Source organism: Alkalibacterium kapii (assembly GCF_007988865.1).
GTDB lineage: Bacteria > Bacillota > Bacilli > Lactobacillales > Carnobacteriaceae_A > Alkalibacterium > Alkalibacterium kapii.
On record NZ_BJUY01000017.1, the window covers coordinates 1 to 42,275 of the forward strand.

The window sequence follows — 42,275 nt, forward strand, 5'->3', positions numbered from 1 at the left end:
CCCAAAAACATAATAAAGCCCTCTTCTATTAATTTTATAATCAATGAAAAATGTTGAAATTTATTAATCTATCTAATACATTACATTAACTACAGTATACTTTTCAAATATTATAAACCGATAAAATAAAAGACCGCTTGAACATCTCAAGCGGCCTTTCGTCAACGATTCATATTTTTACAGAATCATCTTTATTATTCAGTTGCGCGTTCTTCACTGATCAGGTAAAGCGTGTGTAAGCCTACACCAGCAGTGTCTGGATTTTCACCTACTGTGATATCGTAAGCACCAACACGGTTGTTAACTGGTGTGACAGCTTTACGGAACAAAGTAGGAATGACCGGAAGTTCATCCATGAAGTACTCCTGCCAATCTTTAAATTGTTCCTGACGCCATTCAAGGTCAAAGCCTTCCGCGCTTGTCATAGCTTCCATGAACTCGTCATTCTCCTCAGTAGCCCAACGTGTGTAGTTATATGGAGCGAAACGTCCATACAAGCCTTCAGGTGTTGGATCAAAGCCAGTACCCCAAGCGCCCTGGTAGATATCGATCTCTGGGTCATCTGCTTCGACGCGGTCATAGAAAGAGTTGAATTCATGTAGACGTCCCTCAAGCAACTGGACATCCAGTCCCACACGTTCCCAAGACTGCATGTAGTACTCAACGATAGGTTCAGCCGTTTCTCCACCTGACATGGATGCAAAGTTGATCACTAATTCTTCGCCGTCCGGTGTTTCACGCATGCCGTCTCCATCTGTATCTTCATATCCGGCTTCGTCAAGGATTTCTTTTGCACGTTCCGGATCGAATGGGTAACCTTCTATGTCTTCGTTATAGTAATCGGCAAAGTTAGGGATGATCGGTGAATTCGCACGACGGCGTAATCCCTGATAGTATTTTGCTCCTACAGCGTCATTATCAATTGCATAAGCCATAGCTTGTCTCAAGTTCTTGTCTGCCATTTTACTTTCAGGATCAAAAAAATTCTGAGCTGGCTCTACAATGTTGCCGTCTTCATCCGTTTCTGCTTCTTGCCATTCACCCAATTTAAATCCAATGTAGGTATAAGCAGTATCGTCAATACCTAAATTAGTATACCCTGGGATGTTTTCGTAGTTTTCATATTGGTCAGTAGGCATACTCACGAATAAATCATATTGGGCGTTTTCCATAGCAGCTACTGCGGTTGCAGTTGGAACAGTCTCCAGCTCGATGCGGTCTAAAATTGGCGCACCGCGGTAATAGTCTTCGAAAGCTGTATAGGAAACAGACTCGCCAGGTACGATGTTATCCACTTTAAACGGCCCGAATCCAATTGGGTTTTCACGTATTTCAGGAGCAGACTCCAATTCAGATACTGGGATATCTTCAAGATAATGACGAGGTGCAGCATATGACCACACGCCACCGCCAGCTTGAAGCATTTGAACACCAACAGTTTGGTATTCGATTTCAACAGTTTTATCGTCTACGATAGTAATTCCTTCGATTGTATCTGAAGCACCATCTTGGTATTCTTCCATGCCTACGATGTTAGCGAAGTCACCGCTATAACGAATACCTGTATACTCAGGGTGACCTATGATTTCGTATGCAAAAGCTATGTCTCCTGCTGTTACAGGTTCACCGTCATGCCATTTGATATCATCTTTTAATGTGATCGTTACTTTGTTTGCTTCTTGATCTAAATCAAATGAAGCAGCACCAGAATCATCGATCTGATAGTTTTCATCGTACCCAAATAGTGATCCCATAGTATAATCCATGACAATTGCATCAGGGTTACCAGTATATAATTCCCAACTGAATATTCCTGTGAATGGTGAGTCAGAAACGTATCCAATGCTCAATGTCCCACCATCAATAGGCTCACCTTCATTTTCAACACGCTGATCAAATGTAACAGGTTCTGCTTCATCCCCGGGTGAAGCATTTTCATCAGTGTTTTCAGAAGTATCAGATCCGTTACCTGAATTCCCTGTATTATCGTCGGTATCCCCATTACCACAAGCTGCTAAAATAAATGCAACGGCTGCAGTACTTGCTAGCATGCTGTATCTTTTCTTGTTTGACATAGTGATTCTCCCCTTTTCTTATCCTAATCTTTGTTTTGCGTCTGCTGCACGTTGTAACGCACGGCCGACATAGTTTATACACAGTACCAACACAAGTATCAAGGTTGATGCTGGTAACCAAACCCAAGCTTTATTTTCCAGAATATCTGGATTGGTGGCATAGGAAACTAACGTACCTAAACTTGGTGTTCCAGTCGGAAGACCGAATCCCAGATAGGACAACCCTGTTTCTAAGCCAATACTTCCCGCAAAGTTCAACGTCAAGTTAACTATGATCAGTGAACTTATGTTAGGCATCATTTCGCGTAGCATAATAACGAGTGAAGGTGTTCCCATTGTTTTGGAAGCACTTATGAAATCCAAGCGTCCAACGGTTAATGCCCGTCCACGAATAAATCGAGCTTGTCCATGCCAGTTAAATAATATCAGTATCCCGGCGAAAGTAGCCACATTATAATTAGGTACAATGGTTACGAATATTATAATGATCATCAGTTGTGGAAGAATTGTGATGAAGTCGATAATACGCATAATAATATTATCTACTAACCCAGCATAATATGCTGCAAGTATCCCCACAACGATACCAATGGCACTTGTGACCACTGTAACTGTCCACCCCAAAAGAAGTGAGTTGCGAGCGCCTATCAACAGCAATCCAAAAATATCACGGCCAGCTGAATCCGTACCCAGTATATATCGTGTTCCTTCGAACATGGGATCCTCACTCATGGACATGGGTGGTAAATAAGAGTCCCATAGACTGACAGACTGGACGACATCCTGATCGATTATAAACGACCAGATAAAGACTGTTCCCAATATTGCTACAAGTAAAATGAACGAAAACAGTGCCAGCTTGTCTCTCATAAATTCACGTACAATCACTTTAAACCCCATTGGTGGGGCAGAAACGGTCATGTCATTTGATGAAACGGCAGCTTCTGCATCTTTGTTTGTTGCCATAAGATATATTCATTCCTTTCTCTTGAAACTTTTCATTAATCAATACGGATACGCGGATCAACGGCCATAAGAATTACGTCAGATAACAATGTTCCTATTAAACCTAAGAAACCATAGAACAAAGCAAGAACGAAAATGACACTATAATCCCTTGTATTGATTGATTGGAGGAATAAATACCCCATCCCACGGTACGTAAATATTTTTTCAATAAAAATAGACCCTGTAAACAAACTTACAATAGTGAAACCGAATCCTGATGCGATCGGAAGCGATGCGTTTCTAAAAATATGTTTAGTATAAACTTTTTGTATTGGCACACCCTTAGAGCGGGCTGTTTTCACATAATCAGAAACCTTGGCATCGATGATCTCACTTCTCAGATATTGAATGATCGAAGTTGTCCCAAGAATAGCTGTTGTGATCGAAGGCAGCAGTAAGTGATAAAGCTGACTCATCCATTTTTCCCACTGGGTATCTGCATTGACACTGATGCTTCCTCGTGCAGGGAACCAGTTCAGGTTATAACCAAACACCCATACCATGAGTAAGGCTAAAACAAAAATAGGAACCGCAAAACTGACGAAGTTATAAACCAAAACTGTTTTGTCTAAAACTGATTCGTTGTAACGTCCCGCCAATATCCCAAGTGGCAGACCAATCAAGTAAGTTAAAATAATTGATAATAAAGATAATCTGATTGTGTTACCCATACGACCGGCGATAACTGCTGTCACGGGTTGCTGGTAATTAAAACTTCGACCAAAGTCCCCTTGAAGAGCATTTTTCATCCATCTGACGTATTTAACAGGAAGGGGATCGTTTAACCCATACGCTTCTCGCATAACATCCAGTTGAGCGGGGTCAAGGTTAGGATCGACCAGTCCTGTAAAAGGATCCCCCGGCATGAAGTCGGCGAGAATAAAAATCAAAATACTCAATATAAGGATTTGAGGAATCATTAAGAGTATACGTCTGATAATTGTTTTCCACATAATTAATTCCCTCCTCCTGTACCAACATTTTCATTTTGCAGAGATGCATTAGGTTCTTCTGGTTTCAAGGCCACATAATGCTCATCGTCATAACGCTGAAGATCATAAACGCGGCCCTTTGGATCGTAATAACTTGTTTCCTGTGCGTCGTATTCTGCTTCCACGCGTTGTCTTTCTATTTTATGAGCTGCACGGGTTGCAGGATTCATGTCTGGGATAGCAGACAATAAACGTTTTGTATAGATATGCTGAGGATTTTTGTATATCTGTTCTTTGGATCCCTGCTCTACGAATCGGCCTCTATGCATGATAGCAATATCGTCCGACATGTGCTGCACAACACCCAGATCGTGCGAAATAAAGAGATAACTTAAATCGTATTCTTTCTGTATGCGTCTCATAAAGTTCAGTACTTGAGCCTGTACAGACAAATCCAGCGCCGATGTCGGTTCATCCGCAATGATCAGTTTAGGATCACTGGCAACCGCTCTTGCCACACCGATTCGCTGTCTTTGTCCTCCTGAAAATTCATGCGGATACTTGTACATCGCTTCAGCATTCATACCTACGATTTCAAGTAAGTCAGCGACTCTTTTCTTGATTTCCTGTGGGGTATAGTCAAAATAATTTCGCATTGGTTCAGCCATAACATCGATAATACGTTTTTTAGGATTCATTGAAGAAGTGGCATCCTGAAAAATCATTTGAATATCTTTATTATAATTTGCGAATTTCTTTTTCCGGCTGCGTGCCTTATTAGTAACATCGTCGCCTTCGTAAATGATTCTACCGGCTGTTGCTTTTTCAAGTCCGATGATCGTTTTACCGATCGTTGTTTTACCGGAACCGGACTCCCCAACTAAACCATAAGTTTTTCCACTTTCAATCGATAAATTGACACCGTCGACCGCTTTGACGTGGTCTTGGATCCTGTTCAAAATACCTCCACGAATCGGATAGTGTACTTTTAAATCCTGTACTTCCAAGAAAGCCATATTATTCATCCTCCCCTTCAAAGTGGAAATGTTTCCAGCATGTACATCTCACTTTGTGGTTGGGACTGATTTCATGCAAGACTGGGTTCTCTTCATGAGCCTCGTCTGGTATCCACGGTATGCGTGGAGCAAAGCGACAGCCCTGTCTAGGTAATTTCTGCAATGATGGTACTGTCCCGTGAATAACATGCAGTTCATCATCGTCATCTTCTAACTCATGTGGAATCGAGTTCAGAAGTGAGCGTGTATATGGGTGTTTGGGATTGGCAAACAGTTCTTCAACGGGCGCTTCTTCAACAATTTGTCCAGCATACATAACAGCTACTCTATCCGCTGTTTCTGCAACGACACCCAAGTCGTGGGTGATCAGAATAATTCCAGAACCCGTTTCATCTTGAATATCGACCATCAGATCAAGGATTTGAGCCTGGATCGTTACGTCAAGCGCTGTTGTCGGTTCATCTGCTATAATCACAGGCGGCTTATTAGCCAAAGCGATAGCGATGACTACCCTTTGTCTCATCCCACCAGACAATTCGTGTGGATAGTTCTTCATGATTTGTTCAGGCCTTGGTATTCCAACCTGATTTAATAATTCCAGCACTCTCGCTCTTCTTTGTTCTTCATTTAAATCTGAATGATATTCAAGTGACTCCGAGATCTGGTTATAGATAGTCATCAATGGATTAAGTGAACCCAACGGATCCTGAAAAATCATTCCAATATCATTTCCTCTAATACGGTTATACAACTTTTCATTTAAATCAAGAAGGTTTAAATCTTTATAGATAACTTCTCCTTCGATTTTGGTGTTTTTTGGATCGTGCAGTCCCATAATCGATGTTGCCAGTGTGGACTTCCCACAACCAGACTCCCCTACGATAGCTAGTATCTCATTGTTTTCCAATGTTAAAGAAACACCATCTACTGCATTATGATATACATCTCCAAATCGAAACCCTGTCTCTAAGTTGTTAACCTCTAACAAGCTGCGTTCGACGGCCACTACTTAACCTCCTATACTTTCCTTCTATTTAAAAGTTACAAGTACCTCCTATAGAAGATTACTAAACTTTCACTATTTTCTAATAAAAAACTTAATAATATAAATCGAATTATACACTCTTTTTATTTATATATCAATGCTTATTTCTAATTTTATAACAATTAGTTAAAAATACGGGCAGCATATTATCATTTATCTCTCATTATATTATAATGCTTAAGTATACATCTTTCTGCTGCACTACAGATTCGAGTGAACGAAATCAACGGCTTTACCTACGGTCGTGATCTGTTCCGCTTCTTCATCAGAAATCTCTCTTCCAAAAGTGTCTTCCATTTCCATGACAAGCTCAACTACGTCAAGCGAATCGGCTCCTAAATCGTCTTTAAAAGATGTGTCTCTAGAAATTTTATCTTCATCAACACCTAATCTTTCCACAATGATTGCCTGTACCTTTTCGTAAACTTCTTGTTTCGTCATTTTTTTCGCTCCTTTAAGGTATAATAAGACTCTGTTAGTCCTTTTTCATAAGCTTATTACCAAATTATCATTTAATAGACAATTGTAATTGTATCGTATTCTTTTTGTAATTTCCATCTTTTTTAAGAAAAATATCATTTTTTTCACAACTATGAACCTGAGAGTCAGGGCATTTGCTCTTCATTATGTTCGAAATAATCAATCAGTTCCTCCAGCACATGAGACTGTAGCATGTCTCTTATTTGACGGATCGTATAATACACTGGCTCTTCGGTAGCCGAACCGTGTGTCTTTATGACGGGTGCTTTAAGGCCGAACAGCACCGCCCCACCATGCTTGGAGTAGTCTAGTAGATCCTTCATATTTTTCAAACTATCTTTAAGCAGTAGTCCACCAATTTTGGCTTTCATTCCATTATTGTATATAGAGTCTTTCAAAAGCCCCATCATTGAAATAGCTGTACCTTCGATCGTTTTTAAAACTGCATTGCCTGTGAAACCATCTGTGACGATGACATCGGCTGCACCATTTAAGATTTCTCTTGCTTCAACATTTCCTATGAAATTTATCTCTGGATTTTTTTCTAGTAATTGATAAGCTTCTTTTGTCAGCATACTGCCTTTATTTTCTTCTGTCCCATTATTGAGCAAACCAACTGTCGGTGCCTGTTTCCCATGTACCCGTTTGGAATATAATGATCCCAGCGTCGCATACTGATTGATATTCAATGGCTTAGAGTCAGCGTTTGCCCCGACATCTATCATATGGAAAACAGTGTCACCGTCGGAAAGCGATGGGAATGTCGCTAAAAGACCAGGACGATCGACACCCTTTGCCCTTCCAATAAGTAATGTTCCAGCTGCCAGCAAAGCACCTGTATTGCCGGCAGAAAACAGCGCATCATTTTCGCCTTTTTTTACTGATACCGCTGCTTTAACCATAGATGCTTCTTTTTTTCTTCTAATCGAACGAACAGGATCGTCTTCGCTTAAAATTTTTTCATCGGTATGCACGATCTCTATATTTTTGAATTCTTCAATACCTTCTTGACGTATAAGTTCCTCTTTTCCGTACAACACAAGTGTTATATCTGAAAATTCTTTCGCCGCTACAATACATCCTTTCACTATTTCAGAAGGAGCATTGTCTCCACCCATTGCATCTACTGCTATTCTCATTAACTTTCCTCCTAAATTCTATAATCAGTCTAATATCGTTTCGTTTTCACTAGTCATACCTAACTGGGCTCTTAACTCAGCATAGTCTTCGTCCTGATAAAATTCTTTGGAATAAATCAATTGGCGGGCTGCTTCTCTGGCTTCTTCCAGCACGTCGAAGTCTTCTATGATATCAGCCACTTTGAATTCCGGAAGTCCGGATTGTTTCTTTCCAAAAATATCACCCGATCCACGCATTTCAAGATCCCGCTGGCTTAAGACGAATCCATCGGAAGTCTCAGTGATTATATGCATACGCTCCGCACCTTTTTCACCCTTGGGATCCGCAATCAGGATACAATAGGAATCTTGTTTTCCACGTCCTACTCGTCCCCTAAGCTGATGCAGCTGGGCAAGTCCAAACCGATCCGCATCATGTATGATCATAAGTGTTGCATTAGGTACATTCACACCTACCTCAATAACTGTCGTGGAAACAAGCACCTGGATTTCATTGCGCTGAAACTCTTCCATAATGGCTTCTTTTTCAGCAGAAACCATTTTTCCATGGAGGAGGCCAACAGCTGCTTTTTCACCGAGGATTTCCTGATACATATGAAACAGAGTCGTTGCATTTTCCACGTCCATCATTTCTGACTCTTCGATCAACGGACTGATCACATAGACCTGATTGCCTTTTTTCAATTCTTCTTTCAGGAAATTTGTCATGCGCTCAAAGTGCTTTGGACGTATCCAAAATGTTTTGATCGGTTTTCTTCCTGAAGGCATTTCATCAATGATCGATACATCCATTTCACCATAGGTCGTAATGGATAATGTCCTTGGAATAGGTGTCGCCGTCATAAAGAGAACGTCTGGATTCAGTCCTTTTTCTCTAAGCATTTTTCTCTGCCCCACACCAAAGCGATGCTGTTCATCTGTAATGACTAGAGCAAGTGTCTGAAATCTGACATCTTCTTGTATCAGAGCATGGGTACCTACGACACAATCGATTTTGCCCACCTCTAATTGTTCTAGAATATTGTCTCGTTCTTTCTTTTTTGTAGATCCAGTAAGCAGTTCTATAGTTATATCAGTATTTTTGAACATCTCATCTAATGACTGTTTATGCTGACTGGCCAGGATCTCTGTAGGCGCCATCAATGCTGCTTGTTTACCAGCCGTCTTAGCCGCAAGGATCGCCGATGCTGCTACAACCGTTTTACCACTTCCCACATCTCCTTGAAGAAGTCGGAACATTTGTCCATTCGTTTTCAAGTCCTTGCATATTTCGTTCACTACTCGCTTTTGAGCTGAGGTCAGCTCATAGGGCAGTGAATCGAAAAAAGTAATCAACTGTCTGACATCATAGTCGATCATTTGACCACTCTGAGTCTGTTTTAATTGACGTTTCAACCAGATCATTTTCAACTGATAAATAAAAAATTCTCTGAATATCACTGAGTGCCTTGCTTTTTCCAGATCTAAATCATCTGTTGGAAAATGCATGAGATGTATCATTTCTTTAAAGGTCAACAGGTTATATTCACGTCGTAATCGTTCCGGCAAATCTTCGGGTATCACTTCATTGTATTGTTTCCACGCTTGTTTGATCAATTTAAGGATTGTAGATTGTCTGATTTTTTTTGAAGAGTGATAGATCGCTTCTTGTTGATTCGTTAATTCAGTCGATAGGATTTTTATACCATTTAAAGATTTTCTTGTCGCATCCCATTTACCAAATACTTTAATTTCTTTTCCTGCATCGATTTGTTTTTTTAAATAGGGCTGGTTGAAAAACGTGACAGGAACAATCACATGTTCACAGTTCATACGAAAAGACAGACGGTTTCTTTTTCTGCCAAAGTAAGACACTGTACCTTCTGAAATGGCTGTTCCTGTAAGGACGACTTTATCGTTATCTTCAATTTCTTCAATGGATTTAACTGTTAAATCTTCAAAACGGAAAGGATAATAAGTCAGCAAGTCACTGATCGTCACGATACCCAAATCATTTAATGCTTCAGCTCTTTTTTCGCCCACGCCACTTAAACTGGCAACCGTGTCAGCAATCGACAAAACCATATTATTACTCCTTCTATTTAAATAAAGAAAAATAGAGAAAACAACAACGAATTTAGCTGTTTCTCTATTAGTTTCTTTTTTATTCTACAGAAATAAGATAAGGATATACCGGTTGTCCACCCTGGTGAATTTCAACTTCAATCTCTGTATATTCCTCTTCTACTATTTCAGCTAACTTTTCTGCATCTTTTAATGAACCTTCTTCGCCTGTCAGTATCGTCACGATCTCACTATCCTCATCCAGCATTGCTTTGATCGTTTTTATAGTAACATCAAAAAGGCTTGGATCTGTGACCTTGATATCACCATCAATGATTCCCATGTAATGATCTTTTTTTATTTCCAGTCCATTTAGTTCTGTATCTCTCACTGCAAAGGTTACTTGTCCAGATTTGACCATATCGATTTCATCCGACATAGATGTCTTGTTCTTGTCAATATCCAAGGTAGGGTTATATCCAAGCATTGCCGTAAGCCCCTGCTGTATCGTTCGTGTTGCCACTACAGTTGCTTTTGCTTCAATTACTTCAGCTGCCTGTTCCGCAGCCATAAAAATGTTCTTGTTATTAGGCAGGATGATGTACTGTTCAGCAGGAACTTTTTCCATTGCTTTAACAATATCCTCAGTGCTTGGATTCATAGTCTGTCCGCCTTCCAGGACGTAATCTACTCCTAAGTTTTCAAATAATTTTTTAAGGCCGGCTCCTGGTGCGATCGCAACGACAGCAGAGTCTTTTTTCTCTTTTTTACTGTCTCCTTCAAGTTCATCTCCAGACAAAGCAGAGTGCTGTTCTCGCATATTGTCAACTTTTATTTTAAGCAGCGAACCAAATTTCTGTCCGTAATTCATTACCATTCCAGGACGTTCTGTATGCACGTGTACTTTAATGATTTCATCATCTGCTACAACCAGCAGGGAGTCTCCGAGTTCATTCAGATAATTACGGAATTCCTCATAATCGAATGCCTTTTCTACTGTTTCACCCTCACCGATTTTCACCATGATCTCTGTGCAGTAGCCATAAGTAATATCCTCAGTGTTGACATGATCATGTACACCACTTCTATGGTGTTCTGCGCGCACTAATTCATCCAGGTCAGGATCAGCATCCTCAACAGGCTCTTCTCCTGTAAGTGACGATAAAAAACCTTCGTATATATACACAAGTCCTTGTCCACCGCTATCGACAACGCCTACTTCTTTCAACACAGGTAACAGATCGGGCGTCTTTTTTAAAGAGCGTTTTGCTGCATCTAAAATTGTTTCCATCAGGACAATGACGTCATCGGTTTCTTCGGCTTTTTTTATCCCTGCTTTTGCAGATTGTCTCGCTACGGTCAAAATGGTCCCCTCGACCGGTTTCATTACAGCATTATAAGCTGTATCCACGCCGGCTTGAAATGCCTGGGCCATCTCCTGTGCATTAGCTGTTTCTTTTTCTTCTAAAGTTTTAGAAAATCCTCTGAACAATTGAGATAAAATGACACCAGAATTGCCTCTGGCTCCCATTAAAAGCCCTTTGGCCAAAGCCTTTGACACGTCACCAATTTTTTCGCTCGCTGTTTCTTTCACTGCTTCGTATCCACTCGTAAAAGAAAGATTCATATTTGTGCCAGTATCACCATCAGGTACAGGAAACACATTAAGGGAATTTACATATTCAGTGTGTTCATCCAAGCGCTGTCTACCAACAGCAACCATATCTTTAAACTTTTTTGCTTTCAAACTATTAACATCCACTTTTACATTATCCTCCTTTGTCATTTTAAAATGACGTTGGCTTAAAAATCTTTTTGAACTCTGACGCCTTGAACAAACACATTTACTGAACTCGCTTTGATTCCCAGATCATGTTCAAGCTGATAGCCTACTCTTTCCTGCATGTTTTTAGAAACTTCAGTTATTTTCGTGCCGTAGCTTACAATGATATAAACGTCGACCGCAATTTTTTCATCTTCTTGCCTTACGACAACACCTTTGGAATAATTTTCTCTATTAAGTATTTCATTGATGCCATCTCTTACCTGATTTCGACTAGCCATACCTACAATGCCAAAAATTTCTGTTGCAGCTCCACCTACTACGGTAGATATAACGTCACTGGACATTTCGATATTGCCATATTCTGTGTTTAATTGCACACTCATTTTATAAAACTCCTTCCATACTTTGAACATTTTTATACGACAGATTCCTCTTGATATTCAAACATATTTTAGCATATTCTTCATCACAAAAAAAGACAAGGGCCATTCGTACAGATAAACGCCCTTCTTTATTTATATGTATTCAATATCAAAGTGCTATCCACACTTTATCTAGTATACACTGTAATCCTTGAATTTTGTAGGGAGTATCCTGTGAAATAGCCAAAAATTTGCTTTCATTGACTCTATCATCGTCTTGTAAAGGTAAACTACTTGATTCTTTTATAAAAACTCCTTGCTTCACATGCTTAATTATGATACTTTATATAAGTATGAATTAGCTTTTTATTTGAGCTAGGCACGAAGGAGGAGAAAAGAATGGCTAAAGAATGTTTTGTAACAGGACGTAAAGCTAGAAGCGGTAATAATCGCTCTCATGCTAACAATAAATCTAAACGTACCTTCAATGCGAATTTACAAAAAGTGCGTATCATGGTCGACGGCAAACCTAAAAGAGTTTGGGTTTCAGCTCGCGCTTTGAAATCAGGTAAAGTTGAACGTGTTTAAAACGCTAAAATAACGGATAACGAAGAATTAAAATTTCTTCGTTATCCGTTATTTTTAATTATCACTGCTTTGAATAACTGCGACCAGGCCTTCTTTAAAAGAAAAATGGCATTTTCCTTTTAAAAACTCATTGCTGATCAAAGCTCTTGGATACGAATAAGAGACCTGATGAACAGGATACTTGACACCCGTGAGTGTCAGTTGTCTGACAGTAGTCATGGTCAAAAAAGAAAGATAGTCTCTGCCTTCTTCTTTGTTAAGCACGTATTCTCCTGCCCGGTAAAAGCGCATAGTGTTGCTTTTATCAAGCAATGTCAGGCGGTCGACAGCATTTTCAAGTTTCGGCTGGTATACCATATAAATGACACTCAACATATGATCGATGCGCCCTCCGGACCAGTTATATACAATGATTTCATCAACAGTTTCATCAGCCACAGCCATTTCCAGCGCGATCTCAGCATCCGTTTCATCTTTTTCAGAAGCAAATTCATGAATATCACTGATCACTGCATCCAGTTTGATTTTCTGTTCATGGGTAACGGAATCGAAGTCTCCAATAGCGACAGTGACAGGAATATCCCTTGACAGGCAGAGAATGGCGCCTTCATCGACACCTATGACCATGTCGTTTTTTTTAGGACTGGGGAAAACAGCCTGTTCTATGGGTGCCCCAAGGACGATGTGGGCTGTTTTAATTTTCATTCTTTACCGCATTCTTCAGTTTTTGGATGCGTGCTTTTGGATCTTTTGAATTATATATATATGAGCCTGCTACACATACTTCGGCGCCAGCGTCTGCACATACTTTTATCGTGGAATCATTTATACCACCATCGACTTGAATCAGAAAGTCATGGCCTTTATCTTTTTTCCATTGATCAAGTTGTCTGATTTTGTTTACTGTTTCAGGAATAAATGATTGTCCTCCAAAACCAGGATTGACAGTCATTACCAGGACCATATCTACAATTGATAAAATATCTTCCACTAAACTGACGGGAGTAGCCGGATTGATGACGATGCCTGCTTTAACATCTGACTTTTTGATCAGTTGAAGAGCACGATGAACATGTTTTGTACTTTCATATTGAATTGAAATATAATCAGCACCTGCCTCAGCGAACCCTTTAATATAATCTTCAGGATTCTCTACCATTAAATGACAATCTATAGGTAATTCGGTATGAGGTCTTATTGCTTTCACTATATTGGATCCAAAAGTCAAATTCGGAACAAAGTGTCCATCCATTGAATCAACGTGGATCCAATCTGCGCCTCCGTCCTCTACTTTTTCGATATCTTCTTTTAAATTGGCAAAGTCAGCGCTTAGTATTGATGGTGCGATTTTCATTATTTTTCCCCTTTCTTTCCATAATTTGGTTTTCTGTTTTTTATTTCATTTAGTAGTGACAAGTAATTTTTATATCGATATTCAGTTATTTTTCCACTATCTACAGCTTTCTTTACAGCGCAGTCAGGTTCATTCAGATGAATACAGCTGTTGAAACGACAGGCTTTTCCGTATTCTTCTATCTCAGGAAAATAATGACTCAATTCCTGTTCTGTAATGTCTTGAAATTGAATCGCGCTAAATCCTGGAGTATCAGCGATGAGTCCGCCTAGTACTGGTATCAGTTCCACATGACGGGTCGTGTGTTTCCCTCTGCCAAGTGATTTTGAGGTCGCACCTGTTTTAAGATTCAGATTTGGATCTATTTTATTCAACAGTGTCGATTTCCCCGCTCCAGACTGACCGATAAAAACCACTGTTTTTTCTTTTATAAAAGGCTTCAGGCTTTCAACAAGTTTTTTCTGGCTTAATTTTTCGCCATGTTCCGGTAAAATCACTGTATATCCGATCATTCTGTATTGATCGCAAATCCGTTTTATTTCTGTGTATTTTATTTTGTCGATAAGGTCTGTCTTTGTAATATAGATTATGGGTCGAATATTTTTATTTTCGACTGAAACCAGAAAACGATCCAGAAGTGACGTGCTGAAATCTGGATTTATCGTAGACATTATGATTACGCCAAGGTCTACATTCGACACGGCAGGTCTTATTAATTCATTTTTTCTTTTCAATACCTTTTCAAGTCTGCCTTCCTGTTTTGTATCAAATCTGAATTCTACATAGTCCCCCACCAGAGGAGTAATATTTTCTTTCCTGAAAATACCGCGCCCACGTGTCTGATAAATATCCCCTTCAGCTGACTTAATGTAATAAAAACCACTTAAAGCTTTAATGATCTGTCCTTTATGCATAAATCCTCCTTTCTCCTAATCGTTTGGTGTAATATCTGTTTTTTCTATGATTTCTTTACCGTTTCTAATTACTTTGTAACTCCCTGTCTCATTTTCTTTAACATTAAATGAGATGATTTCTATTGCATCTTCGTAAATATCGAATTCTCGATAAACCTCATCATATGAATTTTCGTTGTCATTCACATATATTTCAATATGATTGGGTTCATTTACCGGCTGCTCATCCGGGTCCTCTTCATCTTCTGTACCGTTATTTTTACTCGTATCCACATATTCGATTGTTATTGCCCGGTCAAATGAAATGATTTCTGGTTCTTCAGGGCCTGTAGAGAGCACAACTGAAATGCGCGAGCCATTATAAACAAGCGATCCAGCTTCAGGTGACTGACTGGCTACCTGGTCTTCAGGGATTGACTCGTGAGGTTCCCGAGTGATCGTCACAGATAGATTATGTTCATCTGCATATTTCTCTACACCTTCAATTGAATAACCTGTAAAATCAATAATATCATGGCCTTCCGGACCTGCGCTGACAGTTAAAACGATTGTACTGTCACTTGGAACTACTTTATCACCTGAATCGATACTTTGTGAAATAATATGCCCTTCTGGGATAAAATTGTGATTTTTATTTTCTCTTTCAACAGTGAAACCTTGTTCTGTTAATCGTGCTCTGATATCCTCGTAATTTTCTTCTGAGTAATTCAAAACACTCACTGGCTTCTTCCCAAGGCTAATGTATATATCCACTTCGTTCGATTCTTTTAAAATAGATTCTGCCGCTGGATTTGTCCGAATAACTCGTCCTTCTCCGATGGCTTCATCGTTTTGTTCAATTACTTCCCCTAATTCGAGATTTAATCGTTTTAGCTCTATTTCTGCCTCTTCAACAGACATGCCTTCCAATTGAGGGATTTCAACTTCCCGAGGTTGAGTAAATATAAAAGCTATCATGCTCAAAACGGCGATAGTCAAAAAAATAATAATGAATGTCAGTGTTTTTTTCTTTTTACTGGTCTTTACGGTCTGTGAACGGTTCAACCCTTTGTTCTTGGATGATTTTACAGGTTCTGAACCCACTGAAGGTTGGGGCAAAGGCATCGTTTCGGGCGGGGTGACCGGTGTCAAGACCCGTGTTTCATCATCTGTTGTTTTTTCAGGTAGAAATTTGGTTTCTCCAGCTCTTTTAGCAGACAGCGCAGTTTTTAAATCTTCTTTCATCATATGAACAGACGGGTAGCGCTGAATGGGCTCTTTAGATGTTGCTTTTAAAACGACATTTTCAAGAGCTTGAGGCAGTGAATTATCTTTCTCTTTCAGAGACGGTATGCTGTTTTGGAAATGTTTCAATGCAATCGACACAGGTGACTCTCCGTCAAACGGCACACTTCCAGATAACAGTTCGTACAAAAGGATTCCAAGAGAATATATATCTGATTGCTTAGTTGCCATGCTCCCCCGTGCTTGTTCCGGTGAAATATAGTGAACAGACCCCAGTAGAGAGTTCGTTTGTGTTATAGAATTTTCAGAGAGTGCTACAGCTATGCCAAAATCAGTTATTTTAACAGTTTCATCATGGGCAATGAGTATATTCTGCGGTTTGAGATCTCTATGGATAATATTGTGCCTGTGTGCATACTCTACAGCACTGAGTATCTGCATCATGATGTTTACTGTCTTTTTATAGGGAATAGGATGATGTGCTTTGATGTATTCTTTCAGATCATAACCTTCTACGTATTCCATAACGATATATGGCAAATCATCTTCACCAACATCTACAACGTCGACGATATTGGGATGGAGTAATTCAGTTGTGGAAAGAGCTTCTCTTTTAAATCGTCTGATACTGGCTTCATCTTCGTGGAAGTTATAAGCCATTAATTTAACAGCAACCTGACGCTCAAGAATAAGATCTTCGGCTAGAAAAACTTTAGCCATACCGCCCGAACCGATTTCTCTGATCAATTTGTAGCGATTATTTATTCTTTCTCCTGGTCTCATTCTCTAGCCTCCTTTCTTTTGATTCAACGCTGACATCTTGGTTTTTTCAATTAGACAAAGTGTTATATTATCTGTCGAACCATTATTCAATGCTGCCTGTGTGAGTGTATCTGCTTTACTTTTCAAATCATCCCGTGACTTCAAAACTTCTTCTATGAACGGATAACGGACCCCATTTGTAAGCCCATCTGAACAAAGCATAACGAGGAAATCATCTGTTTGCTTCAAAAAGAAAAAATCTACTGTCAATTTATTGAATACACCTAAAGAGCGAGTAAGTGTATGTCTTTGATGATGATTTTTTGCTTCTTCCTCAGTGATTTCACCATTTATTCTCAGTTCGTTGGCAAACGTGTGGTCAACTGTTACTAAATTCAAACCTTTTTCGTCTAGAAAATATGCGCGGCTATCCCCAACATTGCCTATAACGATTTCATCTTTTATAAAAGCTGCTGTGACGATCGTAGTTCCCATGCCATCAAGATCTTTATAATTATTTGCGACACGGTAAATTCTTCTGTTTTCAATATTTATATGTTCGTCCAGCCATTCGCTTGCTTCATGGACATTCAAAAAAGAGGTTTCCTTCCAGTAATTGCCGATCTGCAGAACAGCCATTTCACTTGCGACATCCCCCGCTTTGTGTCCTCCCATACCATCGCAGAGAACAGCTAAAAGTTGGTTGTCTTTATTTGTAAATGTTTCGACATAGTCCTGGTTGATTGAGCGTTTACCAATGTGTGTTTTTTTAAAGCTATTCAGTTTCTCTCACTCCTGATCGTTATAAATTGAATCGTGCTATGTAAAGTGGAAAAAAACTGTTTTTTCCACTTTGAATATATTATTTTTTTATTAAACTTGCTATGAAAAATCCGTCTGTATCAAAGTAATGAGGATACAGGTTTACAAAACCTTTTTCTGAAAGGTTAACCGTATTTTTATGGGTGCTGACTGGTTCGATTTCAAAGTCAGTGTGATTTCTCAAAAAAGCTTCGATCACTTCATTATTCTCTTTCACTGTAATAGTACAGGTACTGTAAATCAGTCGTCCGCCCCTCTTTAAAAGTGGTGCCACACTGTTCAAGATGTCCCCCTGCACTTTTTGCAGCGCATAAATATCATCGATCGTTTTTTGATATCTGATATCAGGCTTCCGCTTCATCAGTCCCAAACCAGAACAAGGCGCGTCCACTAAAATCTTGTCAAAACTATTATTATCAAACGTTTCGCCGACTTTTCTGGCATCCATTTGTTGTGTTTCTATTAATGGAGACACATCCAGGCGTTCAGCATTTTCCCTTACTTTTTTCAACTTGTTTTTATTTAAATCTAAAGCTGTAACAGAACCTTCTGCATGATCAAGGTAGGTGGCCATGTGCGTCGTTTTGCCCCCCGGTGCTGCACACGCATCCAGTATCTGGTCATCCGGTTTGATTTGCATTGCTTCAGCGACAAGCATAGAGCTTTCATCCTGGATAGTAATGATGCCCTCTTTAAATAGTTCAGTGTTTACCGGCAGTCCATTTTCACAGATGAGTCCGTCTCTTGCAATCGCACTGTGTCTGACTTGATAGCCCTCTTTGTTCAGCTGACTGATGACCTCGTCCATAGTTTTCTTTTTGACATTGACACGCAAACTCACTTTTGCACGTTGAGATAAAGACTGAACGATCTTTTCAGTTTCATCGATCCCTACCTCGTCTATAAGCAGTTCGATTATCCATACAGGAAAACTGTAAGTGATGGACAAATTCAAAACAGTGTCTTGGATCTTTTCAGGTGAGCGTACACCCTGACGGTCGATATTGCGCAGGACACCATTGACAAATCCAGCTATTCCTTTGTGACCTCTCGCTTTGGCAATCCGTACAGCTTCGTTTACAATAGCATGGGCAGGAACTTTATCCAATTGGGTCATTTGATACAAGGATAGTCTAAGCAGCTGTTTCACCCAGTTGTCAACTTTATCGGGCCGGGCGAGGAACGGTTCCAATTGATAGTCCAGCAGCAGCTTATTCTGGATCACTCCGTAAACCAGTTCTGTCAGTAGTCCTCGGTCTTTATCTGACAACTGATTTTTCTTTACAGCTTCAGTCAGTAGTAAATTACTAAAAGACTGATCCTTATCGATTTTTTCCAGTAATGTGACAGCTATATAACGGCTGCTGTTTTTCAGATTAGTCGTTGTCAAAACGCATTCCCTCTTTTAGATAATTTAATGCCCCAGCCAGAAAGTCTTTGACCGGCATTTTAGGTTTTCCAAATGGCTGAACTTTTTTGAGCGACAGCGCTGTGTCATTTCCGCATGCAACGATGCATTTACTTTTATCAAGTGTAGTAATTGTGCCTGGGCGTTCTTTATTTTTCTGCTGAAGTGGCTCGGCTTGCCATATTTTGAAACGCTGGCCATTTAAATGTGTATAGGCTCCAGGGAATGGATCCATCCCCCGTATCATATTATTGATCGTTAATGCTGATTTTGTCCAATCGATTCTCTCTTCTGCCGGTTTGATCATTGGAGCCAGAGAAACGTCGGCTTCATTCTGTTTCTCAGGAACGATCCTGCCACTGAATAGATCAGGCAGGGTGTCCATAAGCAGATCTCTACCTAATAAACTTAATTTTTCGAATAAACTCCCTACTGTATCCGAATCTTCTATAGTCAGCTTTCTTTGAGAAAGGATATCACCAGCGTCCATTTCTTTCTCCATATACATGATCGTTACCCCAGTTTCAGATTCACCATTGATCAGTGCATAATGGATCGGAGCAGCCCCTCTATACTTGGGCAAAAGCGAAGCATGCACGTTTATCGCTTTGAATCTCGGTGTATGGAGAAGAACTGTAGGGACATACTGACCATAAGCAGCTGTTATAACTAAATCCGGGTTTAAACTTAATATGTTTTTCAGCTCCTGGCTGCCAGACAGTTTTTCGGGCTGGAAAACAGGAATACTATACTCTTCAGCTTTTTTCTTGACAGGTGGTGCAGTCAACTGTTTTTTTCTCCCGACTTTCCTGTCCGGCTGTGTAACTGCACCAATAACCTCGCAGAGTTGACTTTCTGCCAATGCTTCCAGGATAGGGACAGAAAAATCTGGAGTCCCCATAAAAATGACCTTATACATTAATACCCCTCACTTCTAAATAAAATCTAATGGTTGATAATCGATTGATATAAATGTTCCTCTAGCTTGTTCTTTTTGCGTTTCAGTCAACAGTTGATGTATTTTTTCTGTCAGTTCTTTTTCCTGCTTATACTTGATAAGCACTTGAAAATGATATCTGTTATGTGTGCGGGCGATCGATTTGGGTGTCGGCCCAAGTATAATAGCTTTTTCTGATAGAGAAGGTCGAATAAAATCTGTATACTGTCTGATTTTTTTTGCAGCAGTCATTTCATTTTCATGACTGACAGAAATTTTCAGAAGGTAATAATACGGACTGTATTCACTGAGATGCCTTAAATGCATTTCTCTTTTATAAAAAGAATCATAGTCATGCTGTTTTGCATACTGAATGGCATAATGTTCAGGATTATAAGACTGAATGATCACCTGACCTTCTTTTTCTCCCCGGCCAGAACGTCCGCTTACTTGAGTTAGGAGTTGAAAAGTCTTTTCTGCCGATCTGAAATCCGGCAAGCCAAGTGCTGTATCTGCATTAATGACACCAACCAAGGTCACATCAGGATAATCCAGACCTTTGGCTATCATCTGTGTCCCTAACAGGATATTTGCTTCTTTATTTGCAAATCTATTGAGCAATTTTTCATGCGATCCTTTTTTTCTGGTGGTGTCCACGTCCATACGAATTATGCTGGCATCTATAAGCAGCTCATTTAATTCTTTTTCAACTTTTTGTGTGCCTGTACCGTAGTAACGAATCGACCGACTGTCACACTTTGGACATTTTTTCGGGATGCTCTCTTCATGTCCACAATAATGACATTTCATTGTCCTGGTGTCCATGTGTAAGGTTTGGGATATATCACAATTGGGACATTCCAAAACAAACCCACAATCCCGACACATTACAAAAGATGAAAAACCGCGTCGGTTAAGCAAAAGGACAGACTGTTCCTGTTTATCGATCCTTTTTTTCAAACCAGTCAGCAATGCTTCGGAAAACATTGAATGATTGCCTCTTTTAGCTTCTTCCCGCATATCGATCACATCTACAGCTGGCATTGGGTAGTCATTGACCCGATGTTTCAATTCTAAAAGGGAATACACACCTTTTGTGGCTCGGGCTCTGGATTCCAAAGAGGGTGTTGCACTTCCAAGAACGACCGGACACTTATGATATTCTCCACGCCAGATCGCAACATCTCTTGCATGATACTTAGGGAATTCTTCCTGTTTATAGCTTGTTTCATGCTCTTCATCAATAATAATGATCCCAATGTTTTTTATTGGAGCAAAGATGCTGGATCGTGCTCCGACAACAACCTTAGCTTCTTCTTTTTCTATTTTTCGCCACTCATCATACTTCTCGCCATTGGATAAGCCGCTGTGTAATACGGCTACTTCATCACCAAATCGGCTTTTAAACCGTTGGACCATCTGAGGTGTCAGAGCAATCTCAGGAACAAGCATAAGCGCTCCTTCACCCTTGTCGATCACTTCTTTTATAGTCTGTAAATAGACTTCTGTTTTTCCGCTGCCTGTCACACCTTGGAGGAGAAAAACGTCATGCTCATCTTCTTTGATCGTTTGGTATATTTTTGAAAAAGCATGTGCCTGATCTTGATTCAGCGGCAGCGGTCTGGTCTTTTCAAATGTGCTTGATGCAAAAGGATCGCGATATATTTCTTCATGAAAGACATCACACCAGTTTTTTTCAAGTCCCGAACGAATCGTGGAAGGAGTGACCCCGAACGCTTTCAACTCAGCGTAAGATAGTGATGTTTCACTGTCCATTGATTGTAAAATGTCTATAAACAGTTTCTGTTTTTTGGCATTAGAGCGAAGATATTCCCGTATTTCTTCATAAGCTTCAAAACTAAGGGCAGGTTTTATTTTTTTGATTTTTTTTACAACCGCTTTATCTTTTACATCATAATCGATTTCTACTTTATCTTCTTTTTCCAATTGGATGAGATCGGTCAAAACATTTTGTCTTTCTGCTTCTTCCCAGCTTAACTCGTCTTTTCCTTTAAAAATATCCCACAATAAAGTCTCTGGAATTTCATCGATGATTTTAATTTTCTTACTGTATTTTGCACGCATTACTGCCGGTAACATGGTCTGATAGCATTTTATCTGAAAACTGAATGTCTGATAGGCCAGAAACTCTCCCAGCTGGAGAAGCTCCATTGTCAATACCGGATAACTATCCATTAACGATTCGATAGCTTTTAATTTTATTTCTGTTGCTGTTTGTTCTTTGATTTCAACAACAAACCCCTGTACCTTCCTCGAACCTTTTCCAAAAGGAACTACAACGCGCATGCCAGGCTGTATCACGTCTGTTAAAACTTCGGGTATGATATAGGTATAAGGTTTGTTTGTTTGAAGTGCTGGAACATCCACGATAATATTAGCTACAAGAGACATGTGTATTCTCCTCTAATCTGTAAATTCAACGATCCAATCTATAATATCCTGTGCGACCTCTTTTTTGGCTTTTAGCGGAATAATTTGTGGCTCATGCTGATTACTAAAAAAGATCACTTCATTTTGATCTACATTAAATCCGCGATCCTTTTTTCCAATGTCATTTGCGACAATAAGGTCGGCGTTTTTCTCTAACAATTTCTTTTCTGCATATTCATAGATGTTATCTGTCTCTGCAGCAAAGCCGACTAAACATTGAGAGGACTTTTTCCGCCGCCCCATCTCTTTCAATATGTCTTTATTTTTTTTGAAAGTCAACGTCATGTGGTCTTGTTTTTTCATCTTTTTTGTACTGATCGTTTCAGGTGAATAATCTGATACCGCAGCAGCCATGATCAGCACTTCACTCGACTCGAAGCGACTGGAAACTGCTTCATGCATTTCGTCAGCGGATTCAACACGTATCACTTTGATGTTACCTGACACAGGCAAAGAACTACTTGTAATCAAAGTCACATCTGCACCATTTATAAAAGCTGCGTCAGCTAAAGCATGTCCCATCTTGCCTGATGAATCATTTGATATAAATCTTACGGGATCGATACGCTCTTTAGTTCCTCCTGCTGTTACCAATACTGCTTTGTTTTTAAGCGGTAAATAGTCTGCTTTGTCCCGCATAAAAGTACGTAATTCATCAAGGATCCGCCTCTGATCAGGAAATCGTCCTTTGCCTGAATAACCTTCAGCTAAAAATCCTTCATCGGTATCCATTACATAAATATCTCGATGACGTAGCGTTTCTATATTGGCTTGTGTTGCTTTATTTTCCAGCATATTCTCATTCATTGCGGGTATCGTAAAAATAGGGCTGGTCGTTGCAAGCAAAGCGGAACTTACAAAATTATCTGCAATACCATTAGCGAGTTTGGCTAGTGTATTTGCGGTAAGTGGCGCTACTATAGCAATATCAGCCCAATCAGCAAGATAAATATGATTTACTTGTTCAGGTTTCTCTTCTGCGAATGTATTGATATAAACCTCATTTTTACTTAAAATCTGAAAAGTCAGCGGAGAGACGAATTGTGTTGCAGACTCAGTCATTGCTACTCTAACTTCTGCACCTGCTTTTATCAGTGTGCGCATCAAGTCTACGACTTTGTAGACTGCTATTCCTCCAGTGACATAAAGGGAGACTTTTTTGCCTTCTAACATTCCCTGCACCTCTCGTTTCTATTCTTATTTTACCAGTAATTTTGGCCTCTGTCTTTAAGATTCGGCTTTCATTCACTTACTAGAAAAAACCTCTGCATCTAGTCTTTTAAAAGAGGTTCTCTCATAAAAGACATAAAACAGAGGCTATTGCTTATTGATTTTTTACGGTGTCCGGATCGATTACTAAGTCTTGTGAAATGATTTCTTCTAATGCTTTCCCTACATTTTTTACACTTTTATATTCTTCCAACATTTCAGTTCCCTTTTCATTGTGTAATTGTTTCGCTCTTTTAGCAGCTAAAATCACCAGTGAATATTTAGAATCGATTTTCTTTAGTAAATCATCTTGTGAAGGGTATAATAACATTTATTCCATCTCCTCGATTAATTTTGCATATTCTTTTAGATTTCGGATTACTTTTAAATGCTCACTCTCGATGATATTGCGGATTTTTCTTGCTGCGTTCTCCACTGTATCGTTTTCTACAACGTAATCATAATATTGAATAAGCTTCAGTTCCTCTACTGCTTTTTTCATACGCTTTCCAATCATTTCATCACTGTCTGTTCCCCGATTAACGATTCTGGAATTCAACTCTTCCAGGTCAGGCGGCGACAAAAAGATAAAAATAGCTTCAGACATTTTTTCTCTTACTTTTAACGCTCCTTGAACTTCAATTTCTAAAAAGACGTCTCGCCCTTTGTTCAAGGTGTCTTCCACGTATTCTATCGGTGTTCCATAATAATTACCTACATAATTAGCATATTCAAGTAAACCATCCTCTTCAATCAATTTTTCGAACTCTTCTTTTGTTCGAAAAAAATAATCGATACCTTCTCTTTCTCCTTCGCGCTTTTTACGCGTTGTCATGGAAATAGAATAATCAAAGTCATTTGAGTGATTTTCGAAAATAGCTTTGCGCACTGTCCCTTTACCCACACCTGAAGGGCCAGATAATACGATGAGTAAACCACGATCTTCCATTTTGATTTCCTTCCTAACACATACTATCTTTAAAAACTTATCCTCAATTCTACCATATTAACAAATGAAAATGAACTGCCTTTTTAAATTTCCTTATTTTCTTTGGAAAAAAGGTATTTACAGTATAAGGCAATCATCAATGAATAAGGTTTCACTTTAAGAAACATGTATGCTAAAGGTTCTTCAAACGATAACATGCCCTCGGTTATCCATTTGAAGAGATGAACAGCAATTCTCCTGTCTGATATCAGCGGTAATTGTTCGAAAAATTCTCTTCGCCATTCTTTACCACTCATAATATTGAGCTTTGTCACCTTTTTTTCATGATGGTCCCAAGATGATATATACTGTTTCATTCTTTTTATAATCAAATCCTGGAATTCAATGATCTCATATTGGCTGCCTGGAGAAATATTGAAAATCTTACCTGTTTCTTCGATAACAGCCAGCATTAGATTTTGTTCGTCAACGTCTTTTTTCCATTTCCTGCCTAATTCAATAAGCAGTTTCTTCTGATAGGCATTATTATCGATTTGTCTGAACATGTTACTCGACCGCTCACCTATGAGTAATTCATGTAAGGCGAGATAAAAGCGTTCTTTTTCGTAGTCAAATTGTTTTGAATGAAAAGTATACCAGTAACCAGGATATTCTTCTTTTTTAGCTCGCTTCATTGTTTCAAAGTAACCTAAATTAATGTTCTGTTCTATTCTCTGTTTGTCAAACAGCAGCATATCTCCCAACAGCCAATTTGTACGGATCCACATGTATTCACACTGATTCATGCGTTTATCCTGTTTATAATACCCGGGTCCATCGATATCGACAACCACCATCTGATCTGGCTTTTCATCCAGCGCTATATCTACCGGTATATTATTGCCATATCCGCCATCAATGTATGGTATTTCATCAATATAATATTTTTCCATTAATGGAAAAAAAGCAGAACTCGCTAATAGATAATCAATGAGTGTCCCTTCTTCTATATCATTAAGGTACACATTTTCAGTTTCTCTGGTTTCATAATTAAATACGGAAAGTCCGAAAACAATTCCTTTATTTCTTATATCACACTCGCTGTCTATAACTTTCTCAACGATTTCTTCCAGTGCCCTTCCACTCAACCCTTTATCTTTGATAGCCTGAAGCATAAACTCTGTCACTGTTTTCCCATAATACATTAGGCCACCTCTGTCTTTAGGAGGCTTGAAGTTCAGTATATCCTGCGTCTCAAGTTCTTTCCATAATTTTTCGGCTTCTTCCTGCTCACCCGTTAAGTAAAGTGCTCCATTCAAAGCCCCGACAGAAGTTCCTGTTACTATATCCGCATAGTAATCGAGTTCATTCAGAGCTCTCCATACCCCTATTTCAAACGCACCTCTCGCTCCGCCGCCGCCGAACACTATGGCGCGTTTAACATTGGTTTTTTCAAAAAATACTGATTTCAAATAGAGTCTCCTTTCCTTTATCAGATCACTGATCAAAATAAGACTCGCACATTTCCACTATAAACTCATTATAGCGGAAATACAGTGACAGAACACAAAAAAGCACCGGAAAAAGTTATGAACTAACTTTTCCGATGTTTATTTGGAATAATTTACTAACCCATGTCCTTGACTTTCATCAGTCGAGTGATTGCTGCACGTTCACTTTCGTCTAATTTCATTTGAATGAAATAAATCGTTTCTTCAAGTTGAGGTATAGTCATATATTCTAACGCATTCACGCGGCGCCTTGTTTTTTCTATTTCATCAGCCATCAATTGACAGGTTTTTTCAATTTCTGCAAGTTCCAGCATATCAGGCATGACTTCTACAAGGTATTCGAAGGTTAAATCCAATTCTCCGTTAGAATTCAGATAACCGTAAGATAATTCTGTCGCATCATCGACATTGTCATCATACTGAAAATTCATCTGAGGGACTCTGACACTCATGATATTCCGGCGTCCCATATTGAGAGAAACGCTGCGTGTAGGGACAGCCATCAGTTCTTCAATATAATTTTCATGCAATAATGATTTGGCCATGGCAAAAGACTGCATGGCTTTCTCCAGTTTTTCCTCGACCTGGTTTCTCAATTCATTATTCTTTCTGATCAATTCGATAAACTGACGCATGAGCTCGTCTTGTTTGTCTTTCAGTAATTTATGACCTCTGGTTGCTACGCCTAAGCGTTTCTTTAGGATAGCAAGTTCCATACGAGTGGGGTTGACATTTAATTTAGCCATTTACCTCACTCTCCTTTTGGCATATATTTGTTTAACATATCATCTTTAATACGTTTAAGTTCAGGTCTTGGAAGTACTCTTAACAGATCCCAGCCTAAATCCAGGGTTTCTTCGATCGAGCGATCCGTATAATTCCCCTGGTTAACGTATTCTCTTTCAAATTTGTCTGTAAATTCAACATATTTTTTGTCGGATTCTGACAATGCTGCTTCACCAAGTACAGCCGATAATTCTTTCGCTTCTTTACCTTCAGCGTAAGCAGAGAAAATCTGGTTCATCGTCGGCGCATGGTCTTCACGTGTTTTTCCTTCTCCGGTTCCTTTGTCTTTCAAACGTGAAAGAGAAGGTAAGACATCGATCGGTGGCTGATATCCCTGGTTATAAAGTTCACGCGACAGGATAATCTGACCTTCAGTGATATACCCTGTCAAGTCAGGGATCGGGTGGGTAATATCATCCTCAGGCATCGTCAATATAGGGATCTGTGTTACTGATCCTTTTGTGCCTTCAAGTCTTCCGGCACGTTCGTATAAGGTAGCCAAGTTGGTATACAAGTAACCAGGATAACCACGACGTCCAGGAACTTCTCGACGAGCAGCTGAAATTTCACGTAGAGCTTCTGCATAGTTCGTCATATCTGTCATGATTACAAGAACATGCATATCTTTTTCAAAAGCAAGATATTCAGCAGCTGTAAGTGCCATACGCGGTGTAGCAATACGTTCGATAGCGGGATCATCGGCAAGGTTGATAAATAACACTGAACGATCGATCGCACCTGTCTCTTTGAAGTCATTCATAAAGAATTCGGCTTCTTCGAACGTAATACCGATAGCTGCGAAAACAACCGCAAATTTTTCATCTTTATTTGTAACACTGGCCTGTCTGGCAATTTGGGCAGCCAGTTCTTTATGTGGCAGACCAGAACCAGAAAATACGGGTAACTTTTGTCCACGAACAAGCGTGTTCAAATGGTCGATGGTTGAGATTCCCGTCTGAATAAATTCATCAGGATACTCACGTGCAATTGGGTTAATCGCCTGTCCGTTGATGTCAAGACTTTTTTCCGGGATCAAATCCGGACCTCCGTCGTTCACACGACCCATTCCATCAAAGGTCCGGCCGATCATGTCTTCTGACACGTCAAGAGACAGAGGTTTACCTAAAAAGCGTACCTTGGTGTCTTCCAAGTTGATTCCTGTAGATCCTTCAAACAACTGAACAACAGCTTTGTCGCCATTGATTTCAAGGACTTGTCCGCGTCGACGTTCTCCAGTCTGGAGTTCAATGTCTACTAATTCATCGAATTTTACCCCTTCGACGCCTTCGACAGTCATTAACGGTCCAACGATTTCCGAAACTGTTTTATACTCTTTAAGCATCTGATTCCACACCGCCTTTCTCAAGAACTGCTTTCATGTCTTTTTCTATTTCTTCATTGATCTGTTTGATTCGTGACAAATCTTCTTCAGCAATAAATTTCATTCGTCCAATAACTTCGCGTACATCTTCGGTTCCTTCAATGATTTCATCATAGTAAGCACCCAGTTCCATTGCTTTTTCAGCTTCTTTTTGATATTTCAGGATCACGTTCAGCATTTCGTACTGTTTGTTTCTGGATGTATACGTATCAACATCATCAAAAGCATTCTGCTGTAGATAGTCTTCACGGATCATTCGTGCAGTGACTAATTTCAAACGGTCTTTTTCAGAAAGTGATTCGACACCAACTAAACGCACGATTTCCTGAAGTTCTGATTCGTCTTGTAAAAGTGCTTTTGTGTGGGTAACCATACCACTCCAGTCAACATTCAGTTTTTCTCCCACGAATGCGTTCATATCATTTGAATAGAGTGAATAAGAATTCAGCCAGTTGATAGATGGGAAGTGACGTCGTTGAGCCAGTGAACTGTCAAGTCCCCAGAACACTTTAGCTACGCGCAGTGTGTTTTGTGTAACAGGTTCTGACGTATCGCCTCCTGGAGGTGATACTGCTCCAATAGCTGTGATACTGCCTTCTCTCCCATTGCTTCCTAATGAAACAACTTTACCGGCACGTTCGTAATATTCAGCTATTCGACTGCCTAGATATGCGGGATACCCTTCATCACCAGGCATCTCTTCAAGTCGTCCAGACATTTCACGCAAAGCTTCCGCCCAACGCGATGTCGAATCAGCCATAATCGCTACAGAATAACCCATATCTCGGAAGTATTCTGCAATCGTTATCCCTGTGTATATCGATGCTTCACGAGCGGCCACAGGCATGTTTGATGTATTAGCGATCAGTACGGTTCTAGCCATGATCGATTCGCCCGTATTCGGGTCGATCAATTCCGGAAACTCGTTAATAACGTCTGTCATTTCGTTCCCACGTTCACCACAACCAACGTAAACAACTAAGTCTACGTCCGCCCATTTAGCAATCTGATGTTGAACAACCGTTTTACCGGCACCAAATGGTCCAGGTACAGCAGCTGCACCCCCCTTAGCTACGGGGAACAATGTATCGATAACACGCTGGCCAGTGATCAGTGGTTCGATCGGATTTAGTTTCTTGGCAATCGGTCTGCTTTGACGCACAGGCCATTTCTGCATCATGGTAAATGCTTTGTCACCAGTTTCTGTTTCCAGTACATAAATCGTATCTGTGACAGTGAACAATCCTTTTTCAATTGATTTCAATTTACCTTTAACGCCGTAAGGAACCATGATCCGATGTTCAATAACATTTGTTTCTTGAACAGATCCTACAACGTCCCCTTCAGTCAGATCTGTACCGACCTCGACAGATGGAACGAATTCCCATTTTTTATCTCGATTCAACGGAGCTACTGTCATACCTCTTTCAAGATAATTACTCTCAGTTTTTTCCATAAATTCATCTAATGGTCTCTGAATACCATCAAACATCTGAGATATCATTCCAGGTGCTAATTCAACCGACAAGGCTTCTCCAGTCGTTTCCACTATTTCTCCAGGTCCAACCATAGATGTTTCTTCATAAACCTGAATGGAGGCAACGTCGCCCCGCATTTCTATAATTTCGCCGATCAGGCCTAATTTACCTACTCGACAGATATCTTGTATATTTGCTTCTTCCATTCCACTAGCTGTAACTAGAGGACCGGAAACACTCACAATCGTTCCTTTACTCAAATTCGTACCCTCCTATAAAATATTCTGACCCACTGCTTTTTCTACATTGTCCTGGACACGTTTTTTACCAATACCTCGTGATCCAGCGTGATTCGGGATCAAAATGATGGCAGGTTTCATTTTTGCGTCGTAACGTCTAATTGTTTCAGGGATCATTTCTGCCAATTGTTCCGTTAAATAGATTACTCCATAGTCTTCGGATGCCATGCTGTCGATGAGACGGCGTGCTTCTTTTGCCTCGGATGCGAAAGAGACTGAAAAGCCAAGCATTTTGAAAGCTAAAACCGATTCTTTATCTCCAACAACACCAATTTTGTTAGGCATAACTCAACCGCATCCTTTCTCTTATTTCGTCTGCCGTTAGTCCACTCTCTTTTCCGGAAAGAACCAAGCGTAAATTCATGACTTCTGTTTCTTTAGCATACAAATAAGCTATTATAGGCATTGGACCAAATGATTCCAACTTGGCTTCACGCATCTTTTCCATATAAGCATTGTCTGTTTCATAATCCACATTGACTGTCGTTAATTCGCCGGTCTCATCGTCGATCGATCTCTCGATAAGCTGGCGGTATTTTGTATTTTTGTAGTATTGAACGACAGCGTTCAAATCATTATCCATCAGCTTCAATAAGTCTTCTTTTGGAATAGAACCTGAACTGGATAGAACTGTCAGCATAAAGTTACGTGTACGATTCTGTTTCATCCCTCTGACAAGGGTAGAGAGATTATTATAATCAATATAACGTTCGATCAGTTCAGTTATGCCAGATTCACCTGTTTCTTCCGCTAATATACGTGAATGAGTGAAATAACGTCTATCCAGTATGATGTCTACTGCTTGAGCGTTATGATATTCATCATAATCAGACTTTACTTCATTGATACTATCCATATAAGCTTCAGGTAAAACGTCTGATTCCCCTGATCGGACTGCCTGACGCAATTCTGCTATTGGGTACCGTCCAATAGGTATGAATAAGTGATCAAAATCCTGTTCAGTGATTTCTTCTTTGAACAGCACTTTAAGGTTATGATAGGCATAGCGTAAACCAAACAGTTCGATCAGTTCTTTATTAGGAACGACATCAAACATCTCTTTATATGTTTCATGCAGTTCATTCATAAACATTGAATCATAATTTTTATCTTCTTTGATCCTGTCGACATCGTTACGATAAGGCGTCTCGCGAAGCACATTCACAGCTTCATCAAATGAATCCGCTGCAAGCATTCTTTCAAAGTGAGCACGGGTGAGGAGGTTGTTCTCATAAACTCGAACGAGAACATTACTTGAATTATAAGCGATATCTTTCAAATCTTTCTCCTCCTTAATTGAACAATTCTTTGGCTATAATAGGAATGAGCTCCGATCTTGCATCTTCGATGAGCGCATTGAACAAGAAATTGTACTCGATTCCTTCTTTCTCTACAAGTACTCCAGCTCGATCAGCGACGGTTCTGTCTGAAAGCGTTGCTTTTAGACCAGGACCAGTCGTTTGATCGATCCATTCTTGAGTAACAAGTTCAGACGTTTTGTCTCCAAGCACAAGCTCAATACTGCCTTCATCTTTGAACTGAGCCAAGATATCAGCAAGAAACTTTTTGAATGCCGGAGCTTGAACCTGATCAAGTTTCTCATTTGCATCTTCCAGTACTTTAGAAAGGGTCCTCTGTTTAGCCGCTAGTATGTTATCTCTTTTTTGGACTTCTAAAGTATTCAATCGAATTCTATATCTTTGCTGACTTTTTTCATCAATCAGTTCTTTGCCTTCGATTCTATTCTGTTCTTCTTTTGCACGCGCAGCCTGGATTTCATCTTCGGCATTTTTACGCGCTTTTTCTACACGTTGACGGATCGCCGTTTTTTCTTTCTCGACAACTCTTTCTGTCAACAGTTTTAAATCTGCCATACTGAACCTCCTTAGTCATTCTTTTTTAGAGTATAGCCCGGTTAAGGTCTATACTCTGTTAAAAAGTGATACAGTTTTTTATTACAGGATAATCATTACTAAGGAAATAACGAAACCTAGGATTGCATAAGTCTCAACCATCGCTGAGTAGATAATTCCTTTTGTCGTATGTTCTGGTTTTTGAGCCAGAATCTGCATAGCTGCTGCAGAAACGCGTCCCTGGTTACCACCGGAAGATAGACTTGTGATCCCAACTGGAAGTCCAGCCATCAATAAATACCATCCTTGAGAGACAGCTAAGTCAGGTGTGATTTCAAGTAAAATCAGTAGTCCGATAACAAAACCGTAAAGACCTTGTGTTGCTGGCAGCATCTGCAGGACCAAGGCACGACCAAATGATTCTGGCTGTTCTTTAGTCAAAGCAGCTGCCGCTTCACCTGCAGTGGAAACCCCTCGAGCTGAACCGATACCAGAAAAGATAACAGCTACAGCAATTCCTATTCCCGCAAAAATCTGACCCATGTTGTCTCCGAAAAGTGTTAGTACAAAATCCATAATTTATTCCTCCATTTTTTTAATTAATTTCTTTTTTTCAACCATATATGTTTTTCCAACGTCTTAAGTGGAACGAGCGGTTTACCGCCGCCTTCAAAGAACTTACCGAAAAACTCGACATACTGCAGTCTTGACGAGTGAACATATGCACTCAGGAAAGCAAGAGCGATATTTAAAGCTTGCAACGCAATGATCAGAACGATACCTACAGTGAATCTGATCAATGGTGGCAAGAAACCGATGATCAAGTTAAATGCCATTGCAATGTTCGCACTTGCGACCCCTAGAGCCATCAGACGAGTATAACTAACGATGTCGCCAATGTAACCGGAAACGCCATATAAATTATACAAGCCAAGTCCAAATCCAAGTCCTTTGTTCTTGCTTGAGATCGTGGATATTACCAAAATACCAACGACGTTGATCAATGCAAGTCCAATACCAATCTGTGACAGTAAAGGCATATCGAAAACCATTGAACCCAGGACATAAAGAACGACCCCTATGAGCATCATCGCCCAGGCGTAGCCGTCAATATAGCTGGATGCCCTTTGCCCTTGACGTCCTTTAATGATCCCATTCATAATCAGTCCAAATACCAGCTGGAATATTCCGATAGCTACAGAAATGATCATGATTTCAATGACATCATCTTGAAGTGAGAGCACTTGTATGGGCAGTTCCACTCCGAAGAAACTTCCAAAAAACAGCCCAAAAGCCATAGTTGGATATGACAGGATATGCAAAAACTTAATAAATCGTTTTTGTGAGCCTTCCATGTTGAAGTATTTCAATCCGGCAAATGTCGCTGCCCAGAGTATCAAGCCATAACCTAAATCAGCGCCGATCATTCCGAAGAAGATCATGAAAAAAGGAAACATATATGGCGTGGGGTCAACCTCGTTATACTGAGGATAACTGAACATCTCTGTAATCATTTCAAAGGGTTGGATCAACTTATTATTCTTAAGAACAATAGGAACATTCCTGTATTCTTCCATCTTTATTTCATCTGTTAGAACCACAAAGTTGTTTTCACCAATTTCCTCGCTGATATTGGCTTTTAAATTCTCGATTTTATCTTCTTCGATCCATCCAGTCATTATAAACAAATGAGGACTGTCAATGAGAATATCTTTCGCTTTATTTCTTTCAGATAAATTGTAGTAATATTCCTCAGCTAACTGCAAATCTTTATAAAGCGACTTCCATCCCGACATTTCTTTTTTCTGATCTGCCAGTCTTTCTTTCTTTTCTTTCTGTTCGATCAGATTGGTATACAAAGCATCTTCTGGTAGAACGTTATAATCATATCTCAACGCCCTGTAGCTGTACTGACTGAGATCATCTGTCAATGCTTTGACTTCATCCTTGGGGAGAATAAAAAGATAAGCCACTTCATCGCTTCGTCTGTAAATTTCTTCGTAATACACCTTGCCATTTTCTTTCACAGTATCAATAATCGGTTCAGCGTGTTCTATGTCCACTGTGCCGACCATGACTTTCATGAGTTTGAAACGATTTACCTCATCAGGCATAAAGTTGAGATTACGCCATTTTCTGAGAAACTGTTCTTCCTGGGACAGGTTTTTCAACTCTTCACTGATCGCATTTATTTCCTGCTCTTTTACTGAAACCCGATCAAGTAAGGTATTTATATCCACTGCTTCAACATGACTTTCCAGTTCAGCAAGTGTGTACACGTCTCTTTTGGATTTCAGTTTTTCGATCATACCCGGCTGGGCTACATAATCGTCTAGATAATCGATAGCATACTCGATATCCTGCAGTTTGGTTTCCAGTCCCATCACTTTTTTATCAGATGTTTCTTTTGTAAATCCTTTTAACAAGTCTTCATCATCTTTATCGGCCAGCGAAATGATTTCAAGGCTCTGCATCTCCTGAACACTCTTCAACAGTTCCTCTTTATGCGTATGTTCTGCCAATAAAGTCATTTTCTTCATCTTAGCTATTGCCATATCGATGCAATACCTCCTCTGCTATTCGATTGGCTAACACATCTTGTTTTTCTTTATAAGCAGCATCGAACTTTACAGTCTCTGCCTGCACTGCTTCATTCATCTCCTGTTCATCTTTTTCCAAGGCTTGTTCCACGACTTTGAACTGCTCTTTTTCATAGACATCCAGTTGCTGCCTTGTTTCTTCCTGGTACTTCATAATTTCCTGTTCTTTTTGCTCTTCGATCTCTCTGATCTCTTTTTCCATGTTGGCCCGCAGTTCGTCTACTCTCGTTTCTGCTTCCTTCACATAGTTTATAGCTTCCCGGTTCATTCTTTTCCCCCTTTCAAAAAAAATTGGGCGCAACTAACAAGCTTCTTCTCACCCCAGAAGAAATTTTCCTTGAAAGCTAACGCCCAACCGTATAAAAAAATTATGACTAATATTTTACAGCGACTCAATTATATCACGATCAGGCAGTTCATGTCAACTAACATACTATTCGATACAATTAAAACAGACCCAATCACAGGGGGTCAATCGGTTCTTTTTTTTCCATAACTAAAAACAGAAATCGAGCCGAATCCTGTATGGGCGGCAATCGTCGGACCATACTCTGATATGATGATTTCTTTCGGTTCAGCCTTTTCCAAAATCTTCTTCTTGATAAATTCTGCTTCTTCTTGAACCCCCGCATGTCCGATGAAAATCGCGTGCTCTTTTGGTTCAACCAATTGTCCGATGGTCTGATCGGTCAAATGTCTCAGTGCTTTTTTCTTCCCTCTTACTTTAGCTTTAGGGACGAGTTTTCCTTCATTATTCATAATGAGGACCGGTTTCACATTAAGTATAGCCCCCACAGTTGCAGCTGTTGAAGAAATTCTTCCGCCTCGATGGAGGTGCTTGATATCTTCAACAGTAACAAAAGAGTGATAATTCAGCTTGTTTTCTTCTACCCAACCACGAAGGTCGTCTTTGCTGTATCCCTCATTTTTTTTCTGAGCAGCCTCGTAGACTAACAATCCAAGTCCTAAACTGGCAGCTTTTGTATCGATAATATCTATATCGACTTTTTCATATTCTTTTTCCAGCATTTTTTTCGCCTGAAGAGCTGAATTATATGATCCACTCAAAGCAGAAGAGAAAGCTAAATAAACCACGGGTATACCTTTTTCAACATACGATTTAAACCTTTCTAAGTACGTATGTATATTGACTTGAGAAGTTGAAGCTGTTTCACCATCTTTAAGTCGTTGAAAAAATACTTGTTTGTCAAAATGCCTGCCCATATCGTCAACTAACTCTTCTTCTCCCATTCTGATTATGAAATTGAAGATATCCAGGTTATATTTTTCAACGAATTCCAATGGTAAATCACTGCATGAATCAGTAATGATCTGATAATCCATTTTCTAATCACTCCTTTCAACTTATATTATACGCAATTTTGATAAAAACAGAAACAAAATAAATGAAATTGTTTATTGACGAATGTATGTTCGTATTATATAATATAGGTAACATACGTTCGGGAGAGGATAAACATGAATATAAACGCTATGAACAGACTTTCATTCGTTCATTACTTGAAAAAGGGATACGGTTCTTTGTTCCCTTCTATAACAAGTGTCCAACCACAAATGCCAAAAACGCAAATTACAACCTTTCTAAAGCAATCAGTTAAACAACACTTTCCTGTTATCGTTCAAGTCAATCCTACTTCACTATCAGAAACTGTCAGTGAGTTCAGAGGGTCAGTTTATTTTTCACCCAAATCGACTCAGATCATAGTTAAATCAGACCAAAAATCGATTACTTACTTGATCAATGCGCGTGATATAAGACATATTAGAAAAGTAAATAAATAAAAAATAAAACGCTGAAGAGGTTAGACTAGCGATCGTTCATTTAGTCTAACCTCTTCAGCGTTTTTTATCAGTAATTTATAAAATAGGCGAAAACAATCGACTAAACTGTTGTTTAAAAAGCTCCCATTTAGAATAACCCTGTATTATCTCCTCAGTAAGTAAGAATGATGTGCTGATATCCTTTTTGTAAAGCTCAACTTGTTTTTTTGCCAAGCCTCTGTCATATAAAAATGCATTAACCTCAAAATTCAGCTTGAAGCTTCTGATATCAAAATTAGCCGTCCCAACTGAAAGAATATCTTCATCTATCACTATTGTCTTGGAATGCAGAAAACCGTTATCATAAATATAAACTTCAGCTCCGCAGTCAACCAGTTCAGTTGCATAGCTCAATGTTGCCCTGTAAATAAACGGATGGTCAGGCTTATTGGGCAGCATCAGTTTGACATCTATGCCGGACATGATTGCTATTTTCAATGTTTCCATCAGTGCTTCATCCGGTATGAAATAGGGCGTTTGGATGTAAACAGATTCTTTTGCCATGCTGATCATTTTAATGAAACCTTTTTTGATTGCGTGCATTTCATTATCAGGACCACTAGATACAATTTGCATATCAGTTTCACCTATCAAACCTGAAAATGGAAAATAGCGCTCATCATACTTAATGATTTCTTTTTTTGCTGAAGCATTCCAGTCCATCAAAAATCGTGTCTGTAAAGGTTTGACACCATTTCCTTCGATCCGCAAGTGAGTATCTCTCCAATACCCCATATTTTTATACAGCCCCAAGTAGTCATCGCCTACATTGAACCCGCCCGTATAACCAATTTTCCCATCTATCACAACTATTTTTCTATGATTTCTGTAATTCAATCTAAGGTTGATGAGAAAAAAGCGCGACCCGAAAAAAGGCTCTACTTGACCGCCATATGCACGTAAATCATCAAAAAAATGTTTACCGAGTACTCGGGCCCCGACCGGATCGTAGAGGACATTTATTTCTACACCCTGCTTTGCCTTTTCTTCCAGTGCCTTAACAAGTTTAGTGCCTATCCCATCGTCTCTGAAAATATAGTAGGTCACATGAATATGATCTTTCGCTTTTTTTATATCCTTGAGCAGTCGATCAAACTTATCGTTACCGTCGTGAATGAGCTTTATTTTATTTCCTTTTGTCAGTACAGACTTATTTCCATTCAAAAACAGTTGGATAAGCTCAAATGTCTTGTCCTGATATTGTGATTCAGGTACATCTAAATTTTCTGCCTCTATAAGCTTTTTTTGCGATTCAACGAGCTGTTCCATACCGATACGTTCCTGTGATTGAATAGTGAATATCTTTTCTCTGGAAATCTTTCGTCCCAAGAATAAATAGATAATATATCCGAATCCTGGCAGCATGATGATAACAAGTAACCATGCCCAGATTGCTGCGATATCTCTTTCTTTTTCCCGAAACACGGTGAATATTGCCAATATAGAATTTAAAAATATAATAATCCAGAAAACTGTCGAAATGATAGTCATGTATGACTCCTTTTAATCTCTCATTTCTTCTAGTGTACATTACTTTTATATCCTCTGTCTAGAAGTTAACTGCTTTATCGACAGATTATTTTTTCGCCTGAAAAATGAGTGGTGAGTTTTTATATAAAAGCAGCAGGACTACCATTGTTACGAAGCCTGTCGCCAGCATGCTTAAGCCATTCATAACAAGGGAAAAAACCACGGCGCTCATACCCCATAATGCATATTCGCCCCAGAATATCCATCCCGCAATAAAGTGCCAGAAATATCGACTGGCTGCTCCAAGAAAGACAGCAGAAATGATGTAAAAGTAAACCATTTTTTTATTATTTGATTCTATACTACTTAAAATCTCATTGCTGTATAACCCAGCTGCACCAGTAAAGGCGTAGGCTAGAGTATACTCTATGATCACCTGGTAAAAGTTCAGCATATAAACTGAACCAGTTATAAAATGGAGTAAGCCCCAAATAAAGCCTGCATATAATCCTGGAATAACGCCTCTTCTTACTGCATAAAAAGTGAGTGGGATCATACCTAAAGATACACTGAACGACGAACCAATACCTGTTGGGATAAATGAAAGCACCATTGCCAGTGATGCAAATAATGTTCCTTCTAAATAAATACGTAACTTTCTGTTTTGCATAAAAAAGCTCCTCCTAATTTTTTTACTGAACTAGAAGGAGCTTTGAACATACTTTTGCATTTAAGCTATATATCCCTACTCGCATTTAAGTACTCTTCCTACGCACGTATCAACGTACAGGTTCGAAGGGTCTAAACTAAAAGCTTACTCTCAGTCACTAACATTGACTCCCCTAGTACAGTATATTTATTTAATTATTTATTTACGAAAGCGTCTATTCTGATTGACCTCCATAATAACTGGAAGGATGATTGGACGTCTCTTGGTCTTTTTAAACAAGTGACTGTTGAGCGCTTCTCTTATATCATGTTTGATCGAACCCCAGTCAAAATCATTGTGTTCAAGATTTTTCTTGACAATATCTTTCACTATTTCAGAAGACTTATCGATCAATTCCTGACTTTCTTTAACAAAAATAAAACCTCTGGTGACGATATGCGGATTTGATACTATTTTTTGTTTCTTGCGGTCGATCGTCACTACAGCAACGAAAATCCCATCTTCTGAAAGCAAACGTCTGTCTCTCAAAACGATGTTGCCAACATCACCGATCCCAATACCGTCGATCAGTGTATTGTCAGCAGAAACTTGACCACTTTGCTTCATTTTGTTTTTAGAGTAGCTGACGACATCTCCGTTACTTAAAATGAATATATTCTTGTAAGGAATCCCTGTTTCGTTGCCGAGTTCAGCATGGGCTGCAAGCATTCTATATTCTCCCTGAATCGGTATAAAATAAGTTGGATGCAGTAAATTGATCATCAGCTGAAGTTCGTTTGGCGTGGCATGACCGGACGCTTTTAAATTATCTGAAATTTGTTTGACTGTTGCTCCTGCACGGTAAATCAGGTTTTCAGTTTCAGCAACCATGACTTCCATAGCTGTTGACGGACTCGTTGCAATGAAAATCAGATCACCATCTTTGATATTTACCTGAGGGTGACTCCCTACAGCCATGCGATTAAGTGTTTTGATCGGCTCTCCAGCTGCACCTGTTTCAAGTACAAGGATCCGGTCGTCATCGTATTTGTCGATACGATCGACTGAAACGATCAGCTCCTCATCGGGAAGCGTCAGCTTGTTCAATTTCATAGCACTTTCCAAAATAGCTTCAAGATTTTTTCCTGTTATGAATACTTTCCTGTTGGATTCATAAGCAGCATTCAGCACTTGCTGAATACGCAAGATATTACTTGCTACAGCAGCGACGATTATTCTACTATCTGTATTTTTAAAAGTATCCAGCACTTCTTCTTGAACCTTTTTTTCAGAAACGTTCTCATATGGACTCTCAGCTTCACCCGAGTCGCTGAGTAAAGCTAATACGCCTTCTTTCCCCAGGTCAGCAATTTGCGACAAGTCTGTGCTGTACATATCCTTTGCACTCTGATCGAATTTGAAATTACCTGTATAAACAATATTTCCTTCTTCTGTTTGAACAGCAATTCCCATTGAATCAGGAATCGTATGAGTCGTACGGAAAAACTTGACCAGTGTACCATGGAAGTCGATTTCCGTCTTCTCATCTATCACATGATAATCTTCAAAAGACGATTTCAGGCTTGATTCATTGACAAACAGTTTAGCTAGTTCAATCGTTAGCTCTGATCCAAAAACCGGCACATCAAACTTATCTAGAAAATAAGGTAAGGCACCAATAGCATCTTCATGACCATGAGTCAGAAAAACACCTGCTATTTTTTCTTTGTTTTCTTCGAGATAACTGAAATCCGGGATGACTGCATCTATACCGAAAAGTTCATCCTCCGGGTACATAAGACCACAATCGAGAACGAAAATGTCCTCGCCAGATTCAATGACATATAAATTTTTACCATTTTCTCTTACTCCACCAAGTGGAATAATTTTTATATTACTCACTATTCTTTCCACCTTTTAAAAAGCTTTCCAGCTTATAATTTTTTATAGTTTTTTTCACCTATGTAACATCCGTCCATTAACAATCGTATTTAAAGTATAGCATAGATGGGTTGGTTTTCATACTCTGAGACTGTCTCAATTATTTTTTATCACATTTATTGCTTTTACTGGAGTATTAATATTTATTACTTTAACTGTTTTTACCAAAAATCTGGCCGATTCTGATAAAATATACTTAGTTATTCAATTTTATATTATAAAATATTAAGGAGGTTGTGTTGATTGACTATAGAAGAACGTTTGATTCATTTGCTGAATGTTTCATATCCTAAAACACTTACATCATTAGAATTAGCTGACGAGCTGGATCTTGAAGAATCTAGTGTAGACAATCTGACAGCTGATTTGAAAGACAGAAATTATCCGATCACCAGTCATAAACAAAAACACCGTTTAGCTTACCCTGTAGTTTCCCTTTTGGACATAAAAAAAGGTTTAGAAACAACGTTTATAGGGGAAACTCTACATTTACATTCTACTCTACGCTCAACTAATGCATACGCTAAGGAAAATCTTTCAAAGCATAGAGAAGGAACGGTCATCCTGGCCCAGGAACAAACGTCTGGCAAGGGACGATTAGGACGCAACTGGTCATCTCCTATGGGAGGCAGCATTTCAATGTCAGTGATAGTAAAACCAAGGATAGATTTCGCAAAAATCCCTTTACTGACTCAATTAACGGCTGCTTCCCTTGTCAAGGCACTCGAGTCTATTGCTGATGTCAAAATAAAATGGCCGAATGATATCATTTTAAATAGAAAAAAAATTGCCGGAATTTTAATAGAATCTGAATTTAGGGGAGATTCACTGTCGGGTATCATTATTGGGATTGGGATCAATACAAATTTAAATAAGCACAACATGCCTGATTCTTTCAGAGATAAAGCATCATCGGTAAAAGCAGAAACCCACACAGTAGTCGATCCGAATGCACTTATACAGAGTTTTTTAATACACTTTGAAAATGACTACCTGGCTTATATGACTACTGGAGATCCAAGCCCTTTCCTATCCTTATGTACTGAGTATTCTGCTTTGATCGGGAAAGATTACTGGGTCACGGGCAAAGATCACAAGAGGAAAGCAACGGTCAAAACGATCGATTCTTTTGGAAGACTTGTCGTGACATACCATGATACAAATGTAACAGAGGCCATCAATTCCAGCGCATTCTCTATACGAGGTGCTGACAGCTATATTTAATCCCCCCATCACCGTAAATTCGGCCGCATTTCAGTGGCTTGCTAGTTTTTGATGCTGCTATGAGTTCATCGCGATCAGTATCAAAACGAATTGGTGAAGAGGATAATAAAAATAAAAGAAATAGCGCGGCAATTTAGGCATCTTCAGTCCTTTTTTCATTAAAAGTATCGGCAGAGACAATATTGAATAAATTTGTACGGACAAACCTGTCAGTAATTGGATGATTATAAATAATCCAGTTCCCTGTTTTGCATCCTTTTCTTTCAGCCAGTATATGCCCCATCCCAGTAGAAATCCGTAAAGACTGTACTCGACAAACACACTCAACAGACCAAATACAGGTGTATATTTTTTGAACTTTATAGATAATGAAACAAGTCCAAGCAAAAACAGAACATTTAATTCATTAGCCGTTACAGGCGTTGACAGTAATCCCAGAAGAAAGAGCCTAAGTATGTAATGTCTGTAGTTACTCGTCTTTTCAGTTCCTTCTATCGTACTGTATAAAAAACAAGGGAACGCTATACGTCCGATGACTCGTAAGAACAATAACTCAGGAAATAAAAAGAAGCCGATATGATCGATCGTCATCGTAACTATGCCTATCCATTTGATTGTATTCAGCTTGTTGTCAAATGCTTTATTCACAAATTCTGCCCCTTTTCAGTTATTTTTTTGAGCAAGAAGTTTATTTTCTGATACCATCTTATCTTATAGCAATACAGTCATAAAGACAAAAAAGCATGTCTCCTTCTGAT

At 39.3% G+C, this 42,275-nt stretch carries 39 protein-coding genes, 1 riboswitch and 1 other annotated feature; of the genes, 3 read left to right on the forward strand and 36 right to left on the reverse strand.

Annotated features, from left to right (window positions below; translation table 11 throughout):
- Positions 1-194: 194 nt before the first annotated feature.
- The 10 genes from AKA01nite_RS06505 to AKA01nite_RS06550 form a co-directional block, all read right to left on the reverse strand.
- A complete protein-coding gene (locus tag AKA01nite_RS06505) occupies positions 195-2,075 on the reverse strand; it encodes an oligopeptide ABC transporter substrate-binding protein (RefSeq protein ID WP_146924517.1) in 1,881 nt (626 codons plus the stop codon).
- An 18-nt stretch (positions 2,076-2,093) separates the two neighbouring features.
- A complete protein-coding gene (locus tag AKA01nite_RS06510) occupies positions 2,094-3,041 on the reverse strand; it encodes an ABC transporter permease (protein WP_186805125.1) in 948 nt (315 codons plus the stop codon).
- A 35-nt stretch (positions 3,042-3,076) separates the two neighbouring features.
- Complete coding sequence (locus AKA01nite_RS06515; RefSeq protein WP_146924518.1) at positions 3,077-4,036, reverse strand: ABC transporter permease; 960 nt, start codon at positions 4,034-4,036, stop codon at positions 3,077-3,079.
- A 2-nt stretch (positions 4,037-4,038) separates the two neighbouring features.
- On the reverse strand, positions 4,039-5,031 hold the full coding sequence (locus AKA01nite_RS06520; protein WP_146924555.1) for an ATP-binding cassette domain-containing protein: 993 nt from the start codon (positions 5,029-5,031) through the stop codon (positions 4,039-4,041).
- A gap of 1 nt (position 5,032) precedes the next feature.
- Complete coding sequence (locus AKA01nite_RS06525) at positions 5,033-6,037, reverse strand: ABC transporter ATP-binding protein (RefSeq protein WP_146924519.1); 1,005 nt, start codon at positions 6,035-6,037, stop codon at positions 5,033-5,035.
- Positions 6,038-6,277: 240 nt separating this feature from the next.
- Positions 6,278-6,517, reverse strand: coding sequence for an acyl carrier protein (gene acpP / locus AKA01nite_RS06530; RefSeq protein ID WP_146924520.1), 240 nt, complete (start codon positions 6,515-6,517; stop codon positions 6,278-6,280).
- Between the two features lie 164 nt (positions 6,518-6,681).
- Complete coding sequence (gene plsX, locus AKA01nite_RS06535) at positions 6,682-7,695, reverse strand: phosphate acyltransferase PlsX (RefSeq protein ID WP_146924521.1); 1,014 nt, start codon at positions 7,693-7,695, stop codon at positions 6,682-6,684.
- 24 nt (positions 7,696-7,719) lie between these two features.
- Positions 7,720-9,753, reverse strand: a complete 2,034-nt coding sequence (gene recG, locus AKA01nite_RS06540) for an ATP-dependent DNA helicase RecG (RefSeq protein ID WP_371860866.1) — start codon at positions 9,751-9,753, stop codon at positions 7,720-7,722.
- An 85-nt stretch (positions 9,754-9,838) separates the two neighbouring features.
- Positions 9,839-11,500, reverse strand: a complete 1,662-nt coding sequence (locus tag AKA01nite_RS06545) for a DAK2 domain-containing protein (protein WP_146924523.1) — start codon at positions 11,498-11,500, stop codon at positions 9,839-9,841.
- 41 nt (positions 11,501-11,541) lie between these two features.
- Positions 11,542-11,907: an Asp23/Gls24 family envelope stress response protein gene (locus tag AKA01nite_RS06550; protein WP_146924524.1), complete on the reverse strand. Its 366-nt coding sequence runs from the start codon at positions 11,905-11,907 to the stop codon at positions 11,542-11,544.
- Between the two features lie 378 nt (positions 11,908-12,285).
- Between AKA01nite_RS06550 and rpmB the strand changes: the two genes are divergently transcribed.
- Complete coding sequence (rpmB, locus tag AKA01nite_RS06555; RefSeq protein WP_146924525.1) at positions 12,286-12,474, forward strand: 50S ribosomal protein L28; 189 nt, start codon at positions 12,286-12,288, stop codon at positions 12,472-12,474.
- A gap of 54 nt (positions 12,475-12,528) precedes the next feature.
- On the opposite strand, the gene AKA01nite_RS06560 is transcribed toward rpmB, so the two are convergent.
- From AKA01nite_RS06560 to AKA01nite_RS06665, 22 genes are all read right to left on the reverse strand, one after another.
- Positions 12,529-13,179 carry a thiamine diphosphokinase gene (locus AKA01nite_RS06560; protein ID WP_146924526.1) on the reverse strand — a complete coding sequence of 217 codons (651 nt, stop codon included), beginning with the start codon at positions 13,177-13,179 and terminating at the stop codon, positions 12,529-12,531.
- On the reverse strand, positions 13,169-13,828 hold the full coding sequence (gene rpe, locus AKA01nite_RS06565) for a ribulose-phosphate 3-epimerase (protein WP_146924527.1): 660 nt from the start codon (positions 13,826-13,828) through the stop codon (positions 13,169-13,171). Before rpe ends, AKA01nite_RS06560 begins: the two co-directional genes overlap by 11 nt.
- Positions 13,828-14,742: a ribosome small subunit-dependent GTPase A gene (gene rsgA, locus AKA01nite_RS06570; protein WP_146924528.1), complete on the reverse strand. Its 915-nt coding sequence runs from the start codon at positions 14,740-14,742 to the stop codon at positions 13,828-13,830. The genes rpe and rsgA overlap by 1 nt, the downstream gene beginning before the upstream one ends.
- A 15-nt stretch (positions 14,743-14,757) precedes the next feature.
- A complete protein-coding gene (gene pknB / locus AKA01nite_RS06575) occupies positions 14,758-16,749 on the reverse strand; it encodes a Stk1 family PASTA domain-containing Ser/Thr kinase (protein WP_146924529.1) in 1,992 nt (663 codons plus the stop codon).
- Positions 16,750-16,752: 3 nt separating this feature from the next.
- Positions 16,753-17,511, reverse strand: a complete 759-nt coding sequence (locus AKA01nite_RS06580; RefSeq protein ID WP_146924530.1) for a Stp1/IreP family PP2C-type Ser/Thr phosphatase — start codon at positions 17,509-17,511, stop codon at positions 16,753-16,755.
- Between the two features lie 79 nt (positions 17,512-17,590).
- Complete coding sequence (gene rsmB, locus AKA01nite_RS06585; RefSeq protein ID WP_146924531.1) at positions 17,591-18,940, reverse strand: 16S rRNA (cytosine(967)-C(5))-methyltransferase RsmB; 1,350 nt, start codon at positions 18,938-18,940, stop codon at positions 17,591-17,593.
- Positions 18,927-19,877, reverse strand: coding sequence for a methionyl-tRNA formyltransferase (gene fmt / locus AKA01nite_RS06590; RefSeq protein WP_146924532.1), 951 nt, complete (start codon positions 19,875-19,877; stop codon positions 18,927-18,929). The genes rsmB and fmt overlap by 14 nt, the downstream gene beginning before the upstream one ends.
- 15 nt (positions 19,878-19,892) lie before the next feature.
- Positions 19,893-22,307, reverse strand: a complete 2,415-nt coding sequence (gene priA / locus AKA01nite_RS06595; RefSeq protein ID WP_146924533.1) for a primosomal protein N' — start codon at positions 22,305-22,307, stop codon at positions 19,893-19,895.
- A 12-nt stretch (positions 22,308-22,319) separates the two neighbouring features.
- Positions 22,320-23,519: a bifunctional phosphopantothenoylcysteine decarboxylase/phosphopantothenate--cysteine ligase CoaBC gene (gene coaBC / locus AKA01nite_RS06600; RefSeq protein ID WP_146924534.1), complete on the reverse strand. Its 1,200-nt coding sequence runs from the start codon at positions 23,517-23,519 to the stop codon at positions 22,320-22,322.
- A gap of 151 nt (positions 23,520-23,670) precedes the next feature.
- The gene (gene rpoZ / locus AKA01nite_RS06605) at positions 23,671-23,886 is read right to left on the reverse strand and encodes a DNA-directed RNA polymerase subunit omega (RefSeq protein WP_146924535.1); all 216 of its coding nucleotides are present in this window, start codon (positions 23,884-23,886) and stop codon (positions 23,671-23,673) included.
- Positions 23,887-24,504 (reverse strand): guanylate kinase, encoded by a 618-nt coding sequence (gene gmk, locus AKA01nite_RS06610; RefSeq protein ID WP_146924536.1) that lies wholly within the window; start codon positions 24,502-24,504, stop codon positions 23,887-23,889. It abuts the gene before it with no gap.
- An 83-nt stretch (positions 24,505-24,587) separates the two neighbouring features.
- Positions 24,588-25,955 (reverse strand): patatin-like phospholipase family protein, encoded by a 1,368-nt coding sequence (locus tag AKA01nite_RS06615; protein WP_186805126.1) that lies wholly within the window; start codon positions 25,953-25,955, stop codon positions 24,588-24,590.
- A 155-nt stretch (positions 25,956-26,110) separates the two neighbouring features.
- Positions 26,111-26,740 carry a V-type ATP synthase subunit D gene (locus AKA01nite_RS06620; protein WP_146924538.1) on the reverse strand — a complete coding sequence of 210 codons (630 nt, stop codon included), beginning with the start codon at positions 26,738-26,740 and terminating at the stop codon, positions 26,111-26,113.
- A gap of 5 nt (positions 26,741-26,745) precedes the next feature.
- Positions 26,746-28,122, reverse strand: coding sequence for a V-type ATP synthase subunit B (locus tag AKA01nite_RS06625; RefSeq protein WP_146924539.1), 1,377 nt, complete (start codon positions 28,120-28,122; stop codon positions 26,746-26,748).
- Positions 28,115-29,899, reverse strand: coding sequence for a V-type ATP synthase subunit A (locus AKA01nite_RS06630; RefSeq protein WP_146924540.1), 1,785 nt, complete (start codon positions 29,897-29,899; stop codon positions 28,115-28,117). Before AKA01nite_RS06630 ends, AKA01nite_RS06625 begins: the two co-directional genes overlap by 8 nt.
- Positions 29,900-29,911: 12 nt before the next feature.
- Positions 29,912-30,223 (reverse strand): V-type ATP synthase subunit F, encoded by a 312-nt coding sequence (locus AKA01nite_RS06635; RefSeq protein WP_146924541.1) that lies wholly within the window; start codon positions 30,221-30,223, stop codon positions 29,912-29,914.
- Positions 30,216-31,217, reverse strand: a complete 1,002-nt coding sequence (locus AKA01nite_RS06640) for a V-type ATPase subunit (protein WP_146924542.1) — start codon at positions 31,215-31,217, stop codon at positions 30,216-30,218. The genes AKA01nite_RS06635 and AKA01nite_RS06640 overlap by 8 nt, the downstream gene beginning before the upstream one ends.
- A gap of 13 nt (positions 31,218-31,230) precedes the next feature.
- A complete protein-coding gene (locus tag AKA01nite_RS06645; protein ID WP_146924543.1) occupies positions 31,231-31,812 on the reverse strand; it encodes a hypothetical protein in 582 nt (193 codons plus the stop codon).
- 81 nt (positions 31,813-31,893) lie between these two features.
- Positions 31,894-32,370 (reverse strand): V-type ATP synthase subunit K, encoded by a 477-nt coding sequence (locus AKA01nite_RS06650; RefSeq protein WP_186805127.1) that lies wholly within the window; start codon positions 32,368-32,370, stop codon positions 31,894-31,896.
- A gap of 20 nt (positions 32,371-32,390) precedes the next feature.
- A complete protein-coding gene (locus tag AKA01nite_RS06655) occupies positions 32,391-34,346 on the reverse strand; it encodes a V-type ATP synthase subunit I (RefSeq protein WP_146924545.1) in 1,956 nt (651 codons plus the stop codon).
- Entirely contained in the window at positions 34,333-34,659 is a 327-nt protein-coding gene (locus AKA01nite_RS06660) for a hypothetical protein (RefSeq protein WP_146924546.1), read from the reverse strand. Before AKA01nite_RS06660 ends, AKA01nite_RS06655 begins: the two co-directional genes overlap by 14 nt.
- 42 nt (positions 34,660-34,701) lie before the next feature.
- Positions 34,702-34,748, reverse strand: a sequence feature (sodium ion sensor (DUF1646 type); this cis-regulatory element may regulate processes involved in with the transportation of sodium ions).
- Between the two features lie 114 nt (positions 34,749-34,862).
- On the reverse strand, positions 34,863-35,735 hold the full coding sequence (locus AKA01nite_RS06665) for a DegV family protein (RefSeq protein WP_146924547.1): 873 nt from the start codon (positions 35,733-35,735) through the stop codon (positions 34,863-34,865).
- Between the two features lie 135 nt (positions 35,736-35,870).
- On the opposite strand from AKA01nite_RS06665, the gene AKA01nite_RS06670 reads away from it, so the two are divergent.
- A complete protein-coding gene (locus AKA01nite_RS06670) occupies positions 35,871-36,194 on the forward strand; it encodes a hypothetical protein (RefSeq protein ID WP_146924548.1) in 324 nt (107 codons plus the stop codon).
- A gap of 75 nt (positions 36,195-36,269) precedes the next feature.
- Here the strand turns inward: AKA01nite_RS06670 and cls are convergent, their stop codons facing one another.
- The 3 genes from cls to AKA01nite_RS06685 all read right to left on the reverse strand — a co-directional run bounded on the left by cls (position 36,270) and on the right by AKA01nite_RS06685 (position 40,254).
- A complete protein-coding gene (gene cls / locus AKA01nite_RS06675) occupies positions 36,270-37,724 on the reverse strand; it encodes a cardiolipin synthase (RefSeq protein WP_146924549.1) in 1,455 nt (484 codons plus the stop codon).
- Positions 37,725-37,809: 85 nt separating this feature from the next.
- On the reverse strand, positions 37,810-38,373 hold the full coding sequence (gene thiT, locus AKA01nite_RS06680) for an energy-coupled thiamine transporter ThiT (protein ID WP_146924550.1): 564 nt from the start codon (positions 38,371-38,373) through the stop codon (positions 37,810-37,812).
- A gap of 77 nt (positions 38,374-38,450) precedes the next feature.
- A riboswitch (TPP riboswitch) is annotated at positions 38,451-38,557 on the reverse strand.
- Between the two features lie 14 nt (positions 38,558-38,571).
- The gene (locus AKA01nite_RS06685) at positions 38,572-40,254 is read right to left on the reverse strand and encodes a ribonuclease J (protein ID WP_146924551.1); all 1,683 of its coding nucleotides are present in this window, start codon (positions 40,252-40,254) and stop codon (positions 38,572-38,574) included.
- Between the two features lie 282 nt (positions 40,255-40,536).
- On the opposite strand from AKA01nite_RS06685, the gene AKA01nite_RS06690 reads away from it, so the two are divergent.
- Positions 40,537-41,517: a biotin--[acetyl-CoA-carboxylase] ligase gene (locus AKA01nite_RS06690; protein ID WP_146924552.1), complete on the forward strand. Its 981-nt coding sequence runs from the start codon at positions 40,537-40,539 to the stop codon at positions 41,515-41,517.
- 57 nt (positions 41,518-41,574) lie between these two features.
- Here the strand turns inward: AKA01nite_RS06690 and AKA01nite_RS06695 are convergent, their stop codons facing one another.
- A complete protein-coding gene (locus AKA01nite_RS06695) occupies positions 41,575-42,165 on the reverse strand; it encodes a TraX family protein (protein WP_146924553.1) in 591 nt (196 codons plus the stop codon).
- Positions 42,166-42,275 lie beyond the last annotated feature (110 nt).

What these genes read in the sequence shown, in the direction of transcription:
- AKA01nite_RS06625 (WP_146924539.1), bottom strand. Translation starts at nt 28,122, where the DNA reads ATGCTTAAAGAGTATAAAACAGTTTCGGAAATCGTTGGACCGTTAATG.
- AKA01nite_RS06670 (WP_146924548.1), top strand. Translation starts at nt 35,871, where the DNA reads ATGAATATAAACGCTATGAACAGACTTTCATTCGTTCATTACTTGAAA.
- AKA01nite_RS06660 (WP_146924546.1), bottom strand. Translation starts at nt 34,659, where the DNA reads ATGAACCGGGAAGCTATAAACTATGTGAAGGAAGCAGAAACGAGAGTA.
- rpoZ (WP_146924535.1), bottom strand. Translation starts at nt 23,886, where the DNA reads ATGTTATTATACCCTTCACAAGATGATTTACTAAAGAAAATCGATTCT.
- AKA01nite_RS06515 (WP_146924518.1), bottom strand. Translation starts at nt 4,036, where the DNA reads ATGTGGAAAACAATTATCAGACGTATACTCTTAATGATTCCTCAAATC.
- rsgA (WP_146924528.1), bottom strand. Translation starts at nt 14,742, where the DNA reads ATGCATAAAGGACAGATCATTAAAGCTTTAAGTGGTTTTTATTACATT.
- fmt (WP_146924532.1), bottom strand. Translation starts at nt 19,877, where the DNA reads ATGTATAAGGTCATTTTTATGGGGACTCCAGATTTTTCTGTCCCTATC.
- AKA01nite_RS06645 (WP_146924543.1), bottom strand. Translation starts at nt 31,812, where the DNA reads ATGGCAGATTTAAAACTGTTGACAGAAAGAGTTGTCGAGAAAGAAAAA.
- coaBC (WP_146924534.1), bottom strand. Translation starts at nt 23,519, where the DNA reads ATGTTAGAAGGCAAAAAAGTCTCCCTTTATGTCACTGGAGGAATAGCA.
- thiT (WP_146924550.1), bottom strand. Translation starts at nt 38,373, where the DNA reads ATGCAAAACAGAAAGTTACGTATTTATTTAGAAGGAACATTATTTGCA.
- gmk (WP_146924536.1), bottom strand. Translation starts at nt 24,504, where the DNA reads ATGGAAGATCGTGGTTTACTCATCGTATTATCTGGCCCTTCAGGTGTG.
- AKA01nite_RS06550 (WP_146924524.1), bottom strand. Translation starts at nt 11,907, where the DNA reads ATGAGTGTGCAATTAAACACAGAATATGGCAATATCGAAATGTCCAGT.
- priA (WP_146924533.1), bottom strand. Translation starts at nt 22,307, where the DNA reads ATGTCTCTTGTAGCTAATATTATCGTGGATGTTCCAGCACTTCAAACA.
- AKA01nite_RS06620 (WP_146924538.1), bottom strand. Translation starts at nt 26,740, where the DNA reads ATGGCTAAATTAAATGTCAACCCCACTCGTATGGAACTTGCTATCCTA.
- AKA01nite_RS06635 (WP_146924541.1), bottom strand. Translation starts at nt 30,223, where the DNA reads ATGCCTAACAAAATTGGTGTTGTTGGAGATAAAGAATCGGTTTTAGCT.
- rpmB (WP_146924525.1), top strand. Translation starts at nt 12,286, where the DNA reads ATGGCTAAAGAATGTTTTGTAACAGGACGTAAAGCTAGAAGCGGTAAT.
- AKA01nite_RS06505 (WP_146924517.1), bottom strand. Translation starts at nt 2,075, where the DNA reads ATGTCAAACAAGAAAAGATACAGCATGCTAGCAAGTACTGCAGCCGTT.
- plsX (WP_146924521.1), bottom strand. Translation starts at nt 7,695, where the DNA reads ATGAGAATAGCAGTAGATGCAATGGGTGGAGACAATGCTCCTTCTGAA.
- AKA01nite_RS06665 (WP_146924547.1), bottom strand. Translation starts at nt 35,735, where the DNA reads ATGGATTATCAGATCATTACTGATTCATGCAGTGATTTACCATTGGAA.
- pknB (WP_146924529.1), bottom strand. Translation starts at nt 16,749, where the DNA reads ATGAGACCAGGAGAAAGAATAAATAATCGCTACAAATTGATCAGAGAA.
- AKA01nite_RS06655 (WP_146924545.1), bottom strand. Translation starts at nt 34,346, where the DNA reads ATGGCAATAGCTAAGATGAAGAAAATGACTTTATTGGCAGAACATACG.
- AKA01nite_RS06560 (WP_146924526.1), bottom strand. Translation starts at nt 13,179, where the DNA reads ATGAAAATTAAAACAGCCCACATCGTCCTTGGGGCACCCATAGAACAG.
- rpe (WP_146924527.1), bottom strand. Translation starts at nt 13,828, where the DNA reads ATGAAAATCGCACCATCAATACTAAGCGCTGACTTTGCCAATTTAAAA.
- cls (WP_146924549.1), bottom strand. Translation starts at nt 37,724, where the DNA reads ATGACTATCATTTCGACAGTTTTCTGGATTATTATATTTTTAAATTCT.
- acpP (WP_146924520.1), bottom strand. Translation starts at nt 6,517, where the DNA reads ATGACGAAACAAGAAGTTTACGAAAAGGTACAGGCAATCATTGTGGAA.
- AKA01nite_RS06510 (WP_186805125.1), bottom strand. Translation starts at nt 3,041, where the DNA reads ATGGCAACAAACAAAGATGCAGAAGCTGCCGTTTCATCAAATGACATG.
- AKA01nite_RS06520 (WP_146924555.1), bottom strand. Translation starts at nt 5,031, where the DNA reads ATGGCTTTCTTGGAAGTACAGGATTTAAAAGTACACTATCCGATTCGT.